The organism is Angustibacter sp. Root456 (genome assembly GCF_001426435.1).
Lineage (GTDB): Bacteria > Actinomycetota > Actinomycetes > Actinomycetales > Angustibacteraceae > Angustibacter.
In genome coordinates this window covers 57,521-98,248 of record NZ_LMER01000003.1, presented here as the reverse complement: position 1 = coordinate 98,248, position 40,728 = coordinate 57,521, and the positions used below count along the sequence as shown (strand labels likewise).

Annotated in this window: 42 protein-coding genes (1 of these 42 running past the window's edge); 14 read left to right on the top strand and 28 right to left on the bottom strand. The window is 73.6% G+C overall.

The window, feature by feature from the left end; all coding sequences use genetic code 11:
- Nucleotides 1-397: 397 nt before the first annotated feature.
- The 10 genes from ASD06_RS04330 to ASD06_RS04290 all read right to left on the bottom strand — a co-directional run bounded on the left by ASD06_RS04330 (nucleotide 398) and on the right by ASD06_RS04290 (nucleotide 9,051).
- Nucleotides 398-916: a DinB family protein gene (locus ASD06_RS04330; RefSeq protein ID WP_200941878.1), complete on the bottom strand. Its 519-nt coding sequence runs from the start codon at nucleotides 914-916 to the stop codon at nucleotides 398-400.
- 205 nt (nucleotides 917-1,121) lie between these two features.
- A complete protein-coding gene (locus ASD06_RS18750; protein WP_157371502.1) occupies nucleotides 1,122-1,265 on the bottom strand; it encodes a hypothetical protein in 144 nt (47 codons plus the stop codon).
- Between the two features lie 148 nt (nucleotides 1,266-1,413).
- On the bottom strand, nucleotides 1,414-2,445 hold the full coding sequence (locus tag ASD06_RS04325; RefSeq protein WP_056673745.1) for an aspartate-semialdehyde dehydrogenase: 1,032 nt from the start codon (nucleotides 2,443-2,445) through the stop codon (nucleotides 1,414-1,416).
- A 67-nt stretch (nucleotides 2,446-2,512) separates the two neighbouring features.
- Entirely contained in the window at nucleotides 2,513-3,427 is a 915-nt protein-coding gene (era, locus tag ASD06_RS04320; protein WP_056673694.1) for a GTPase Era, read from the bottom strand.
- Entirely contained in the window at nucleotides 3,424-4,326 is a 903-nt protein-coding gene (locus tag ASD06_RS04315) for an EamA family transporter (RefSeq protein ID WP_157371501.1), read from the bottom strand. Before ASD06_RS04315 ends, era begins: the two co-directional genes overlap by 4 nt.
- Nucleotides 4,323-5,645: a hemolysin family protein gene (locus ASD06_RS04310; protein WP_056673691.1), complete on the bottom strand. Its 1,323-nt coding sequence runs from the start codon at nucleotides 5,643-5,645 to the stop codon at nucleotides 4,323-4,325. Before ASD06_RS04310 ends, ASD06_RS04315 begins: the two co-directional genes overlap by 4 nt.
- Complete coding sequence (ybeY, locus tag ASD06_RS04305) at nucleotides 5,642-6,109, bottom strand: rRNA maturation RNase YbeY (protein WP_056673688.1); 468 nt, start codon at nucleotides 6,107-6,109, stop codon at nucleotides 5,642-5,644. Before ybeY ends, ASD06_RS04310 begins: the two co-directional genes overlap by 4 nt.
- A complete protein-coding gene (locus ASD06_RS04300) occupies nucleotides 6,106-7,185 on the bottom strand; it encodes a PhoH family protein (protein WP_056673686.1) in 1,080 nt (359 codons plus the stop codon). The genes ybeY and ASD06_RS04300 overlap by 4 nt, the downstream gene beginning before the upstream one ends.
- Before the next feature lie 103 nt (nucleotides 7,186-7,288).
- A complete protein-coding gene (locus ASD06_RS04295) occupies nucleotides 7,289-8,689 on the bottom strand; it encodes a serine hydrolase (protein ID WP_082537704.1) in 1,401 nt (466 codons plus the stop codon).
- Nucleotides 8,686-9,051, bottom strand: coding sequence for an HIT domain-containing protein (locus tag ASD06_RS04290; RefSeq protein ID WP_056673735.1), 366 nt, complete (start codon nucleotides 9,049-9,051; stop codon nucleotides 8,686-8,688). Before ASD06_RS04290 ends, ASD06_RS04295 begins: the two co-directional genes overlap by 4 nt.
- Nucleotides 9,052-9,121: 70 nt before the next feature.
- Here ASD06_RS04290 and ASD06_RS04285 point away from each other — a divergent pair, with 70 nt between their 5' ends.
- The 4 genes from ASD06_RS04285 (at nucleotide 9,122) to ASD06_RS04275 (ending at nucleotide 11,808) form a co-directional block, all read left to right on the top strand.
- The gene (locus tag ASD06_RS04285; protein ID WP_082537694.1) at nucleotides 9,122-9,763 is read left to right on the top strand and encodes an RNA polymerase sigma factor; all 642 of its coding nucleotides are present in this window, start codon (nucleotides 9,122-9,124) and stop codon (nucleotides 9,761-9,763) included.
- Nucleotides 9,760-10,839, top strand: coding sequence for a Gmad2 immunoglobulin-like domain-containing protein (locus tag ASD06_RS04280; protein ID WP_056673683.1), 1,080 nt, complete (start codon nucleotides 9,760-9,762; stop codon nucleotides 10,837-10,839). The genes ASD06_RS04285 and ASD06_RS04280 overlap by 4 nt, the downstream gene beginning before the upstream one ends.
- Nucleotides 10,840-10,937: 98 nt before the next feature.
- On the top strand, nucleotides 10,938-11,102 hold the full coding sequence (locus tag ASD06_RS18745; RefSeq protein WP_157371499.1) for a hypothetical protein: 165 nt from the start codon (nucleotides 10,938-10,940) through the stop codon (nucleotides 11,100-11,102).
- Nucleotide 11,103: 1 nt separating this feature from the next.
- Entirely contained in the window at nucleotides 11,104-11,808 is a 705-nt protein-coding gene (locus tag ASD06_RS04275; RefSeq protein WP_056673680.1) for a peptidoglycan-binding protein, read from the top strand.
- A gap of 12 nt (nucleotides 11,809-11,820) precedes the next feature.
- Here the strand turns inward: ASD06_RS04275 and ASD06_RS04270 are convergent, their stop codons facing one another.
- The 4 genes from ASD06_RS04270 to ASD06_RS04255 form a co-directional block, all read right to left on the bottom strand.
- A complete protein-coding gene (locus ASD06_RS04270) occupies nucleotides 11,821-12,564 on the bottom strand; it encodes a 16S rRNA (uracil(1498)-N(3))-methyltransferase (protein WP_056673677.1) in 744 nt (247 codons plus the stop codon).
- Nucleotides 12,565-12,568: 4 nt separating this feature from the next.
- Nucleotides 12,569-13,690 carry a molecular chaperone DnaJ gene (gene dnaJ / locus ASD06_RS04265; RefSeq protein ID WP_056673674.1) on the bottom strand — a complete coding sequence of 374 codons (1,122 nt, stop codon included), beginning with the start codon at nucleotides 13,688-13,690 and terminating at the stop codon, nucleotides 12,569-12,571.
- Between the two features lie 80 nt (nucleotides 13,691-13,770).
- Nucleotides 13,771-14,790, bottom strand: a complete 1,020-nt coding sequence (hrcA, locus tag ASD06_RS04260; RefSeq protein WP_056673669.1) for a heat-inducible transcriptional repressor HrcA — start codon at nucleotides 14,788-14,790, stop codon at nucleotides 13,771-13,773.
- Nucleotides 14,791-14,839: 49 nt separating this feature from the next.
- The gene (locus ASD06_RS04255; RefSeq protein ID WP_056673667.1) at nucleotides 14,840-15,484 is read right to left on the bottom strand and encodes a Pr6Pr family membrane protein; all 645 of its coding nucleotides are present in this window, start codon (nucleotides 15,482-15,484) and stop codon (nucleotides 14,840-14,842) included.
- 30 nt (nucleotides 15,485-15,514) lie between these two features.
- Here ASD06_RS04255 and ASD06_RS04250 point away from each other — a divergent pair, with 30 nt between their 5' ends.
- From ASD06_RS04250 to ASD06_RS04240, 3 genes are all read left to right on the top strand, one after another.
- A complete protein-coding gene (locus ASD06_RS04250; RefSeq protein ID WP_056673730.1) occupies nucleotides 15,515-16,390 on the top strand; it encodes a DUF3097 domain-containing protein in 876 nt (291 codons plus the stop codon).
- Between the two features lie 62 nt (nucleotides 16,391-16,452).
- Nucleotides 16,453-16,953 (top strand): DUF4870 domain-containing protein, encoded by a 501-nt coding sequence (locus ASD06_RS04245; protein ID WP_056673664.1) that lies wholly within the window; start codon nucleotides 16,453-16,455, stop codon nucleotides 16,951-16,953.
- A gap of 106 nt (nucleotides 16,954-17,059) precedes the next feature.
- Nucleotides 17,060-17,479 (top strand): DUF4870 domain-containing protein, encoded by a 420-nt coding sequence (locus ASD06_RS04240; RefSeq protein ID WP_082537693.1) that lies wholly within the window; start codon nucleotides 17,060-17,062, stop codon nucleotides 17,477-17,479.
- Between the two features lie 30 nt (nucleotides 17,480-17,509).
- Here ASD06_RS04240 and hemW read toward each other — a convergent pair whose 3' ends face one another.
- The 3 genes from hemW to ASD06_RS04225 are packed head-to-tail and all read right to left on the bottom strand — an operon-like array spanning nucleotide 17,510 to nucleotide 21,295.
- On the bottom strand, nucleotides 17,510-18,724 hold the full coding sequence (gene hemW / locus ASD06_RS04235; protein ID WP_056673657.1) for a radical SAM family heme chaperone HemW: 1,215 nt from the start codon (nucleotides 18,722-18,724) through the stop codon (nucleotides 17,510-17,512).
- Nucleotides 18,725-18,768: 44 nt separating this feature from the next.
- Nucleotides 18,769-19,422: an MOSC domain-containing protein gene (locus ASD06_RS04230; protein ID WP_056673655.1), complete on the bottom strand. Its 654-nt coding sequence runs from the start codon at nucleotides 19,420-19,422 to the stop codon at nucleotides 18,769-18,771.
- Between the two features lie 40 nt (nucleotides 19,423-19,462).
- Nucleotides 19,463-21,295: a long-chain fatty acid--CoA ligase gene (locus ASD06_RS04225; protein ID WP_369853678.1), complete on the bottom strand. Its 1,833-nt coding sequence runs from the start codon at nucleotides 21,293-21,295 to the stop codon at nucleotides 19,463-19,465.
- A 335-nt stretch (nucleotides 21,296-21,630) separates the two neighbouring features.
- Here ASD06_RS04225 and ASD06_RS04220 point away from each other — a divergent pair, with 335 nt between their 5' ends.
- Nucleotides 21,631-23,007, top strand: coding sequence for a protealysin inhibitor emfourin (locus tag ASD06_RS04220; RefSeq protein WP_056673652.1), 1,377 nt, complete (start codon nucleotides 21,631-21,633; stop codon nucleotides 23,005-23,007).
- On the opposite strand, the gene ASD06_RS04215 is transcribed toward ASD06_RS04220, so the two are convergent.
- Both ASD06_RS04215 and lepA read right to left on the bottom strand, forming a co-directional pair.
- Nucleotides 23,004-24,095, bottom strand: coding sequence for a sensor domain-containing diguanylate cyclase (locus tag ASD06_RS04215; protein WP_056673650.1), 1,092 nt, complete (start codon nucleotides 24,093-24,095; stop codon nucleotides 23,004-23,006). The genes ASD06_RS04220 and ASD06_RS04215 overlap by 4 nt on opposite strands.
- 54 nt (nucleotides 24,096-24,149) lie before the next feature.
- Nucleotides 24,150-25,994: a translation elongation factor 4 gene (gene lepA, locus ASD06_RS04210; protein ID WP_056673648.1), complete on the bottom strand. Its 1,845-nt coding sequence runs from the start codon at nucleotides 25,992-25,994 to the stop codon at nucleotides 24,150-24,152.
- A 299-nt stretch (nucleotides 25,995-26,293) separates the two neighbouring features.
- Between lepA and ASD06_RS18740 the strand changes: the two genes are divergently transcribed.
- The 4 genes from ASD06_RS18740 (at nucleotide 26,294) to rpsT (ending at nucleotide 27,911) form a co-directional block, all read left to right on the top strand.
- Nucleotides 26,294-26,500 carry a hypothetical protein gene (locus ASD06_RS18740; RefSeq protein ID WP_157371498.1) on the top strand — a complete coding sequence of 69 codons (207 nt, stop codon included), beginning with the start codon at nucleotides 26,294-26,296 and terminating at the stop codon, nucleotides 26,498-26,500.
- Nucleotides 26,501-26,638: 138 nt separating this feature from the next.
- The gene (locus ASD06_RS04205) at nucleotides 26,639-26,830 is read left to right on the top strand and encodes a hypothetical protein (RefSeq protein ID WP_157371497.1); all 192 of its coding nucleotides are present in this window, start codon (nucleotides 26,639-26,641) and stop codon (nucleotides 26,828-26,830) included.
- A 90-nt stretch (nucleotides 26,831-26,920) separates the two neighbouring features.
- Complete coding sequence (locus tag ASD06_RS04200) at nucleotides 26,921-27,466, top strand: type II toxin-antitoxin system PemK/MazF family toxin (RefSeq protein WP_056673643.1); 546 nt, start codon at nucleotides 26,921-26,923, stop codon at nucleotides 27,464-27,466.
- A gap of 184 nt (nucleotides 27,467-27,650) precedes the next feature.
- A complete protein-coding gene (gene rpsT, locus ASD06_RS04195; RefSeq protein ID WP_056673640.1) occupies nucleotides 27,651-27,911 on the top strand; it encodes a 30S ribosomal protein S20 in 261 nt (86 codons plus the stop codon).
- A 105-nt stretch (nucleotides 27,912-28,016) separates the two neighbouring features.
- Here the strand turns inward: rpsT and holA are convergent, their stop codons facing one another.
- The 9 genes from holA to ASD06_RS04150 form a co-directional block, all read right to left on the bottom strand.
- Complete coding sequence (holA, locus tag ASD06_RS04190; RefSeq protein WP_056673636.1) at nucleotides 28,017-29,072, bottom strand: DNA polymerase III subunit delta; 1,056 nt, start codon at nucleotides 29,070-29,072, stop codon at nucleotides 28,017-28,019.
- An 11-nt stretch (nucleotides 29,073-29,083) separates the two neighbouring features.
- Nucleotides 29,084-31,477 carry a ComEC/Rec2 family competence protein gene (locus ASD06_RS04185; protein WP_056673633.1) on the bottom strand — a complete coding sequence of 798 codons (2,394 nt, stop codon included), beginning with the start codon at nucleotides 31,475-31,477 and terminating at the stop codon, nucleotides 29,084-29,086.
- Nucleotides 31,474-32,232, bottom strand: a complete 759-nt coding sequence (locus ASD06_RS04180; RefSeq protein WP_082537692.1) for a helix-hairpin-helix domain-containing protein — start codon at nucleotides 32,230-32,232, stop codon at nucleotides 31,474-31,476. Before ASD06_RS04180 ends, ASD06_RS04185 begins: the two co-directional genes overlap by 4 nt.
- 112 nt (nucleotides 32,233-32,344) lie before the next feature.
- Complete coding sequence (locus ASD06_RS04175) at nucleotides 32,345-32,956, bottom strand: glycerol-3-phosphate acyltransferase (protein WP_056673631.1); 612 nt, start codon at nucleotides 32,954-32,956, stop codon at nucleotides 32,345-32,347.
- A gap of 24 nt (nucleotides 32,957-32,980) precedes the next feature.
- Nucleotides 32,981-33,841: a DegV family protein gene (locus tag ASD06_RS04170; RefSeq protein WP_056673629.1), complete on the bottom strand. Its 861-nt coding sequence runs from the start codon at nucleotides 33,839-33,841 to the stop codon at nucleotides 32,981-32,983.
- A gap of 3 nt (nucleotides 33,842-33,844) precedes the next feature.
- Nucleotides 33,845-36,721, bottom strand: a complete 2,877-nt coding sequence (leuS, locus tag ASD06_RS04165) for a leucine--tRNA ligase (RefSeq protein ID WP_056673626.1) — start codon at nucleotides 36,719-36,721, stop codon at nucleotides 33,845-33,847.
- Between the two features lie 194 nt (nucleotides 36,722-36,915).
- Nucleotides 36,916-37,632: a diglucosylglycerate octanoyltransferase gene (gene octT / locus ASD06_RS04160; protein WP_056673625.1), complete on the bottom strand. Its 717-nt coding sequence runs from the start codon at nucleotides 37,630-37,632 to the stop codon at nucleotides 36,916-36,918.
- Between the two features lie 55 nt (nucleotides 37,633-37,687).
- Nucleotides 37,688-38,483: GGDEF domain-containing protein (locus tag ASD06_RS19905; protein WP_369853676.1), on the bottom strand; the 796-nt coding region annotated here is incomplete at its 3' end.
- A gap of 219 nt (nucleotides 38,484-38,702) precedes the next feature.
- Complete coding sequence (locus tag ASD06_RS04150; RefSeq protein WP_056673721.1) at nucleotides 38,703-39,866, bottom strand: endonuclease; 1,164 nt, start codon at nucleotides 39,864-39,866, stop codon at nucleotides 38,703-38,705.
- Nucleotides 39,867-39,983: 117 nt separating this feature from the next.
- Here ASD06_RS04150 and ASD06_RS04145 point away from each other — a divergent pair, with 117 nt between their 5' ends.
- Together ASD06_RS04145 and ASD06_RS04140 are read left to right on the top strand one after the other, a co-directional pair.
- A complete protein-coding gene (locus ASD06_RS04145; protein WP_056673619.1) occupies nucleotides 39,984-40,397 on the top strand; it encodes a DUF3224 domain-containing protein in 414 nt (137 codons plus the stop codon).
- A gap of 58 nt (nucleotides 40,398-40,455) precedes the next feature.
- A protein-coding gene (locus tag ASD06_RS04140; RefSeq protein WP_056673615.1) for a S9 family peptidase crosses the window boundary here: on the top strand, nucleotides 40,456-40,728 show its 5' end (the start). Its footprint extends 600 nt past the window's final position; only the first 273 of its 873 coding nucleotides appear in the window; its start codon is at nucleotides 40,456-40,458; its stop codon lies off the right edge, out of view.

Genomic DNA, 40,728 nt, shown 5'->3' with positions numbered 1-40,728 from the left:
GCCTGCGCTCAGCCTACGACCGCCCTGCCAGCGGCGTCTTGACACAGAAGGGAGCCATGAGCGGACGTCCGCCGCGATCGGCAAGAGCGACCTCGTACTGGCTCGGTGGCCACGAACGATGCTGCGTCGTTGCGCCCTTCGCGCGCTGCGAGGCGTTGCATGCGGACGTCTCTGCGCGCCTGGCGAGGAAGCAGCCTTCTGCTCTGCGTGCTGACCCTGGGCAGCTGTTCGGCGTTGCCGCTGGGGGATCCGCCGCCGCCGGAGGCTGGCGTGCGCCCGGTGGGAGCGGCAATCGGCCTGGTGGTGCCGCTGTGCCGTGGCGAGGTGATCAAGCACGTCACCCTCACCCGGCGGGCCACCCGTTCTGCCTGCTCGTCCAGTAAGGCACTGCCGACACCTAGCGGGGGCCGAGCCCGGTCCGGCCGTCCAGCAGCTCGCGCGCCGCGTCAAGGTGCCCGGCGTGGCGGGCGGTCTCCTCGATCAGGTGCAGCGCCACCCAGCGCAGGTCCGTGATGGGCTCATCCGGCCACGGGATTCCGTGCTGTCCCGGCAGAGACGTGTCGAGGCCGCGGGAACGCAAGATCTCGTCCGAGATCCTGCACTGCGCCCGGTAGTGCTCGATGACGGCGGCGCTGTCGTGCTGCGTGACGAACGCCGCATCCGGGTCGTAGGGCGGATCCACGACGCCGTCCGTCCATGTCACGGTCGGCTGCGTGCCCGCTGCGACTCGCTGGAACCACATCGCCTCCGCCCCGGCGAGGTGCAGCACCAGACCGATGGGCGTCCAGCCGGACGGCAGCACGGCGGCGTGCAGCTGCGCCTCGTCGAGGCCCTCGATGATGGCCAGGACGGCCTGACGCTGCTGATCCAGGAAGTACTGGAGGCGGTCGACTTCGCTGATCCCGGGTTCACCCACCGGCGCACCCTACCGACCCGGCATGGACGTGCCGTAGTACGGGAACGTCATCATCGCGATGAAGACCGCCCAGCCGCGCGAGACGGCCCAGCCGGCGTCGTCGACGTCCATCGCGCGACGGAAGGCCCTTCTCGACTGGCAGGTCGGCGTGGTACCAGGCGGCGGTGCTCGGCTCGCGGCTGCGCGAGGCCCCGCAGGCCTGGTCTCACACCGCGCGCGAGGTCGTCGGCCAGCTGCTGGCGCGGCGCCCCGGCGACCACGTGGTGACCGACCACCGCTCCGGGTAGCCCAGGGCCGGCTCGCCGAGGTGCACCACCTCCGGCACCCGGACGCCCACGGCCCGGCTCACCATGGGCAGCCAGGCCGCCCGAGTCGTCCGCCGTCCTCAGCTCGAGATCGGCCCAGGCGGGGCACTGCGTATCGACGAGCCGGCGCACGAGCGACAGGTCGAGCAGCAGCTCGTCAGCGTGCAGCGGCGGCACCGACGCAGCCGCAGCTCAGAAGCGGCGCGCGAGCAGCTCTTCGGCGATCTGGACGGCGTTGAGGGCCGCGCCCTTGCGCAGGTTGTCACCGACGACGAAGAGCGTGAGACCCCGGCCACCCTCGACCGTGGGGTCGGTGCGGATCCGGCCGACGTAGCTCGGGTCGCGGCCCGCGGCGTCCAGCGGCGTCGGGACGTCGGAGAGCTCGACGCCCTCGGCACCCGCGAGCAGCTCGGTGGCGCGCTCGGGCGACAGCGGACGCTCGAACTGCGCGTGGATCGCCATGCTGTGGCCGGTGAACACCGGCACCCGCACGCAGGTGGCGGCGACGGCGAGGTCGGGGATGTGCAGGATCTTGCGGCTCTCGTTGCGGAGCTTCTGCTCCTCGTCGGTCTCACCGCTGCCGTCGTCGACGATCGACCCGGCGAGCGGCAGGACGTTGAAGGCGATCGGCTTCACGTACGCGTTCGGCTGCGGCATCTCGACCGACCGGCCATCGAACGCGAGCCCGGCGGCGACGTCCGCCACCTTGCGCACCTGCTCGTCGAGCTCGGCGACGCCCTTGCCGCCCGAGCCCGACACCGCCTGGTACGACGAGACGTACAGCCGCCGCAGACCGGCCTCGCGGTGTAGCGGCGACAGCACCGGCATCGCGGCCATGGTCGTGCAGTTGGGGTTGGCGACGATGCCCTTGGGGGTGTCGCTGAGGTCGTCGGCGTTCACCTCGCTGACGACGAGCGGCACCTGCGGGTCCATGCGCCAGGCGCTGGAGTTGTCGACCACGATGCCGCCGGCTGCAGCCACGCGGGGCGCCAGCTCGAGCGAGGCGCCCTTGCCGTTACTGAACAGCGCGATGTCGATGCCGCTGAGGTCGGCCGTCGCAGAGTCCTCGACGGTGACCGTCCCCCCGGCCCACGGCAGCGTGCTGCCGGCCGAGCGGGACGACGCCAGGAACCTGACGTCGTCCAAGGGGAAGCTCCGCTCGGCGAGAAGGGTCCGCATGACCCCGCCGACCTGACCTGTGGCTCCGAAGACCGCGACGCGCATGGCACCAGGGTAGGCGCTCTCACGCACTGGACGGCGGGCCGCCCGCTCCCCGAGACGCAGCTTGGGGTCAGAACCCCAGGCGCTGGAGCTGCTTGGGGTCGCGCTGCCAGTCCTTGGCCACCTTGACGTGCAGATCGAGGTAGACCTTCTGCCCGAGCAGCGCCTCGATCGAGTGCCGCGCCCGCGTTCCGACGTCCTTGAGCCGAGCGCCCCGGCGCCCGATGACGATCGCCTTCTGCGACGGCCGTTCGACGAACAGGTTGACGCGCACGTCCAGCATCGGGCTGTCGGCAGGTCGGTCCTCGCGCGGCAGCATCTCCTCGACCACCACGGCCAGGCTGTGCGGCAGCTCGTCGCGCACGCCCTCGAGGGCCGCCTCGCGCACCAGCTCGGCCACCATCACCGCCTCGGGCTCGTCGGTGAGCTCGCCGTCGGGGTAGAGCGGCGGGCCCTCAGGCAGGTGCTTGACCAGGACGTCGGCGACGACGTCGACCTGCTCGTCGCGCACGGCCGACACCGGCACGATGTCGTCCCACGTGCCGAGCTGGTCGATCGCGATGAGGTGCTCGGCGAGGTGCGCCCGGTCGACCAGGTCGATCTTCGTGGCGAGAGCGATGACGGGCGTGCCGCGACCCTCGCGGCGGATCGCCGCCAGCTCGTTCGCGATGAACCGGTCGCCCGGCCCGACCTTCTGGTCGGCGGGCAGGCAGAAGCCGACGACGTCGACCTCGCTGAGCGTCTCGCGCACGAGGTCATTCAGCCGCTGCCCGAGCAGCGTGCGCGGGCGGTGCAGGCCCGGGGTGTCGACGAGCACGAGCTGGGCGTCCGGCCGGGTGACGATGCCGCGGATCACGTGCCGTGTCGTCTGCGGCTTGCTCGAGGTGATCGCGACCTTCTCGCCGACGAGCGCGTTCGTCAGCGTGGACTTGCCGGCGTTCGGTCGCCCGACGATGCAGGCGAAGCCCGACCGGTGCTCGTTCATCCACCCAGTGTCGCAGGCTCGGGCGATGCTCGGGGTGCCGCGGGACGTCGGGCCGCCAGCGCGAGCGCGAGCAGCACGAGCACGGCACCGAGCCAACCCAGCGCCGACAGCCGCTCGCCCAGCACCAGCACGCCGAGCAGCGCGGCCACGACCGGCTCGGCCAGCCCGATCGTCGAGGCCACCGATGCCGCGACGCTGCGCAGCCCGGCGGCGAACAGCCGGTACGCCAGCGCCGTCGGCACCAGGCCCAGGTAGACCGCCATGAGCAGCCCCGACGGCGTGGCGAGCCAGTGCAGGTCGGTGAGGGCCAGGGCCGGCAGCAGCACGACCGCGGCGACGGTGAAGGCCACTGCGGTGGTGACGGCCGGAACCGCTCCGCTGGCCACCGCGCGTCCCGTGGCCACGGTGTAGGTCGCGTACGACAGCCCGGCGCCCAGAGCCAGCAGCGTGCCGCCGAGCGTCAGCCGCGCGGCACCGCCGCCGAGCACGAGCAACAGCAGCCCGACCACCGCGAGCGCCGTGGCGATCGCCCACCGCGCGCTCACCCGCCGGGAGATGAGGCCGGCGAACAGCGGGGCCGAGCCGATCGCCACGAGCGTGCCCACGGCGACGCCGGTGAGCACCACCGCCGCGAGGAACGTCACCTGGAACGCCGCCTGGGCCACGCCGGCGACCACGGTGGCGGGGCGGCGCAGCTCAGCCGTCGCGCCTCCGCCGCGCAGGTGCGGCCAGGCGAACGCGACCAGCAGCAGCGCGGCCACCACGAGCCGAGCCGCGCCCACCGAGGCAGCCGGGGCGTCGGGGCCGAGCACGCGCGCGGTGCCGATCGTGCCGAACAGCGCCGCAGCGGCGAGCACGAGCAGGCCGCCGCGGGCGGGACGCCCGGCGTCCGCCGTCACTGCGGTGCCTGCTCGTCGCTCTCGGCGCCCCGCGCGAGCTCAGCCATCTCCTCACGGACGTCGCGCACGACCACCGTGGCGATCCGGTGCCGCCGCCCCGCCGGCCGCTCCGCCGTCAGCTCGAGTCCCTCGACCACCGCCTGCGCTCCCGGGATGGGCACGCGCCCCAGCGCCTTCGACAGCAGGCCGCCCACCGTGTCGACGTCCTCGTCGTCGAGCTCGAGACCGAACAGCTCACCGAGCTCGTCGACGTGCAGGGTCGAGCGCACCCGCACGCTGCCGTCGTCGAGCCGCTCGACCGCGGCGTCCTCGCGGTCGTACTCGTCGGTGATCTCGCCGACGATCTCCTCGAGCACGTCCTCGATGGTGACCAGGCCGGCGGTGCCGCCGTACTCGTCGACGACGATCGCGACGTGCGTCTGGTCGCGCTGCATCTCGCGCATCAGGTCGTCGACCGGCTTGCTCTCGGGCACGTAGAGCACGGGGCGCATCACCACGGTCACGGGCACCGACTGCTCCGAGGCGGCGTCGCTGTAGACGCGGCGCGTGACGTCCTTGAGGTAGAGCATGCCGAGCACGTCGTCGGCGCCGCCGTCGCCCACCACGGGGATGCGCGAGAAGCCCGAGCGCAGGAACAGCGACAGCGCCTGGCGCAGCACCTTGTCCTGCTCGATGGTGACCATGTCGGTGCGCGGCACCATCACCTCGCGCACGATGGTGTCGCCGAGCTCGAACACCGAGTGCAGCATCTCCTGCTCGTCGGCCTCGATCACGGCGTTCTCCCCGGCCAGGTCGAGCAGCTCGCGCAGCTCGGCCTCGTTGGCGAACGGCCCGTCCCGGTAGCCGCGACCGGGTGTCACGGCGTTGCCGATGGTCACCAGGAGGCGGGCCAGGGGGCCGAGCAGCCGGGCCAGCATCACCAGCACCGGTGCCGCCACGAGGGCGACCACCTCCGAGTGCTGGCGGCCGAGCGTGCGCGGGCTGACGCCGACGAGCACGAACGACGCGACCACCATGACGGCTGCGGCGACGAGCAGCGCGACCCACTGCCGTTCGAACGCGCGCGTGGCCATGATGGTGACGAAGACGGCGGCGAACGACTCGCAGACCACGCGCACGAACGTCGACACCGACAGGTACGGCGCACTCGCGGTCGTCACCTGCAGCAGCGAGCCGGCGCCGCGACGCCCCTCGTCGACCAGGTGCTCCGCGCGCAGCCGGCTGACGCGCGAGATGGACGCCTCCGCTGCCGCGAGGGCAGCCGCGAGCACGACGAGCAGGACGACGGCGAGCGCGAGGCGCACGTCGGAGGCGCTCATGAGGTGGGGCGACCTCGCTCGGCCAGGAACGTGAGCAGCAGCCGGCGCTGCAGCTCGAACATCTGCTTCTCCTCGTCCGGCTCCGCGTGGTCGAAGCCCAGCAGGTGCAAGATGCCGTGGGTGGTGAGCAGCAGCAGCTCCTCGGCCGTGGTGTGGCCGGCCTCGGCCGCCTGCTTGTGCGCCACGGACGGGCACAGGACGACGTCACCGAGCAGGCCCGGCTCGGGCTCCTCGTCGTCGCTGCCCGGTCGCAGCTCGTCCATCGGGAAGCTCATCACGTCGGTGGGGCCGGGCAGGTCCATCCACTGCACGTGGAGCCGTTCCATCGCCGGCTCGTCGACGAGCACGATCGACAGCTCGGCCTGCGGGTGCACGCGCATCGCGTCGAGGACGTGGCGGGCGAGCAGCACCAGCTCGCGCTCGTCGCACTCGAAGCTGGTCTCGTTGTTGACCTCGATGCTCATCGACGCGACCTGCGCGCAGCCCGGTTGCCTTGCAGCGCAGGGCGTTCGGCGTCGCGATCCTGCTGGCCGGCGTCCCAACGGCCGTAGGCGTCGACGATCTCTCCCACCAGCCGGTGCCGGACGACGTCGTGGCTCGTCAGCATGGCGAAGTGGACGTCGTCGAGCCCGTCGAGGATCTGCTGGACGACGCGCAGACCGGACTGCGTGCCGCTCGGCAGGTCGACCTGGGTGACGTCGCCGGTGACCACGATCTTGGAGCCGAACCCCAGGCGGGTCAGGAACATCTTCATCTGCTCGGCCGAGGTGTTCTGCGCCTCGTCGAGGATGATGAACGCGTCATTGAGCGTACGACCCCGCATGTACGCCAGCGGTGCGACCTCGATGGTGCCGGCGGCCATGAGCCGCGGGATCGAGTCGGGGTCGAGCATGTCGTGCAGCGCGTCGTAGAGCGGCCGCAGGTAGGGGTCGATCTTCTCGGTGAGCGTGCCCGGCAGGAAGCCGAGCCGCTCGCCCGCCTCGACCGCCGGGCGGGTGAGGATGATCCGGTTGACCCGCTTGGCCTGCAGCGCCTGCACGGCCTTGGCCATCGCGAGGTAGGTCTTGCCCGTGCCCGCCGGCCCGATCCCGAACACCACCGTGTTGTCGTCGATCGCGTCGACGTAGCGCTTCTGGTTGAGCGTCTTCGGCCGGATCTTCTTGCCGCGGTTCGACAGGATGTTCATCGTCAGCACGTCGGCGGGCCGCTCAGTGGTCTGCTGGCGCAGCATGGCCACGGAGCGGTCGACGGCGTCCCGCGTGAGCGGCTGGCCGGCCGCGATCACGGTGAGCAGCTCGTCGACGAGCCGCTCGAGCAGTGCCACCTCGGCGGGCGGCCCGGTGACGGTCATCTCGTTGCCGCGCACGTGCACGTCGACGCGCGGGAACGCGCGCTCGATCGTCCGCAGCAGCTCGTCCCCCGGGCCCAGCAGCGAGACCATCGGCACGTCGGGCGCGACGACGATCGTGTGCGGTGCGGACGGGTCCGGCGCCGGGGTGGCCTCAGCGGGCTGGGACGAGTCAGTCGGTGTGTCGCTCATGGGCGGCCTGCGCGGCCTGCAACCCCTTCGCTGCGGTGGTCGGGACCCGATCATCGTAGCCGCGGACGCCGACACCCCCCACCCGGTTTGCCCCCTCCTGACGCTACTGACCGAACGGCAGCGGCCGGCGGGTCATCGGGTACGTCGCCCAGTACAGCCGCGTCGGCGCGCCCGACGCATCGCGGACGACGCGCAGCACCTCTCCCTGCTCGCGGCCAGACGCCACCCGCCACCGCTCCCCCTCGCGCCGCAGCACGGCGGGCGGCTTGCTCGGCGGGGCGGCCACAGCACGCAGCTCGAGGTGACCGCCCTCGGCGCCGTCGACGTCGGGCTCACTGCCCGCGCGCCATGACGCGGCGTACTCGATGCCCTCGGCCCACCAGGTGCCGAGCAAGGGCTCGACGTCGGCAGGCACCGGCGCGCCAGGACGCCACGGCTGCGGCTCGTCGGGCACGGCGTCGAGCACGGTCTCGGCGAGGTCGAGCGCCAGGGACGCCGGGTCGGCCGCCCGGCTGGTGTTCGTCAGCACGGCGACCACCAGGCCGCTGCCGCGCTCGATCACCAGGCTGGCCAGGAACCCCGGCATGGCACCGTCGTGGCCCACGAGCATCCGCTCACCACGGCGGTGCAGCATCAGACCGAGACCCCAGCCGAGGGTCCACTGCTGCAGGTCGGCCATCGCGTGCAGGTGCGTCATCTCGGCGACGGTGGCCGGGGCGAGCACCGCGGGGTCGGGCTCGGCCCAGAAGGCGCCCCAGGTGGCGAGGTCGGCGACGGTCGTCCACAGCTCGGCGGCGGGGGCGAAGGCGTGACCGGGGAACAGCGGCTCGGGGTGCAGCCGGTCGGCGTACGGGTCGACGAAGTAGCCGCGCGCCACCGGAGCGGTGGGTGCGGTGGTCGTGCGCCGCAGCCCCAAGGGCTCCAGCAGCCGCTCGTGCAGCACCGTGGCCCACGGCGCGCCGCGTCGTGCCGCGACCACCTGGCCCAGCAGCGCGAAGGCGAGGTTGGAGTAGTGCCAGCGCTCCTGGGGTGAGAGCACGGCCTCGGCCTGAGCCAGGTCGGCGAGCAGGGCGTCGAGGTCGGGGCCGCGCAGCGTCTCCCACACCTCGCCGACCGGTTCGCGCTGCAGTCCCGACAGGTGGCACAGCATGCGGCGCAGCGTGGCGCCCCCGTGTGCCGGCACGTCGAGGTGGGCGCCGACCTCGTCGTCGAGGTCGAGCAGGCCCTCGTCGCGGGCCTGCAGCACGAGCGCAGCCGTGAAGGTCTTGGTGATCGAGCCCATGCGGTACTGGACGTCGGCACCGGCGCTCAGCAGCGCGGGGTCGGCGAGGCCGTCGGCGCCGAGGTCGGCGGCTCCTGCGAAGGCGTCGAGCTGCACGGCGCCGCGGCGCACGACCCGGGCCACAACGGACGGCGCGCGCCAGTCGCGTTGAGCGCCCGAGACCTTGCGCCGCAGCGTGTTCGCGAGCTGGTCGGGCAGTTCAGGAACCCGCTCGCCGCTCACCCGGGCGGCCACGTCATGTCGCGACCACCGATCACGTGGCCGTGCGCGTGGAAGACGCTCTGGTGGGCCTGCGGTCCGCTGTTGAAGACGAAACGGAACTGGCCGCCGTTCTCGTCCGCCGCCACCTGCGCCGCGAGCCGGGTGACGGCCACCAGCGCGTCCGGGTCGCCGTGAGCCAGCGCCCCGACGTCCTGGTAGTGCGCGCGGGGGATCACGAGCACGTGCAACGGCGCCTGCGGCTCGAGGTCGCGAAAGGCGATGGCGTGGTCGTCCTGCGCGACGATCGTGGCCGGGATCTCACCCGTCGCGATGCGGCAGAACACGCACTCGGGATCGTGCGGTGTCGGGGTGGTCTGGCTCACGGTCCCGAGGCTAGCGAAACCCACGCCGCGCCGGGGTAAACCCCCGGCGTACCTCGCGCGTGCAGACTGCATGGAGATCGTCCAGCGAGAGGTGGTGAGCGTGACGTCCCCCGACCCGCGCGCCGGCCTCGACGACGCCTCGCGGTGGTCGGCCGACGAGGCGCTGACGGAGCTCTACCGGGCGCACTGGCGCTCGCTCGTGCGGCTGGCGTTCCTGCTCGTGCGCGACCAGGCCGTGGCCGAGGACGTCGCGCAGGACGCGTTCGTCAGCATGCACCGGCGCTGGGCGCGCCTCGACCAGCCCGACCAGGCACTCGCCTACCTGCGCACCTGCGTGGTCAACGGGTCGCGCACGGCGCACCGCCGGCGCGCGGTGCGCGACCGGTGGACGGCGTCCGGCGGGCCGACGCGGCTCGACCCGGCACCGCGAGGTGAGTGGGTGCACCCGAGCGCCGAGGACCTCGTGGTCGCGGGTGCAGAGCACCGCGCCGTCACCGCCACGTTGCTGGCACTGCCCCAGCGCCAGCGCGAGGTGCTCGTCCTGCGTTACCACCTCGACCTGTCCGAGCAGGAGATCGCGCGGACCCTCCAGATCAGCCCGGGTGCGGTCAAGAGCCACGCCCACCGCGGCCTGGCGGCGCTGCGCCGGGCCCTGGCCGTCCAGGGTGCGTCCGGCGACGCCCCCCAGCCTCCCGAGGAGCCGCAGCCATGAGCCGCGACCACGATCCCACCAGCCTGAGCGGACTTCCGGCGCCGGACGACGACCCGACCGCCGCGGCGCTGCAGCGAGCCCTCGCCGACGACGCCGCGTCCGTCGAGCCTCGAGACCGGCTGGACGACGTCCGCCGGCGTGCGGCCCGGCGCACGAGGTGGCCGGCTGCCGTGGCCGCGGTCGCCGCCGTCGCGACGCTGGCCGCCGTCGGCTCCCAGCTGCTCGGCACCGGCCGCGACGACGTGACGCCCAGCGGCGGGTCGCGGACGACACAGGTCAGCACTCCCGCGTCCTCTCCGGCGAGCACGAACGCGACGACTGCACCAACCACCGCGGACGGCCAGCCGGCCACGGCCGTGCTTCCGGTCTACTACCTCGGCCGCGACGGCGACCGGTGGGCGCTGTTCCGCGAGTTCCACCGCCGCACCCTCGCCGACACGACGGCGGCGCGGCTGCAGCTGGCTCTGGACGAGGCGACGATGAACCAGGCGGTGGGCGACCCCGACCTCACCTCCCCGTGGCTGCCTCGCACCGAACCGCTGAAGGTCACCCGCTCGGCCGACGTCGTGACCGTCGACGTCCCGGCGGGCGAAGCACAGGCCGGGGGACGAACCGCCGAGCAGGCGCGGCTCGCCGTGCAGCAGCTGGTGTGGACGGCGAGCGCCGTCACGCAGGACGCCCACCTCGGTGTCCGGGTGCTCATCGACGGCGCACCCGGCACGCTCTTCGGGCACGAGCCGGTGGGAGGCGTCGTGCACCGGACGACCCCGAGCTACGAGGTCCTCGGCTCGGTCTGGGTCGAGGTCCCCGACGAGGGTCAGGCCGTCGGCTCACCGGTGACCGTGCACGGATCGGCGTGCGTCTTCGAGGCCGCCCTCTCGTGGGAGCTGACGCGAGGCGACGTCACGGTGTCGACCGGTCACACCACCGCCAGCAGCGGCTGCCCGCAGCGGGGCACCTGGCAGGTGGCCCTCGGGTCGCTGGCCCCGGGCACCTACACCTTCCGGGCGTACGAGGCACCGGCCTCGGGCAGCGGGCCCGACCGAGAGGACACTCGCACCTTCGTCGTCCGCTGAGCGGTTCGTCCGAAGTGTCGCGACGTCGGCTGAGATCGTTGGGCCGTAACGCAGACAGCCCGGCGTCGCGACGCCACCATGGGTCTGAGGTGATCGCCATGAAGGACACCGAGACCGGCCCCAGCGAGCTGTTCGACGGCGAAGACGTCGACGTCGGTGACGACCCGCCGGACGACCCCGACCTCAGCGACGCGGAGGTCGCGGCGATCAGGGCGAGCCAAGCCGATCCCGCGACGCCAGCCCTCGATGCCGAGGGCAACTGAGATGCCGAAGCTGCTGCTCGTGGGCGTGATGCTGCCGGCGGAGAGCCGCACCGGCATCGGGCACACCGCCTGCACGCTGGGCGGAGTCAACTACGAGTCGAAGGGCTCGGTGGGCTGCATCCGCGGATCGGTGGCGCGAGGTGCGGCGCACCCGCTGTTCCGCCACCGGTTCCACCTGCAGATCTCGGACGCTCAGGCCCTGCGCGCCAAGGGCTACGCCGACGCCTGCGTCGGTCAGCCGTACGTCTGGGCCAGCGTGCCGACGTCCCGGCACGGGGGTGACTGCTCCGGCTACGTCTCGGGCATCATCTGCGCCGCGCTGGGCCGCGAGCCGGTGCCGCACCGGCTGTTCGCGACCATCGGCTGGCCGGTCGTGGCCCGCGGCCTCGGCTTCGCGCCGGGGCTCGTCGGCGCGGTGGTCACGCAGGTGGGCGCTACCGCGATCGGCGTCCTCGACCGGCCGTTCCCAGGGTCGCCGGTGGCCCGCAACAGCCCGAAGCACAGCCACGTGAAGTGGATCCAGGCCCGGCTGAACTTCGCCGCCGAGAACCACCACGCGGTGCTGGGCGGGCGGGCGCTCGACGTCGACGGCGACTTCGGGGACGACACGTTCGCCGTCGTCCGCGCGTTCCAGCGCAGCCACGGCCTGCAGGGCCTCGGCATGGTGGGGCCCAAGACCTGGCGACTGCTGAACGCCGTCCGCTGAGCGGCGGAGGGCTCAGCCCCAGCGAGCGGCGGCGCTGAGGACGGCGAGCGCCGCCGGCCCGGCGGTCGACGAGCGCAGCACGTGAGGCCCGAGCCGGCACGCCACGGCGCCGGCTTCCTCGAGCCGCGCCAGCTCCTGCGGGCTCACCCCGCCCTCGGGGCCGACCACGAGCAGCACCTCACCGGCGGCCGGCAGCTCGACGCCCGCGAGCGGCGTCTGCGCGTCCTCGTGCAGCACGACCGCGAGCGCCGCCTGCTGCACGCGCCGCACGAGGTCGTCCGCGTGGGCGAGCGCGCCGACCTGCGGCACGCGGGCGCGGCGTGCCTGCTTGGCCGCGGCGCGCACCGTGCCTTGCCACCTGCGGCGCGCCTTCTCACCGCGCTCGCCGCGCCAGATCACGACGCTGCGCTGGGCCTGCCACGGCACCACCTCGTCGACGCCGAGCTCGGTGGCCCCCTCGACCGCGAGGTCGTCGCGATCGCCCTTGGCCAGCGCCTGCACGAGCACGAAGCGAGGCTCGGGCTCGGGCTCGACATCGCGCTCGTCGACCCGCAGCACCAGCCGCGCGGGCTCGGCCGCCGTCACGGTGCAGCGCGCGACGGCGCCGCCGCCGTCGGCGAGGTCGACCCGCTCCCCCACACCGATCCGGCGCACCGTGGCCGCATGGCGGCCCTCCGCGCCGTCGAGCACGTACGTCGCACCCGCACCGATGCCGTCGAGCGCGCCCTCGTCGACGAGGAACAGCGGCGCCGTCACGCCGTCACTTCCCGCTGAGGGCGTCCCGCAACCGGCCGAACAAGCCGCTGCCGTGCGTGGCCAGCCGCCCCTCGGGCCGCTCCTCGCCGCGCAGCACCGCCAGCTGCTGCAGGAGCGCCCGCTGCTCGTCGTCGAGGTTCCTGGGCGTGTTGACCTCGACGTGGACGACGAGGTCGCCGCGGCCACCTCCGCGCAGGTGCGTGACGCCGAAGCCGCGCAGGGTCGTCACCTGCCCCGACTGGGTGCCGGGCTCGATGTCGAGCGTCTGCTCGCCGTCGAGGGTCTCCAGGGTGATGCTCGTGCCGAGGGCCGCCGCCGTCATGGGCAGCGCCACGGTGGCGTGCAGGTCGTCGCCGCGCCGCACGAAGGTCGCGTGGTTCGCCACCGCGATCTCGACGTACAGGTCACCGGCCGGGCCGTTGCCCGCGCCGACCTCGCCCTCGCCCGCGAGCTGGATGCGCGTGCCGGTGTCGACACCCGCGGGGATGCGGATCGTGAGGCTGCGCCGCGAGCGCACCCGGCCCTCGCCGGAGCACTGGATGCAGGGGTTGGAGATCACGGTGCCGAAGCCCTGGCAGGTGGTGCAGGGGCGCGAGGTCATCACGTTGCCCATGAAGGAGCGCTGCACGTGCTGCACCTGGCCGCGACCCCCGCAGACGTCGCAGGTGCGGGTGCCGGTGCCGGGCTGCGCGCCGTCGCCGTGACACGTCGGGCAGCCGACGGCGGTGTCGACCGAGATCTCCTTCTCGGTGCCGAACACGGCGTCCCGCAGGTCGACCTGCACGCGAATCAGCGCGTCCTGCCCGCGGCGCTGGCGCGAACGCGGGCCGCGCTCGCCCGTCGCGCCGCCGCCGAAGAAGGCGTCCATGATGTCGGTGAACGAGAAACCCTGGCCGAAGCCGGCCGCCCCGGCGCCGAAGGGGTCACCGCCGCGGTCGTACGCCGCCCGCTTGGCCGGGTCGCTCAGCACGTCGTAGGCGGCGCTGACGTTCTTGAACTCCTCCTCGGCCTCGGGCCCGGAGTTGACGTCGGGGTGCAGCTGGCGGGCCAGGCGGCGGTAGGCCTTCTTGATCTCCTCAGGCGTAGCGTCACGGGCCACGCCCAAGGTCTCGTAGTGGTCGCTCAAGGGTCCTTCTCTTCACGCGGTCGGTGGGTGTCGCGCCGGGCGCGACGGCGGGCGGTGGTGCGGGGTGCGCGGGGTGCGGCCTACCCGTCGAGCACCCGGGAGACGTAGCGCGCGACCGCGCGCACGGTGGCCATGGTCGTGGGGTAGTCCATGCGCGTCGGGCCGAGCACGCCCAGCCCGGCGACGACGTCGCGCCCGGTGCCGTAGCCGCTGGTGACGACGGAGGTGGTGCGCAGCGCCTCGTGGTCGATCTCGTGGCCGATGCGCACGGCAACCGCGCTGGGGTCGCCCGACAGCTCGCCGAACAGCCGCAGCAGCACGACGTGCTCCTCGAGGGCGTCGAGCACCGGGCCGATGCTGCCCGGGAAGTCCTGACCGAAGCGGGTGAGGTTGGCCGCGCCCGACATCACCACGCGCTCCTCGCGCTCCTCGACCAGCGCGTCCTGCAGCACGCCCACCACCGAGCGGGCGAGCTCGCGGTCGTCGGGCGACAGCTTGTCAGGGAGCGAGCGCAACCGGGTCGCAGCCTCGGTGAGCAGCCGGCCGGCCGACTCGGCGTTGATCCGGGCGCGGATCTCGCCGAGCACGGCGTCGTCGATGACGGTCGGCGTCTCGACGACCCGCTGCTCGACCCGGCCGGTGCCCGCGATGAGCACCACCAGCAGGCGCTGGGCGCCCAGCGGCACCAGCTCGATGTGGCGCACGGTCGAGCGCGTGAGCGAGGGGTACTGCACCACCGCGACCTGCTGCGTGAGCGAGGCCAGCAGCCGGACGGTGCGGTCGACGACGTCGTCGAGGTCGACGGCCCCCGACAGGAACCCGGCGATCGCGTGCCGCTCGGGCGCCGACATCGGCTTGACCTCGGTGAGCTTGTCGACGAAGAGGCGGTACCCGGCGTCGGTGGGAACGCGCCCGGCGCTGGTGTGCGGCTGGGCGATGAGGCCGTCGTCCTCCAGCGCCGCCATGTCGTTGCGGATCGTGGCGCTCGAGACGCCGAGCTGGTGGCGCTCCACGAGCGCCTTGGAGCCGACGGGCTCACGGGTCTGCACGTAGTCCTCGACGATGGCCCGCAGGACGGCGAGCCGACGCTCGTCGCTCATCCGGCACCTCCTCCGCCGCGCTGGCACTCCCTGCTTCTGAGTGCCAAGTCTACGGCGCCGACGCCGCGGACGCCGCATCCGCCCGACGCGGCAGCACTCGCTCCAGGCCCCACGCCCCCAGGGCGAGCGCGATGAACAGGACGGCCACGCCGACGCAGTTGAGCAGCACCTGGCCGTAGCCCAGCTCATCGACGTCGACGAACGGGTACGGGTACTCGTGCACCACGGCGCCGCGAGCCAGGGTGTAGGCGAGCCAGAGCAGAGGGAAGCCGAGCGAGGCCGCGACGGCGCGCCCGTCGATGCGCAGCCGGGGCCCGAACGCCAGCCAGCCCACCAGCGTGGCCGCCGGCACCACGTAGTGGAACACCGAGTCGGTCAGCGTCGAAGCCCACCCGTCGTGCTCCACGAGCGGGCGCAGCACCACCAGGTAGACCGCGCCGGTGACGGTGATGCACACGAGCGCGTCGAGGCGCAGCACGCGCCACCACCGCCCATCGCGCACCGGGTCGAGGGCCAGGGTCGCCGCCGCGACGATGACCAGCACGTTGCTCTGCACGGTGAAGAAGCTCACCAGCCGCACCAGACGCACGCCGAGAGTGTCGTCGCTCGCCGTCGCCGTGAGCACCAGCTGGAGCAGGAGGTTCGCTGTGGCGACGAGCGCCAGAGCGCCGTGCCACGCCCGAGACAGCGTCATGGCGGCACTGTAGGGCGGCAGGCTCGTAGCATCGCCGCCGTGGATCGATACGGCGACGACGTGCTCGCGGGCGACTGGAAGGTGCCGGCGCGCGGGCGCAGCACCGAGGTCGCCGCGCAGCTCGGTCTGGTGGTCGAGGACGTCGAGACCGGCTGGTGCGGGGCCGTCGTGCGCACCGAGAAGGCGGGCGGTGTGCACGTCGTGCACCTGGAGGACCGGCGCGGGCGCGTGCGCGGCTTTCCCCTGGGCCCGGGCTTCCTCGTCGACGGGCGGCCGGTGGTGCTGACCCGGCCGGTGGCGGCTGCTGCCGCTGCGCAGCGGCCCACCAGGACCGCGAGCGGCTCCACCGCCGTGCAGAACGCGCGGGCGCGGCTCGCTCGAGGCTCGCGCATCTGGGTCGAGGGACGCCACGACGCCGAGCTCGTCGAGAAGGTCTGGGGCGACGACCTGCGCGTCGAGGGCGTCGTCGTCGAGATGCTCGACGGCGTCGACGACCTCGCGGCGGCGGTGCGCGACTTCGCCCCCGAGCGGGGCCGCCGGCTCGGCGTCCTGGTCGACCACCTCGTGCCCGGCTCGAAGGAGTCGCGGCTGGTGGCCGAGGCCGTGGCGCAGCGCCGGTTCGCACCGCACCTGCTCGTCGTCGGCCACCCGTTCGTCGACGTCTGGCAGTCGGTGCGGCCGGAGCGGCTGGGGCTCGACGTGTGGCCGTCGATCCCCCGCGACGTCGAGTGGAAGCGCGGCGTGCTGGCCCACCTCGGCTGGCCGCACGCCACCCAGGTGGACGTCGCCCAGGGGTGGAAGCGCATCCTCGCGACCGTGCGGTCGTACGCCGACCTCGAGCCGGCGCTGCTCGGCCGGGTCGAGGAGCTGATCGACTTCGTGACGGCAGATCCCGAAGACGGCTGACCGCAGGTGCTTGCTCCCCTACGCTGTCGGGCGCACAGGGGAGACCACCACCGGGAGGAACAGTGACCCAGCAGCCTGACCCGAACGCCTCGCGTGAGGGTGAGCCGGACGCAGGCGCGACGCCGCCGCCGGCGCCGCCGACCTACGGCCAGCCGCCGACGCCGCCACCGCCCGCCCCCGGCGCGCCGGGCGGCTACCCGGGCCAGCCGGCGTACGGCCAGCCCACCGCCGCCGCCCCCATGAGCGACAGCGACGAGCGCATGTGGGCGATGCTCGCCCACCTCGGCGGCATCGTCCTAGGCTTCCTCGCCCCGCTGGTGGTCTGGCTGGTCTTCCGGGAGCGCTCGGCCTACGTCGACGACCAGGGCAAGGAGGCGCTGAACTTCCAGATCGCCATCCTCATCGGCTACGTCGTGGGGGGCGTGCTCAGCGTCATCCTCATCGGCTTCCTGGTGCTACTCGCCGTGTGGGTCATCAGCATCGTCTTCGCGATCATGGCCGGCATCGCGGCCAACCGCGGCGAGCGGTACCGCTACCCGGTGACGCTGCGCCTCATCAAGTAGTCCCACCTCCTCAAGTAGTCCCACCACCTGGATGGTCACCGCGATCCGGCCGCCAAGGCTGCCGGATCGCGGTCACCACGCCGGTACCGCCACCGAAGGGCGCCTGTTGAGCCAGCCGTACCCCCCGCCCCACCCGCCCTATGCAGCGCGGCCGCCGATGTCGCCGTCGGACGAGCGCACCTGGGCGATGCTCGCCCACCTCGCGCCGTTCGCCGGCTCGATCGTCGGCCTGCCCGTCGTCGGGCCGCTCGTGGTCTACCTGATGTACAAGGACCGCTCGGCGTTCGTCCGCCGGCACGCCGCGGCGTCCCTGAACTTCCAGATCATGCTGCTCATCGTGAGCGTGCTCGGGTTCGTGGTCGCCGTGCCGCTCGCGGTGCTCACCCTGGGGATCGGCCTGTTCGCCTTCGTGCTCGCCGCCGTCGTGGTCGCGGTCGCTGCGATCGTGCTGCAGGTCGTCGCCGCCCTGGCCGCCAACCGGGGCCAGGACTACCAGTACCCGCTCACGCCGACGCTGGTGAGCTGACCGACCCGGCTGGTCAGAGGACGCGGCTCGTCAGAGCAGCGCGCGCACCACTGCGTCGGCCAGCAGCCTGCCGCGCAGGGTGAGCACGATGCGCCCGGACGCCGCGGCGTCGGCCTCGACCAGCCCGTCGGCCACCAGCGTCGGCACGGCGGACCGTCCGGCGTCGGTGAGCACGGCGGTGTCGAGGCCCTCGCGCAGGCGCACCCCGAGCAGCACCCGCTCGGCGTGCTGCTGCTCGGGCGTGAGCACCTCGCGGGCCTGGGCCGGGCTGTGCCCGGCGCCGAGCCGGGCGGCGTACGCGCTGGGGTGCTTGACGTTCCACCAGCGCACGCCGCCGACGTGGCTGTGCGCCCCCGGCCCGAACCCCCACCAGTCGCCGCCCGCCCAGTAGCCGACGTTGTGGCGGCAACGCGTGCGCGGTGACGTCGACCAGTTGCTGACCTCGTACCACTGCAGCCCAGCCGCGGTCAGCACGGCGTCGGCGAGCTCGTACTTGTCGGCCTCGTCGTCGTCGTCGGGCATGGTCACCTCGCCCCGCCGCACCTGGGCGGCCAGCCGGGTGCCCGTCTCGACGACGAGCGCGTAGGCCGAGACGTGGTCGGGCTCGCAGGCCAGGGCCGCGCGCAGGCTCGTGCGCCAGTCGTCGAGCGACTCCCCCGGCGTGCCGTAGATGAGGTCGAGGCTGACGTCGAGCCCCGCCGCGCGGGCCCACGCCACCACCTGCGGCACGCGCTCGGGGTCGTGGGTGCGGTCGAGGGTGGCCAGCACGTGCGGCACCGCCGACTGCATGCCGAAGCTCACGCGGGTGAAGCCCTTGTCCCGCAGGGCCTTCAGCGAGTCGGCGGTGACGGAGTCGGGGTTCGCCTCGGTGGTGACCTCGGCGCCGTCCGCGAGGCCGAACCGCGCCCGCACGGCCTCGAGCAGCAGGCCGAGGTCGTCGACCGGCAGCAGCGTGGGGGTCCCGCCACCCACGAACACCGTGTCGACCGGTGGCGCCTGGTCACCGAGCACCCGGCCGGCGAGCGCCACCTCGGCACACGCCGTGCGCGCGTACGACGCCTGGCTGGCCCCGCCGCCGAGCTCGGTGGCGGTGTACGTGTTGAAGTCGCAGTACCCGCACCGCACGCTGCAGAACGGCACGTGCAGGTAGACCCCGAAGGGACGACGGCCCAGACCCTCCCGGGCAGCGGCAGGCAGCGCGCCGTCGTCGGGCACGGGCTCGCCGTCGGGCAGGGCGCTGGGCATGGCCTCATCGTCCCAGCCGCTGCGGTCGCGCTGCGGGCCGGGCGTCAGGCGCGGGTCAGTGACCGCTCCGCGAAGCCGCGCAGCACCGGCGCCAGGTCGAGGTCGCCCGCCGCCGCGGCGTCGACGAGCCGCTGGCCGATCTCGGCGTCGAACCGCAGGAAGCAGTCGCCGATCGTGACGCCGTGCGCCGGGCGCCGCTCGACGGCGATCCGGTCGCCCGCAGCCACCGTGCCCTCTCGCACCACGCGCAGGTAGGCCCCCGGCGCGCCGTGGTCGGTGAACCGCTTGACCCAGTGCGGCTCGTCCATCCACCGCTGGAAGGTCGAGCAGGGGATGCGCGGCATGGTCACCTCGAGCACCACTCCGTCGTCCGGGTCCCCGACGTGCCACTGCTCGCCGATGACGGCGCCGGTGACGTCGAGGCCGGTGGTGCGCAGGTTCTCGCCGAACGCGCCCGGCTCGAGCTCGCGGTCGAGCTGGCCGGCCCACCACGAGACGTCCTCGCCGGCGTAGGCGTACACCGCCTTGTCGGGGCCGCCGTGGTCCTGGGTGTCCATCTGCCGGTCACCCTCGACGCCGAGCCGGTGCACCATCGACCGGCCGGTCACGGCGCGCTTGTCGATCGCCGTGAGGTTGCCGGCCCACGGGTCGTCCGGCCGCAGCTCGTGGACGACGCACACCGCCTCGATCAACGCCATGGCGCAAGTTCACCACACGTGCGGACGTCGGACGCCCTACTCACCCGGAGTGAGGGCCGGCGTAGAAGGCGTCGAGCACGTCGGCGTAGCGGGCCTCCACCACCCGGCGGCGCAGCTTGAGGGACGGCGTGAGCTCACCGGTCTCGACGGTCAGGTCGTGGTCGAGGACCTGGAACTTCTTGACCGTCTCCCACCGACCCAGACCGCGGTTGAGCTCGTCGACGTAGTGCTGCACCATCTCGCGCACCTGCGGGGCGGTGACGACGTCCTCGTACCGGGCGCCGGCCATGCCGTGGCGTTCGGCCCAGGTGGCCATGGCGTCGGGGTCGAGGGTGATGAGCGCGGTGATGTAGTGGCGGCCGTCACCGTGCACGGCGATCTGGCTCGCGTACGGGCACACGGCCTTGAAGCGGCTCTCGATGCCTTGCGGCGCAACGTACTTGCCGCCGGAGGTCTTGATGAGGTCCTTCTTGCGGTCGGTGATCCGCAGGCCGCCCCGGTCGAACTCGCCGATGTCGCCGGTGTGCAGCCAGCCGTCGACGTCCAGCACCTCAGCGGTCTCCTCGGGCAGCTGGTGGTAGCCCGACATGACCCCCGGCCCCCGCAACAGCACCTCGCCGTCGGGCGCCAGCCGCACCTGGGTGCCGGGGAACGGGCGGCCGACGGTGCCGAACGCGACGCTGTCGGGCCGGTTGAGGAACGACGCGGCCGACGTCTCGGTGAGTCCGTAGCCCTCGAGCACCAGGACCCCGAGGGAGTGGAACCACTCGGCGATCTCGCGGCTCAGCGCGGCCGACCCCGACACGAAGAAGCGCACCCGGCCGCCGAAGCGCTGGCGGATCGTGCGCAGCACCAGGCGGTCGGCCACCGCGTGCTGCAGGGCGAGGAACCCCGCGGGCTCGTGCCCGGCCTGTCGCAGCGCCGAGACGCGGCGCCCGACGTCCAGCGCCCACGCGGCGATGGCCGCCTTGGGCTGGCGCTCGGACTCCAGCTGGGTCATCACCCGCGCGTGCACCTTCTCGAACAGCCGGGGAGCACCAGCCATGAACGTCGGGCGCACCACGGCGAGGTTGTCGACGATGCGGTCGAGGTCACCGCAGACGGCGGTGGAGAAGCCCACCGTGAGCTGCACGGTGAGCAGCACCTTGCCGAAGGCGTGGGACAGCGGCAGCCAGAGGTACTGCAGGTCGTCGGCGGTGAGCAGGTCGGTCGCCCGCGTGGCCGTGCCGGTGTAGACCCACGCCGAGTGCGGCAACCGCACCCCCTTCGGCCGCCCCGTCGTCCCCGAGGTGTACATGAGCGTCGCCAGCTGAGTGGGGGCCACGCCCGCCGAAGCCCGGTCGACCGCCCACGGGTCGTCCGAGAGCAGCCGGCGCCCACGGTCACGCAGCTGCTCCAGGCTCATCACCCGCTGGTCGCCGGCGTGCTCGGAGTCGGGGCCGACGGCCGAGGCGTCGATCACCACGACGGCGGTGAGGTGCGGCAGCCGGGCCCAGTGGTCACGCACCTTCGCCAGCTGCTCGGCGTCCTCGGCGATGACGACCGCCGAGCCGGAGTCGGCCAGGATGTAGCCGACGTCGTCCGGCGGCGTGGAGGGGTAGACCGTGGTCGTCGCGCCACCTGCCCGCATCACCGCGAGGTCGGCGAGCACCCACTCCCAGCGGGTCGCCGAGGCGATGGCCACCGGCTGCTCGGCCTCGAGACCGAGCGAGAGCAGTCCCGCCGCCACCTCGTCCACCGCGGCCGCGGTCTCGCGCCAGGTCACGGCCTGCCACGTGGCGTCGGGCCCCTGGAACCGGAAGGCCTCGCGGTCGGGGCTCTGGCGCACCCGCCAGGCGAGCAGCTCACCGACGGACTCCGGCAGCTGCGGCACCAGCGAGGTGAAGGTCGCCTTCTCGGCCGGCGACGCGACCGGGGCTCCCCCGCCAGCAGGGGCCGTGCCGCCCGCGTGGTCACCGTGGTCGATCGGGGTGTGGGTGGCGCTCACAGCGGTCCTCTCCGGTCGGGACGTGGACTCACCACGGCCGGCCCTGGGGACGACCGCGGACGCCGGCGGGCGGGGCCTCGTGGGCAGCGTCCTGGCGGTAGCTCAAGTGTGGGCGCAACAGTAAAGGGCGGGTCAAGACCCGCGCACGAGTTCGTCAGGTCGGACCAACCGGGCAAGCCGCTGTCAGCGCTTCGGCCTACGGTCGTCGTGAGGAGGCCACCATGGCGATCTGTCCGGGTTCGATCCAGGGCTTCGTGCCGCCGTACCTGCTGGAGCGCATCACCCGCGCCGGCGCCACCGAGCAGGCGCAGCACGCGGCCCGCGCCCTCGTGCTCGACCTCGAGCACCGGTCGCGGCGGGCGGCGACCACCGCCCCTCAGGTGCGCGGCGCGCTGCCCGAGGGGGACGCCGCGGCCACCCCGCACCGCACCATCACGGACTGCCACGGCAGCACGGCCCTGCCGGGTGACGTCGTGCGCCGCGAGGGCGGGTCGCTCACCGGTGACCCGACGGCCGACGAGGCCTACGACGGGCTGGGAGCGACCTGGTCGCTGTACTTCGAGGTGTTCGGCCGTGACTCCCTCGACGGCCACGGCCTGCCGCTCGACGCGAGCGTCCACTACGGCGAGCAGTACGACAACGCCTTCTGGGACGGCACGCGCATGGTGTTCGGCGACGGTGACGGCGTGACGTTCACGCGGTTCACCGCCGCCGTCGACGTCGTGGGCCACGAGCTCACCCACGGCGTCACCCAGCTGACGGCAGGACTGGTCTACCGCGAGCAGTCCGGTGCCCTCAACGAGAGCGTCTCCGACGTCTTCGGGTCGCTGGTCAAGCAGCGCGCGCTCGGCCAGGACGCCGCGAGCGCCGACTGGCTGATCGGCGCGGGACTGTTCACCGACCAGGTCAAGGGGGTGGCCCTGCGCTCGATGAAGGCGCCCGGCACCGCGTACGACGACCCCACCCTGGGCAAGGACCCGCAGCCCGCCACCATGTCGGGGTACGTCACCACGACCAGTGACAACGGCGGCGTCCACATCAACTCCGGCATCCCCAACCACGCCTTCTACCTCGCGGCGATCGCCATCGGTGGCAACGCGTGGGAGGGCGCCGGGCAGGTCTGGTACGACGTGCTGACCGGCGGCACCCTGGCCCCCGACGTCGACTTCGCCGGGTTCGCGGCCGCCACGATCGCGGCGGCCGGCGCGCGGTTCGGCGAGGGGTCGTCTCAGCAGGCGGCGGTGCGTGAGGCCTGGGCGCAGGTGGAGGTCGGTGTCGCGGCGAGCGAGGGCGCGGGGTCGCCGGCCTCGCCCCCCGCCGCAGAGATCGTGCGCGTCGAGCGCAGCGGGGGCTTCACCGGCCGTCAGGTCGCCCGCGACGTCAACCTCACCGAGCTGGGCGACGAGGACGCCCGGTCGTGGCAGCGGCTGCTGAGCTCGGGGCGGCTGCAGCGGATCGAGGCGGCGCGCCCCCAGCCCGACCGGTTCGTCTACCGCGTGTGCTGCCCGCCGCACGACGTCGACGTGACGGCCGCCGAGCACGAGCTGCCGGACGACGTGCGCGAGCTGCTCGAGCGCACGCTGCGCGACAGGTCCTAGCTGTCGGCGCAGGGACGCCGGGACGCCTTGTCGGCGTACATGGCGGTGTCGGCCTGCCGCAGCAGTCGTCCCACGCCGGCCGGCGTGGGGCGCACGGCGAGGCCGATGCTCACCCCGACGCGGTGCTCGCCGAACCGGGTCACGATCGGCTGGGTGAGCTCGCGGCGCAGAGTCTGCGCCAGCGCGTCGGCGCGCGCACGCACGGACGGGCCCGACACCACGAGCACGAACTCGTCGCCGCCGGTGCGGGCGACCACGTCGTCGGCCGTGACGTGCTGCTGCATCCGGTCGGCCAGCTCGGCGAGCACGGCGTCCCCCGCCGCGTGACCGTACTGGTCATTGACCGCCTTGAAGTGGTCGAGGTCGACGACGAGCACGCCGAGCTCGGCGCCGGGCCGCCGGTCGAGCTCCTCGCCGAGCTCGAAGAGCAGCGTCCGGTTCGCCAGGCCGGTGAGCGGGTCGTGGGTCGCGGCGTGGCGCGCCTCGGACTCGCGCTGCTGCAACGCCGAGTACATCCGGGCGTGCTCGATCGCGATGGCTGCCTGGTCGGCGAACACCGACAGGATCTCCAGCTGCCACGGCTCTGGCCGGCGTCCGTGCACCGGCAGGTCGACGCTCAGGACGCCGATCCACTGCCCCGACGGAGCGGTGAGCGGCGCGAAGAGCGCGTCGTGCGGGTGCCAGGCGTCCGGGTCGTCCGGCAGCTCGTCCGGGTCGTGCTCGGGCACCCAGCTGAAGATGTCGTCCGCGGGTGGGATCTCGGTGGCGTGGTCGATGAACCGCAGGCCGCTGAGGTCCTGGGAGTGCTCGAGCAGCCGCTTCCACTGCTCGCAGCTGTCGGCCGTGCCGAGCAGCGCCGCGCGCACGTCGTCGTCGCCGGCCACCGACACGACCTCGAAGACGTCACGCTGGCGCAGGTTGACGACGGCGACCCGGAAGCCGGCGACCTCCACGACGCCCTCGGCGACGGCGTCGAGAGTCGTGGCGAGGTCCAGGCTCGCGTGCACGCGCTTGGTGACGGCGTGCAACGCGCGCATCGCCGCCAGGTCAGCGCCCTGCGCCGCAGGGCTGACCTGCTCCTCGACCACACTGTCTTGTCGGCTCCCGCGCGGCGCTGCTGTGTCGCCCGGACGGGTGATCCGCTACTTCTTGGCCTTGTCGGGCACGGCCTCGTTCGACAGCGCGGCGATGAAGGCCTCCTGCGGCACCTCGACGCGCCCGACCATCTTCATCCGCTTCTTGCCTTCCTTCTGCTTCTCGAGCAGCTTGCGCTTGCGGGTGATGTCGCCGCCGTAGCACTTGGCGAGCACGTCCTTGCGGATGGCGCGGATGGTCTCGCGGGCGATGATCCGTGAGCCGATGGCGGCCTGGATCGGCACCTCGAACTGCTGGCGCGGGATCAGCTCGCGCAGCTTGCCGGCCATCATCACGCCGTAGGCGTAGGCCTTGTCCTTGTGCACGATCGCGCTGAAGGCGTCGACCTGCTCGCCCTGCAGCAGGATGTCGACCTTCACCAGATCGGCCACCTGGTCGCCGTCCGGCTCGTAGTCGAGCGAGGCGTAGCCGCGGGTGCGCGACTTCAGCATGTCGAAGAAGTCGAAGACGATCTCGGCCAGCGGCAGCGTGTACCGCATCTCGACGCGGTCCTCGCTGAGGTAGTCCATGCCGCGCAGCACGCCGCGCCGCGTCTGGCACAGCTCCATGATCGCGCCGACGTAGTCCGACGGCGCCAGGATCGTGGCGCGCACCACCGGCTCGCGCACCTCGGAGATCTTGCCCACCGGGTACTCGGACGGGTTGGTGACGACGACCGTGGAGCGGTCCTCCATCGTCACCTCGTAGACGACGTTCGGCGCCGTCGAGATCAGGTCGAGGCCGAACTCGCGCTCGAGCCGCTCGCGGATGATCTCCAGGTGCAGCAGGCCGAGGAAGCCGACGCGGAAGCCGAAGCCCAGCGCGGCCGACGTCTCGGGCTCGTAGACCAGCGCGGCGTCGTTGAGCTTCAGCCGGTCGAGGGCGTCGCGCAGGTCGGGGTAGTCCGATCCGTCGATCGGGTACAGGCCCGAGAACACCATGGGCTTGGGGTCGCGGTAGCCGCCGAGCGCCTGGCTCGCCGGCTTGCCGGCGTTGGTGACGGTGTCGCCGACGCGCGACTGGCGGACGTCCTTCACGCCGGTGATGAGGTAGCCGACCTCGCCGACGCCGAGGCCCTTGGTGGGCTCGGGCTCGGGCGAGCTGACGCCGATCTCGAGCAGCTCGTGGTGAGCCCTCGTCGACATCATGACGATCTTCTCGCGCGGGCTCAGGTGCCCGTCGATGACGCGGACGTACGTCACGACGCCGCGGTAGGTGTCGTAGACGGAGTCGAAGATCATCGCCCGCGCAGGGGCGTCGGGGTCGCCGACGGGCGGCGGCAGCTGGGCCACGATCTGGTCGAGCAACGGTTCGACGCCCTCGCCGGTCTTGCCCGACACGCGCAGGACGTCGTCCGGGTCGCAACCGATGAGCCCGGCCAGCTCGGCGGCGTACTTCTCGGGCTGGGCCGCCGGAAGGTCGATCTTGTTGAGCACCGGCACGATGGCCAGGTCGTTCTCCATCGCGAGGTAGAGGTTCGCGAGGGTCTGCGCCTCGATGCCCTGCGCCGCGTCGACGAGCAGCACGGCTCCCTCGCAGGCGGCCAGGGAGCGCGACACCTCGTAGGTGAAGTCGACGTGGCCCGGGGTGTCGATCATGTTGAGCGCGTACGTCTGGCCGTCGACCTCCCACGGCATGCGCACGGCCTGGCTCTTGATCGTGATGCCGCGCTCGCGCTCGATGTCCATCCGATCGAGGTACTGCGCCCGCATCGCGCGCGCGTCGACGACGCCGGTGATCTGCAGCATGCGGTCGGCGAGCGTCGACTTGCCGTGGTCGATGTGCGCGATGATGCAGAAGTTCCGGATCAGGTCCGGCGGCGTCGCGGCGGGCGGCAGCGCGTTGCGGGCCATGGGGGACACGAGCGGTGAGCCTCAATCCGTGAAGAGATGATGCGGAGCGTGGGAGATCTGCGGGGAGATCGACGTCCATCCTCCCACGGCGGCGCGCCCGCGACGGCGGGCGCCGAAACCCCGGTGCGAGGCGTCGTCGCCACCGGGAGGATGCCGCGGTGGGACGACCTGCCGGTCGGCGTGCGCCAGCGGGTTCACCGGCGGGTTCGCGGCCGTCGTCCACCTCGACGACGGCCGCTCGGTGTTCGCCAAGGCCGGGTCATCGCCCGCGTTCGTCGGCGCGGCGCACCTGGCGGCCGGTGAGGCTGCGCTCCCTCAGCCGTGGACGGCCGACGCCCTGGCTGCCGACGGTGGGCTCGCTGTTCTGCGACGACGAGACGGTGCTGAGCGTCTTCCGGCGGTTGGCGTCCGGTGAGCTGCCGCATCACCAGCGCCGCTACGCCCGCACCTACCTCGACTGGCTCGCCGCCCGCCGCGGCTGGGGCTGGGGCTGGGGCTGGGGCTGAGACTGACACCGAGACTGGGATACCTCGGTCGATCGCGCCACGCTGAAGCGATTTGGCGCGGTCTGGGGGTGCACGGGGGGACGGCGATCGCCCACAGTGGTGCCCGACCAGTCCCCACGCACCGACGAGGAGGCCACGATGGCCGTTGTCGACCACAGCCTGGACGTCGGGGACGACGTCCACGTCATCGCCGGCCCGCACCAGGGACACCGCGCGACCGTCGTCCAGCTCGCCGAGCCCACCGGCAGCCGGCACACGGTGCGGTGCGAGGACGGCCAGACCGTCCGGCTCAGCAAGGTGCACGTCCAGCGGGCCGTGCCCGCCCGCTGACCTGGCCCCTCCCCTCCCTCCGCTACCGTCCCGCCGCTCCCCCTCCCGTGCACTTGGGATCCGAAGGGCACGCCTGGGTAGGGTGCGCTGGTGACGTGGCCGGAGGTCCTGCGCCGCACCGGGCGGGCGCTGCTGCGTTCGGCGGTGCGCGAAGCCACCCGGCGGGCCGACAGGCGTCGTCCGCGGACGCCGCGACGTCAAGCGTCCGGCAGCAGCCCGCGCACCAGCTACGCAGGTGACTTCACCGGCACCTGGACGGCCACCTACGCACCGAGTGACAACGGCGTGCCCGACCCGGGCGAGATCGTGTGGGCCTGGGTGCCCTTCGAGGAGGACCACACCCAGGGCAAGGACCGCCCGGTGCTCGTCGTGGGCGTCCGGCAGGGCCGGCTGCTCGCGCTCATGCTCACGAGCAAGGACCACGACCACGACGCCCGCGACGAGGCGCGGCACGGGCGCCACTGGGTCGACCTCGGCACCGGGCCCTGGGACCGGCAGCGCCGGCCCAGCGAGGTACGCGTCGACCGCGTGCTGCAGCTCGACCCGGCGGCGGTGCGTCGCGAAGGGGCCCGGCTCGACGCCGCCCGGTTCGCGGCCGTGGCCGCCGGGCTGCGCGAGCACCGTGGCTGGCGCTGATGGCTGACCGGCGGCGCCGCTTTGGAGCAGGCGGCCGCCGCTGGTAGCCTTGATCCTCGCGTGCACGCCCAGGTCGTGCGTGCCCGGAGCACGCTCCGCCACAGGTGATCCCCACCACCTCGGTCCCGGAGCGGCTCGACGCCCTCAACCGACCTACTGACGAGCGAACCGAGAGAGTTCATCCGTGGCCAACATCAAGTCCCAGATCAAGCGCAACCTCACGAACGCCAAGCGCACCGAGCGCAACAAGGCGGTCAAGAGCGAGCTGCGCACCTACGTGCGCAACGCCCGCCAGGCCATCGAGGCCGGTGACGCCGAGCAGGCGGTGGCCGCGGTGAACGCCGCGTCGCGCAAGCTCGACAAGGCCGTGAGCAAGGGCGTCATCCACAAGAACCAGGCCGCCAACCGCAAGTCGGCCCTGGCCAAGAAGGCTGCCTCGCTCTGAGGTAGCCCACGCCTGTTCCGAAGGCGCCGGACCCGCCAGGGTCCGGCGCCTTCGGCGTCTGCGGACAGTCGCGAGAGTCGCGGCAGTCGCGAGGTCCGCAGGGGGTCAGTCGCGTAGCCGCCGCGCCGCTCCGATCTGGAGCACCGCCTTCTCCACGGCGAACACCGGGTCGCCCGCGCGACGCCCCGGCCGGGGCAGGCCACCCTTGACGGCCAGGTCGGCTGCCGCGACCGCTTCGATGGCCAGGGCGAGGCCGTCTGGTGACCAGCCCCGTAGCTGGCGGCGCGCCTTGTCGACCTGCCACGGGGCCATCGCCAGGTCGCGCGCCGCGTCGACCGATCGCACCGAGCCGGCGCTCGACACCTTGGCCAGCGAGCGCAGCCCCATGGCCAGCACCGCCACGATCGGCACGGGGTCGACACCGGACGACAGCGCGTGCCGCAGCAGGCCCAGCGCCTCGTCGGTCTGGCCGGCGATGGCGGCGTCGGCGACCTTGAAGCCCGTCGCCTCGACGCGACCGCCGTAGTAGCGGTCGACGATCGTGACGTCGACCGCCGGCGCGTCCTGGGGCGTGCCGTCCGGCACCATCGTGTCGGCCATCAGCTGGGCGCACGCGTTCGCGAGCTCGCGCACGTCCTGACCCAGGGCCTCGACCAGCGCGGCCACGGCGTCTGGGGTGATCGAGCGGTGCGCCGTCCGGAACTCCGAGTGCACGAAGGTGGTCTTGTCGGCGTCCGAGGTGATCTTGGGGCAGTCGTGCACAGCCGCGCCGGCCTTGCGCGCGGCGTCGAGCAGGCCTTTGCCGCGCTGGCCGCTGCGGTGCCGCAGGACGAGCACGGTGTCGGGGGCGGGTGACTCCACGAGGGCCCGCGCGTCCTCGACCAGCTCGTCGGGCGCCTCCTCGAGCCCGACGACGACGAGGACGGTGCCCTCGCCGAACAGGGACGGCGTCGCGTGCGCGGCCAGGTCACCGGCGGTGTAGCCGCTCGCCTCGACCGTCACGACCTGGGTGTCGGGCGCAGCAGCGCGGGCTGCGGTGACGACGCGGTCGACGGCGCGGTCGGCCAGGAGGTCCTCGGGGCCGGTGACGAGGTGCAGCGGCGCCGACGGGTCGGCCGGCGCAGCAGCTGAGGCGGCGGAGCGACGACCGGGAGGGCTCATGGGTCGACACGCTATCGCCGTCCACCCACAGGCCCGGCGTGCGGTCCGGAGGTCGCGAGCGACGGCCGACGCTCGCCCGGCGGGCCGGTGACGACCACCGCCAGATCACCGCTGAGGTCGGTGCGGGCGACGACCGCTCCCTGGCCGGCGAGCCGGCGCAGCAGCGCCGGAGCCGGGTGACCGTAGTCGTTGCCGGCGCCCACGCTGACCAGCGCCAGCTCCGGCGCGGTGTCGGCGAGCAGGCGGTCGTCCTGCTGGGCCGACCCGTGGTGGGCGATCTTGAGGACGTCGACCCGCGGGCCCTCCGGCAGCGCGCGCAGGCGGGTGTCGACCACGCGCGCGGCCTCGGGCTCGATGTCGCCCACGAGCAGCAGCCGCAGCCCGGCCACCCGCACGTCGAGCACGACGCTCGCGTTGTTCGGCACCGAGCCGGCGCGGATGACGCGCTCGGGCCACAGCACCTGCCAGCTCACCGGGCCGTCCTGCGCCCGCTCGCCGGCCACGACCGCCCGCACGGGCACACCGGTGCGGGCGGCGAGTCGTCGTACGTGGCGCGCCTGGGCGGGTGGGTCGTCGACGATCGTGGTGAGCAGGCCACCGACCCGGCGGCCGCGCAGTGCCCCGGCCAGGCCGTCGACGTGGTCGGCGTGGAAGTGCGTCAGCACCACGACGTCGAGCGTGCGGACCTGCAGGTCGGTCAGGCAGCGATCGACCGCGCGAGCGTCGGGCCCGGCGTCGACGAGCACTGCGCGCCCTGTGCCGGTCGAGATCACCAGCGCGTCACCCTGCCCGACGTCACAGGCCACCAGCACCCACCGCGGCGGCGGCCAGGCCACGGCCGTCGGCAGGGGCACCCCCACCGCGAGCAGGAGCACCCCGCCGGACGCCGCGAGCGGGCGGTGAGCGGCGCTCCACCTCCACAGCCTCGGGCCGGCGAGCCACCCGGTGACGAGCAGCGCCGAGAGGGTCAGTGCTCCGGTGGCCCCGCCCGGCCACGCCACCTGCGCGTGGGGCCACTGCGCGAGCGTGCGCGCCACCGCACCGATCGCCACGCACGGCAGGCCACCACCCCAGGCCAGCACGGTGGCCAGGCCGGGCCAGCCGACACCAGCCAGGGCGGCGGCCAGACCCAGCACCGTCGCCGGCGCGACGAGCGGCTCGGCGAGCAGGTTGGCCAGCACCGCCACGAGGCTGACCTGGCCGGCCAGCAGCACGATGACCGGCGTGCAGGCCAGCTGCGCCGCGACCGGGACCGCCAGCGCGGTGGCGAGCGCAGGGGGCAGGCCCCGCTCGAGCCGGGCCTGCAGGGGTGGCGCGATCAGCAGCAGGCCGAGGGTCGCGAGCACCGACAAGGCGAAGCCGTACGACCGGGCGAGCCACGGGTCGGCCACCAGCAGCACCACCACGGCGGCACTGAGCGCGGGTACGGCGAGTCGGCGACGCGCCGTCGCGAGTGCGACCAGACCGATCCCACCCATCACCGCGGCCCGCAGCACCGAGGGCTCCGGTCGGGCCAGCACGACGAAGCCGGCCAGCAGGGCCGCGGCGACGACGAGCCGCACGCGCCGCCCCAGACCGACGCCCCGGCAGAGGGCGAGCGCCACGACGCAGACCAGGGTGGTGTTGGTGCCGCTGACTGCGGCGAGGTGGGTGAGTCCCGTGACGCGCATGGCCTCGGTGAGCTCGGGCGGCTGCAGCGAGGTGTCGCCGACGACCAGTCCGGGCAGCAGCCCGCGCGCATCCGTGGGCAGCGACCGCACCGCGCGACGCAGACCGGCCCGCACCCGCTCCGCACCGCGGTCGATCCACGACGCACGGCCCACGACGGCGGGCGGCCCGCGGGCGGTGAAGGTGGCGACGACGTCGTCCGCGGCTGCCGCCGGTGCCAGCCGCCCCGGGGCCACCACCTGCTCACCCCGGCGCACCGACGTCCACGAAGCGCGCCCGAACACCAGCACGCTCGTGCGCACCAGCGAGCGCTGCCCGCGACCGGCGACCGAGCGCACGTGCAGGCGCAGCAGCACCGTGCCCGACCGCCCAGGCAGCAGGCGGGGGTCGGAGACGACGCGACCGGTCAGCACCACGGACGCGCCCTCGTCGGCGAGCGCGCGCACGGTGCCGGCTGACCGCTCGAGGCCGTGGGCGCCCGACGCCGCGAGGCTCACTCCGCAGGCCGCTGCGGTGAGCGCGAGGGCCGAGACGGCAGTGCCTCGGGCGAGGACGGCGTGCCGTGCTCGGGGGTGTTGGCCCGCGTGCCGGAGCCAGCCCAGGCCGAGGAGCGCCAGCACCAGCAGCACCACACCCGCCGCCGCCCGACTGGTCGGGGTCAGCCCCAGGGTCGAGGCCACCGCCGTCCAAGCGGCCAGCCCGGGCACGAGCAGCCGGACGTCCGCCGCCTCGCTCACACGCGCACCAGCGGACGCAGCCGCTCGAGCACCGCGTCGCCGATACCGCTCACGTCGCCCAGCTCGTCCACGCTCGCGAAGCGCCCGTGCTGGGAGCGGAAGTCGACGATGCGGCCTGCCAGCACCGGGCCGATGCCCGGCAACGCGTCGAGCTGCTCGGGCGTCGCGGCGTTGAGGTCGAGCGGGCCGCTCGCTCCGGCTCCGGTCGGTGAGCCCGGCCTGGAGCTCGCTGTCGGCACCACCGCCGACGTCCCCGGCGGTGGTGCCTCGCCGGGGCGCGGCACCACCACCTGCTCACCGTCGACCACCGGACGCGCGAGGTTCACTGCCGCGAGGTCGGCGCGACCCGTAGCACCTCCAGCCGCTTTCACGGCGTCCTGCACCCGCGCACCGGCAGCCAGCCGCACCACGCCCGGGTGGCGCACCTGCCCCACCACGTGCACCAGCACGACGGACGCGACCGTGGCGCCGGAGGCCGGGGCGGACGTGCTCGCCAGCGGCGTGCCGCTGGCCGCGAGCTTCACGGTCGAGGTCGCCGGCGCGAGGGGCTGGGGGCGAGCAGCCGTGCGCGCGAGCACGACCCGCGCACCCAGCACCACGAGCGCCAGCAGCGCCACGACGACGAACCCGGCGACCGCGCGCGGGCTGACGCCGGTGCGCACGGCCGCTGACAGCGCTGCCTCATCGAGGCGGGCGAGGGCCGCCTCGCGGCGCGAGTGCGGCTGGGGTGACGACGGGGGCTCGGCGCGGTCCATCCGCCGACCGTAGGGAGCGGGCGCACCTGGCCGCTCCCCGCCGGCTCGCGCCTGTGGACGACGACGCCGCGGCGCGATCCTGTGGATGAACGGCGCCGCGGGAACGGCAGGCTCAGCCGGCGCGGGCTCGGCGCGCCATCCAGCGCAGCAGCAGGTTGGTGCGGTGGCGGCCGAGCACCACGACGACGAGGACGAGCCCGAACCCGCGCGACCACCAGTCGGCCGACGTCCCCCACACCGGCCCCAGCAGCAGGCTCACCGGCAGCAGCGCGCCGGCAGCCGCCACCGACGCGCCGGCGACCCAGCGGGTCAGGACGACCACGACGACGAAGACCACCACGACGGCACCGACCCACTGCCAGGCCAGCACCAGCAGGACGCCCAAGGACGTCGCCACGCCCTTGCCGCCCCGCCCGCGCAGGAACGGCGAGGTCACGTGGCCGAGCACGGCCGCTGCGGCGACGAGGTAGGCGGCTGGCCGGTCGACCACGGCCAGCGCCACCGCAGCCGGCAGCGCGCCCTTGATGACGTCCAGCACACCGACGAGCACGCCCCAGCGCGGCCCGAGCGCGCGCCCGACGTTGGTCGCGCCGGGATTGCCGGAACCGCTCGCGCGCAGGTCGACACCGCGCCACCGCGCGAGCGTCGCGGCGGGGCTCACCGCGCCGAGCAGGTAGGCGCCCAGCACCAGGGCCACCAGCGTCGGCCAGTGCACGTCGCTCACCGCGAGCCGCCCACTGCGGGGTCCTCAGGCCTCGTCCGCGGGCACGACGACCACGGCCACCATGCCGGGCCCGACGTGGGCTCCGACGACGGCGCCGACCTCGGCGAGCACCACCCGGCCAGGTGCCACGAGACGGTCCCGCAGCCGGGTCTCGAGCCGCTCGGCCAGGTCGGCGGCACGGTCGCGGGCGTCGAGGTGCTGCACCGCCACCTGCACCTGCCGCTCCCCTGCCGCCGCCACCGCCAGCTCCTCGAGCCGCGCGATCGCCCGCGAGGTGGTGCGCACCTTCTCCAGCGGCGCGATCACGCCGTCGTCGAGGAGCAGTACGGGCTTGATCGCCAGGGCCGAGCCGAGAATCGCTGCGGCGGAACCGATCCGGCCGCCCCGGCGCAGGTGCTCGAGGGTCGCGACCACGAAGTAGCCCTGCGACCCGGCTGCCCGGCGCCGGGCCCGCGCCGCGATGGCGGTGGCGTCTTCACCGGCCTCGGCAGCGCGCGCCGCCTCGAGCACGAGGAACCCCAGGCCCATCGCCATCGACCGCGAGTCGACCACCTGCGTCGGCACCGGCGACTCACGGGCCGCCAGCACCGCCGACTCGTACGTGCCCGACATCTCGGCCGAGATGTGCAGCGACACGATGGCGTCGGCTCCGGCGTCGGCCGCGGCCGTGTAGGCGTCGAGGAACGCCTGCGGGTTCGGCCTCGACGTCGACACCGGCGTCCACGACCGCAGCGCCGTCGCCACCTCGGCCGGCCCGATCTCGACACCCTCGTCGTACGCCGTCCCACCGACCACGACCTGCAGGGGCACGACGCGCACGCCGTGCTCGGCTGCCTGGGCGGCCGTCAGGTACGCGGTGGAGTCGGTGACGACGGCGACGCCCACCGCCTACTCCGGTACGACGTTCACGAGCTTGGGAGCGCGCACGATCACGGTGCGCACCCCGCGGCCGTCGAGCGCGGCAGCGACCTTCTCACTGGCCAGCGCCAGAGCGCGCAGGTCGTCGTCGCCGATGCCCGGCGCCACCTCGAGCCGGTCGCGCACCTTGCCCTGCACCTGGACGACGCACGTGACCCTCTCGTCGACCAGCAGCGCCGGGTCGGCCTGCGGGAACGGCTCGTAGGCCAGTGACTCGGTGTGGCCCAGTCGCCGCCACAGCTCCTCGGCCAGGTGCGGGGCCAGCGGTGCCACCATCAGCACGATCGGCTCGGCCAGCTCTCGCGGGACGGCCGGCAGCCGCGTCAGGTGGTTGTTCAGCTCGATCAGCTTGGCCACGGCGGTGTTGAAGCGCAGGCTGTCGTAGTCGCGCGTCACGGCGTCGATCGCCTGGTGCAGGGCCCGACGGGACGCGGGGTCGGCGTCGTCGTCGGTGACCGTCACCTTGCCGGCCTCTTCGTCGACCACGTTGCGCCACAAGCGCTGCAGGAACCGCAGCGACCCGACGACGGCGCGCGTCTCCCAGGGGCGCGAGACGTCCAGCGGGCCCATCGACATCTCGTACACCCGGAAGGTGTCGGCGCCGTAGGCCTCGTACATCTCGTCGGGCGTGACGACGTTCTTCAGGGACTTGCCCATCTTGCCGTGCTCGCGGGTGACAGGCTCGCCCTGCCAGGTGTACTCACCGTCGGCCACCTCGACGACCTCGTCGGCGGGCACGACCTGCCCGCGCGCGTCGCGGTAGGCGTACGCCTGGATCATGCCCTGGCCGAAGTACCGCCGGAACGGCTCCTCGCTGGTGACGTAGCCCAGATCGTGCAGCACCTTGTGCCAGAAGCGCGCGTACAGCAGGTGCAGCACCGCGTGCTCGACGCCGCCCACGTACAGGTCGACGCCGCCGGTGTCGGGCTGGCCGTCGCCGCGCGTGCCGCGCGGACCCATCCAGTACGCCTCGTTCTCGGTGTCGCAGAACGACTCCACGTTGGCCGGGTCGAGGTAGCGCAGGAAGTACCAGCAGGAGCCGGCCCAGTTCGGCATGGTGTTGGTCTCGCGGCGGTAGCGGCGCGGGCCGTCGCCCAGGTCGAGCTCGACGTCGACCCACTCGGGCACGCGACCCAGCGGCGGCTCGGGGTCGGACGTCGCGTCGTCCGGCGCGAACGTGCGGGGCGCGTAGTCCGGCACATCAGGCAGCTCGACCGGCAGCAGGTCGTCGGGGATCGCGTGCACCCGGCCCTCGTCGTCGAACACGACGGGGAACGGCTCACCCCAGTAGCGCTGACGGCTGAAGAGCCAGTCACGCAGCTTGTACGTCACGGTGCTCTGCCCCAGACCCTTGCGCTGCAGCCAGTCGATGATGGTGCGCTTGGCCTCGGCGACGTCCAGGCCGTTGAGGTCGATCTCGTCGTTGGCCGAGTTGATGGCCGGGCCCTCGCCGGTGAAGGCCTCACCCTCCCATCCCTCGGGCGGCTGAACGGTGCGGATCACCGGCAGGTCGAAGCGGGCCGCGAACTCCCAGTCGCGCTCGTCCTGGCCGGGCACCGCCATGATCGCGCCGGTGCCGTAACCCATCAGCACGTAGTCGGCGACGAACACCGGGAGCAGCCGGCCGTCGACCGGGTTGGTGGCGTAGGCGCCGGTGAACACACCGGTCTTCTCGCGTCCCTCGGTCTGCCGCTCCAGGTCGCTCTTGGTCGAGGCCTCGATCCGGTACTGCGCGATCGCACTGGCCGGGTCCGCGTGTCCGCCGGTCCAGGATGGTGCGGTGCCCTCGGGCCACGCGGACGGCACGATCGAGTCGACCAGCGGGTGCTCGGGAGCCAGCACCATGAACGTCGCACCGAACAGCGTGTCGGGGCGCGTGGTGAAGACCTCGATGGGCTCGGCGCCCTCGACGGCGAACCGTACCTGCGCGCCCTCGCTGCGGCCAATCCAGTTGCGCTGCATCAGCTTCACGGGCTCCGGCCAGTCCAGCCGGTCGAGGTCGTCAGTCAGCCGGTCGGCGTAGGCGCTGATCCGCATCATCCACTGGCGCAGGTTGCGCTTGAAGACCGGGAAGTTGCCGCGCTCGCTGCGCCCCTCGTTGGTGACCTCCTCGTTCGACAGCACCGTGCCCAGGCCCGGGCACCAGTTCACCGGTGCCTCGGACACGTAGGCCAGGCGGTAGCCGTCGACGACGTCGCGGCGCTCGCCGTCCGTCAGGTCCGCCCAGTCGCGGCCGCCCGGCACCTCGCGCGTACCGTCGGCGAACTGCGCCTCCAACTCGCTGATCGGGCGCGCGCGCCCACGGCCGCCGTCGGCCTCGGTGTCGTACCAGGCGTTCCAGATCCGCAGGAACATCCACTGCGTCCAGCGGACGAACTCCGGGTCGGTGGTGGCCACCGAGCGGCGGGCGTCGTGGGCCAGGCCCAGGCGCCGCAGCTGGCGGCGCATCGTGACGATGTTGTCCTCAGTGGTCTTGCGGGGGTGCTGGCCGGTCTGCACGGCGTACTGCTCGGCGGGCAGGCCGAACGCGTCGTAGCCCAGCGCGTGCAGCACGTTCTTGCCGCGCATGCGCTGGTAGCGCCCGTACACGTCGGTGGCGATGTACCCCAGCGGGTGGCCGACGTGCAGCCCCGCCCCGGAGGGGTACGGGAACATGTCGAGCACGTACAGCTTCTCGCGGTCGGCCACGCGCTCGGGGTCGGCCCACGGGCCGGCCGGGTTGGGCGCGTCGAACGTGCCCTGGCTCTCCCACAGGTCCTGCCAGTCGCGCTCGATGCGCCCCGCCAGCGCCGCGGTGTACCGGTGGGCCGGGACGTCGGTGACCTCGCGGTCGGTCGTGTGGCTCATGTTCGTCCTGTCGTCGTCAGCTGGTCGCCGGAGCCGCGGTGCCCGCACGGCGGGGGCAGACGAAGACCCCTGGCGCCGCTACCCGGCGCATGAGGGGTCTGCCGCGCTGACGCGGAGCGTGCGGGGCCCGGCGGGGACGCACCCGTTCTCGAGGTCAGCGCGGCCGGCTAAGAAGCAGCACGGCTCGCACCTGCTCAGGTTAGCGCAGGCGCTTCGACGGCGGCGGCGACGGCCCGCGCCACCGCCGCGTGGGTCGGCCAGTCCCAGTGCAGCCCGTCGGGGTTGCCCCCGCCGCCACGCCACATCTGCTCGAGGACCGACTCGACGTCGACGAGCCGCACCTGCTCGCGAGCGGCCCACGCGCGGGCGGCGGCCAGGGCCGAGGCGTGGCCGTCACGCACCGGGTACTGGGCAGACCGCCAGGGTGGCGGCGTGAGCGCCACTACCGGCAGGCCCGGCCGGTAGTGCCGCGCACCGGCCACGACGCGCGACAGGTAGTGGTCGGTGGCCCGCTGCGGCAGCGCGCGCCACCGCCCCCGGCCGAGCCGCACGACGCTCGGGTGCCAGCGGCGGTAGGTGCGCCGCACGACCCGCCGCAGCGGGGCGGGGCGCACGAAGGCGATGCCCTCGCGCAGGTAGGTCGGGACGCTGGCCGGCAGGGAGTCCATGCCGCCCACCGCGAGCACCAGGACGTCAGCCCGCGGCAGCAGCACCGACCACGCCACCGGGTCCTTGGTGAGCGCCCACCACGCATCGCGGGCGGTCCAGCCCTGTCGAGCGAGCAGGTCGACCCGGCGGCCGGTGGCCGCGGCCACGCGCTGCGGCCACAGGCGCGAGTCGGTGACCAGCTCGGGCCCGGTCGGCCCGTGGTAGGTCAGGGAGTCGCCGATGACGAGCAGGCGTCCGGTCACGGTCGAACGCTAGCGGCCGACGGCGGGCGCGCTCAGTCGCCCCAGCCGGCCGGGNGCGGGGTGTCGGGCGGGTACGGGCTCGGGTCGAGCCGCACCGGCCGGTACGGCGGGGCCGCGGCCTCGCGGCGCAAGGCCCGGCGCAGCTGCATCTCGCGGTCGGCCTGGTGCAACAAGGTGCTGACGTCGCCGTCGTCCCACGGCTCGAGCACCGCACCGCCGGCGCTGATCCGCGCCGCCCACTGCTCGCGCGGCAGCGGCGAGCTCTCGAGGCAGCGGGCCCGCACCCGGCGCTCCATCTCCAGCGGCGCCAGGCCGGTGCCGGGGCCGACCACGACGAACTCGTCGTCGCCCCAGCGAGCCACCGCGTCGGTGGCGCGGGTCGATCGCGACAGCGCCTCGGCCACGGTGAGCAGGATCTCATCGCCGGCGCCGTGGCCGAGGTCGGAGTTGATCCGCCCGAGCCCGTCGACGTCCAGGAACATGCAGTACACCGCGTCCCCGCGGCGACGGGCCGTCTCGAGGATCTGGGCGCCCAGCATCGACAGGCCCTTGCGGTTGGCCAGGCCGGTGAGCGGGTCGTGCACCGTGGCGTCCTCCGCGAAGGCGAGGGCCTGGTCGACCCGACGCTGCGTGCGGTCGATCCGGCTGTGCACCACCGCCGCGAGCACGCCCGCGAGCACCAGTGCGCCGAGTGAGCGCCCCCACCCGAGCACGTCGGCCGACGTCCAGGTGCTGGTGTCGATGACCGCGCGGCCGAGGCCGACGAGCCACCCGACCGCGGCGACCGCGAGCACGGTGGCCCGCGGCACCACCGCGGGCGAGCCCAAGGGCAGCAGAGCCAGGCCGAGCATCGACACGACGACCCAGTCGGGGTCGAGGGTCGCGACGACGGCAGCCGCTCCGACGAGGGCCAGCAACGCGCAGGCGGCGTCGACCACCCAGTCAGGCACGACGGGGCGGCGCTCGGCACGCGGCAGCGACGGTGGCACCTGCCCAGTGTCGTCACGCACGCCGCCCATCTTGAGGCCTCACCGCCGCCTCGTCGACCGGTTCGCGAACCTTCGCCGGGGTCACCCGAAGATCGAGCTCACCCACTCGGGGTGGTCGATGAACGGGTTGCGGTTATGCTGGTAGGTGTCGTAGATCACCTGGTTGCGGTGCTGCTCGAAGGCGTCCGGCGGGTCCTGGGCGTTCCAGCGCAGCAGCACCGACAGCCGGCCGAGGTACGGCGCGGTGCCGTTTCCGACGCGGTCGTTGACCTCCAGGTCGGGGAAGCCGTCGCCGCCCTCGTACCGCACGGCCATGTAGAAGATCATCCGCGCCACGTCGCCCTTCACCGCGTCGCGCGGCTCGAACGAGTCGGAGTCGCTGAAGCAGCCCGGGCACTGGCTCACCTCGCTACCGCCCTCGTCGAAGTCCTTGTTGCTGCGGGTGGAGTTGACCGTGACGTCCTCGGGGCGCAGGTGGTGCAGGTCGGTACCGGGCCCGGTGGCCGTGCCGAAGTCGCCGTGGGACTTGGCCCAGACGTGCTCGCGGTTCCAGTCGTCGACGCCGCCGCCGTTGCTGGACTTGCTGATGCTGCGACCGCTGTAGATCTCGATGACGTTCGCCGTGTTCGCGGGGTCCTCGTCGGTGTGCTTGAGGGCGTCCCACACCTGGTCGTAGCTGATCGCGCTGGTGCCCGACGAGATGATCGAGTGCAGCGCCTGGCGCAGGTCGTTGCCGCTCTTGCCCAGGGCCGCCGCGTAGTAGGTGTCGTCGTACGGGCCGCTGCCACCACCCGGAGGGGGCGTGGTGCTCCCGACGTCGGCGAAGGCCGAGGCCGACTTCAGGCCGGGGTGGGAGAAGTACGCCGACAGCGCGCCCGTCACGTCGAGCTGGTGCCCCATGAGCGAGGGGTTGCTGCGCAGCCCCCACTGCGCGCGCAAGGCGCTGGGGATCTGCACGTAGAGCATCGCGGAGGTGCGCGTCTCGCCCGGGCTGTCGGCGAGCGCCATCGCGTAGTCGTTAGGGAAGCTGGAGGTCACGACCGTCGAGGTCGCGGTGGGCTGCCCCACGACGTACCCGCGCACGGTCGCCGTGGAGCCGTTCTGCGTGGCCGACGCCTGAGCGACGGTGAGGGGGGTGGCCGCGGACGCCGGTGCCACCGCCGTCGGGGCGACGGCGGCCAGGGCGGCGAGCACGGTGGCGGCAACGGCAAGGGGTCGCAGCCGAGGGCGAGTGCGCACGAGGATCCTCCGGGGTGGGGAGCGGTCGGCCCACGCTAGCGATGGAAGGGTCAAGAGCGGGCAAACCGGGCACCACGTTTCGGTGCACGCCGGCTGTCGGAGGGGGTGGCTAGCGTCCGGTCCATGAGAGCCGAGAGCACCTTCGCCGTCACCGCGTTCGAGCCGATCGACTACACCTCGCCGATCACCACCGGCAGCCCGGTGGGCTTCGCGTTCATGGACAAGCAGTTCGACGGCGCGCTGATCGGCCGGGCGCGCACGCAGTTCACGTCGGCGTTCGACCCGCAGACGGGCGTGGGCACCTACGTCGCGATGGAGTCGTTCGAGGGCACCCTCGACGGGCGGCGAGGCGCCTTCAACCTGGCGCACTCTGCGACGACGACGGGGTCGGACCGACTGCATCCGCTCGTGGTCATCGTGCCGGGCAGCGGCACCGAGGAGCTGGCCGGCCTCACCGGCACCGGACAGATCGCCGTCCACAGCGACGGCACGCACCGGCTGAGCCTCGACTACGAGCTGGCGGCACCGACGTCCTGAGGCGGGGACCTCCGGCCCTGTCGAGCAGCCGCGGCGCGCCGCACGCTGGGGACGCTCGATGGAGGTCGGTGTGGCGCGCGCGCGACGACGGTCACCGGCGGCCCTCGCCGCCGTGGTGGTGGCGCTCGCCCTGCTCGCCGCAGCCTGCGGCGGCGCCTCACCACCCGCCGCACCCACTCACTCGCGCACCGGCGCGGCGCCGCTGAGCGTCGAGTACGCGCCGGGGCTCGTCGAGGACGTCTACCTGCCCTCCGGGCGCCGCACCGCACCGCTGGTGCTCATGGTGCCGGGTGGCTCGTGGGCCACCGCCGACCCCACCGGGCTCGCCGAC

Excerpts from the sequence above, each read along its gene's own strand:
- holA (WP_056673636.1), bottom strand. The coding sequence starts at position 29,072 with ATGAGCCCTCCCGGTCGTCGCTCCGCCGCCTCAGCTGCTGCGCCGGCC.
- ASD06_RS04300 (WP_056673686.1), bottom strand. The coding sequence starts at position 7,185 with ATGAGCGACACACCGACTGACTCGTCCCAGCCCGCTGAGGCCACCCCG.
- era (WP_056673694.1), bottom strand. The coding sequence starts at position 3,427 with ATGAACGAGCACCGGTCGGGCTTCGCCTGCATCGTCGGGCGACCGAAC.
- ASD06_RS04180 (WP_082537692.1), bottom strand. The coding sequence starts at position 32,232 with ATGGACCGCGCCGAGCCCCCGTCGTCACCCCAGCCGCACTCGCGCCGC.
- ASD06_RS18745 (WP_157371499.1), top strand. The coding sequence starts at position 10,938 with ATGAAGGACACCGAGACCGGCCCCAGCGAGCTGTTCGACGGCGAAGAC.
- ASD06_RS04255 (WP_056673667.1), bottom strand. The coding sequence starts at position 15,484 with ATGACGCTGTCTCGGGCGTGGCACGGCGCTCTGGCGCTCGTCGCCACA.
- ASD06_RS04275 (WP_056673680.1), top strand. The coding sequence starts at position 11,104 with ATGCCGAAGCTGCTGCTCGTGGGCGTGATGCTGCCGGCGGAGAGCCGC.
- ASD06_RS04145 (WP_056673619.1), top strand. The coding sequence starts at position 39,984 with ATGAGAGCCGAGAGCACCTTCGCCGTCACCGCGTTCGAGCCGATCGAC.
- hemW (WP_056673657.1), bottom strand. The coding sequence starts at position 18,724 with ATGCCCAGCGCCCTGCCCGACGGCGAGCCCGTGCCCGACGACGGCGCG.
- lepA (WP_056673648.1), bottom strand. The coding sequence starts at position 25,994 with ATGGCCCGCAACGCGCTGCCGCCCGCCGCGACGCCGCCGGACCTGATC.
- ASD06_RS04280 (WP_056673683.1), top strand. The coding sequence starts at position 9,760 with ATGAGCCGCGACCACGATCCCACCAGCCTGAGCGGACTTCCGGCGCCG.
- ASD06_RS04325 (WP_056673745.1), bottom strand. The coding sequence starts at position 2,445 with ATGCGCGTCGCGGTCTTCGGAGCCACAGGTCAGGTCGGCGGGGTCATG.
- leuS (WP_056673626.1), bottom strand. The coding sequence starts at position 36,721 with ATGAGCCACACGACCGACCGCGAGGTCACCGACGTCCCGGCCCACCGG.
- hrcA (WP_056673669.1), bottom strand. The coding sequence starts at position 14,790 with ATGAGCGACGAGCGTCGGCTCGCCGTCCTGCGGGCCATCGTCGAGGAC.
- ASD06_RS04230 (WP_056673655.1), bottom strand. The coding sequence starts at position 19,422 with ATGGCGTTGATCGAGGCGGTGTGCGTCGTCCACGAGCTGCGGCCGGAC.
- ybeY (WP_056673688.1), bottom strand. The coding sequence starts at position 6,109 with ATGAGCATCGAGGTCAACAACGAGACCAGCTTCGAGTGCGACGAGCGC.
- ASD06_RS04285 (WP_082537694.1), top strand. The coding sequence starts at position 9,122 with ATGGAGATCGTCCAGCGAGAGGTGGTGAGCGTGACGTCCCCCGACCCG.
- ASD06_RS04310 (WP_056673691.1), bottom strand. The coding sequence starts at position 5,645 with ATGAGCGCCTCCGACGTGCGCCTCGCGCTCGCCGTCGTCCTGCTCGTC.
- ASD06_RS04205 (WP_157371497.1), top strand. The coding sequence starts at position 26,639 with ATGGCCGTTGTCGACCACAGCCTGGACGTCGGGGACGACGTCCACGTC.
- ASD06_RS04220 (WP_056673652.1), top strand. The coding sequence starts at position 21,631 with ATGGCGATCTGTCCGGGTTCGATCCAGGGCTTCGTGCCGCCGTACCTG.